General features: G+C 58.6%; 52 protein-coding genes (2 of these 52 cut by a window edge). 28 read left to right on the forward strand and 24 right to left on the reverse strand.

The window, feature by feature from the left end:
- From F0319_RS11155 to F0319_RS11180, 6 genes are all read left to right on the forward strand, one after another.
- Nucleotides 1-869 carry the 3' portion of a DUF3131 domain-containing protein gene (locus F0319_RS11155; RefSeq protein ID WP_149366943.1) on the forward strand. The gene continues 526 nt to the left of window position 1, outside the view, so only the last 869 of its 1395 coding nucleotides appear in the window; its start codon lies off the left edge, out of view; it ends in the stop codon at nt 867-869.
- Nucleotides 866-1291 (forward strand): globin family protein, encoded by a 426-nt coding sequence (locus F0319_RS11160; RefSeq protein ID WP_008501676.1) that lies wholly within the window; start codon nt 866-868, stop codon nt 1289-1291. Before F0319_RS11155 ends, F0319_RS11160 begins: the two co-directional genes overlap by 4 nt.
- 10 nt (nt 1292-1301) lie before the next feature.
- Nucleotides 1302-3968 (forward strand): hybrid sensor histidine kinase/response regulator, encoded by a 2667-nt coding sequence (locus F0319_RS11165; RefSeq protein ID WP_149366944.1) that lies wholly within the window; start codon nt 1302-1304, stop codon nt 3966-3968.
- The gene (locus F0319_RS11170; RefSeq protein WP_149366945.1) at nt 3965-6139 is read left to right on the forward strand and encodes a glycoside hydrolase family 2 protein; all 2175 of its coding nucleotides are present in this window, start codon (nt 3965-3967) and stop codon (nt 6137-6139) included. Before F0319_RS11165 ends, F0319_RS11170 begins: the two co-directional genes overlap by 4 nt.
- Nucleotides 6140-6233: 94 nt before the next feature.
- Entirely contained in the window at nt 6234-6521 is a 288-nt protein-coding gene (locus tag F0319_RS11175; protein ID WP_111963589.1) for a VF530 family protein, read from the forward strand.
- Nucleotides 6522-6528: 7 nt separating this feature from the next.
- A complete protein-coding gene (locus tag F0319_RS11180; protein WP_149366946.1) occupies nt 6529-7821 on the forward strand; it encodes a glycoside hydrolase family 10-like protein in 1293 nt (430 codons plus the stop codon).
- A 40-nt stretch (nt 7822-7861) separates the two neighbouring features.
- Here the strand turns inward: F0319_RS11180 and dsbG are convergent, their stop codons facing one another.
- From dsbG to F0319_RS11255, 15 genes are all read right to left on the reverse strand, one after another.
- Nucleotides 7862-8620: a thiol:disulfide interchange protein DsbG gene (gene dsbG, locus F0319_RS11185; protein WP_133294455.1), complete on the reverse strand. Its 759-nt coding sequence runs from the start codon at nt 8618-8620 to the stop codon at nt 7862-7864.
- Between the two features lie 41 nt (nt 8621-8661).
- Nucleotides 8662-9273 (reverse strand): DsbA family protein, encoded by a 612-nt coding sequence (locus F0319_RS11190; RefSeq protein ID WP_048029937.1) that lies wholly within the window; start codon nt 9271-9273, stop codon nt 8662-8664.
- A gap of 7 nt (nt 9274-9280) precedes the next feature.
- Nucleotides 9281-11305, reverse strand: a complete 2025-nt coding sequence (locus F0319_RS11195; protein ID WP_149366947.1) for a protein-disulfide reductase DsbD family protein — start codon at nt 11303-11305, stop codon at nt 9281-9283.
- A gap of 48 nt (nt 11306-11353) precedes the next feature.
- On the reverse strand, nt 11354-11722 hold the full coding sequence (locus F0319_RS11200) for a hypothetical protein (RefSeq protein ID WP_039266435.1): 369 nt from the start codon (nt 11720-11722) through the stop codon (nt 11354-11356).
- Between the two features lie 87 nt (nt 11723-11809).
- Nucleotides 11810-12370: an RNA polymerase sigma factor gene (locus tag F0319_RS11205; RefSeq protein ID WP_188035103.1), complete on the reverse strand. Its 561-nt coding sequence runs from the start codon at nt 12368-12370 to the stop codon at nt 11810-11812.
- 5 nt (nt 12371-12375) lie between these two features.
- Nucleotides 12376-12795: a hypothetical protein gene (locus F0319_RS11210; RefSeq protein WP_111963595.1), complete on the reverse strand. Its 420-nt coding sequence runs from the start codon at nt 12793-12795 to the stop codon at nt 12376-12378.
- Nucleotides 12796-12944: 149 nt separating this feature from the next.
- Complete coding sequence (locus tag F0319_RS11215) at nt 12945-13457, reverse strand: P-loop nucleotide/nucleoside kinase family protein (RefSeq protein ID WP_111963596.1); 513 nt, start codon at nt 13455-13457, stop codon at nt 12945-12947.
- A 118-nt stretch (nt 13458-13575) separates the two neighbouring features.
- Nucleotides 13576-15126, reverse strand: coding sequence for a methyl-accepting chemotaxis protein (locus F0319_RS11220; RefSeq protein WP_149366949.1), 1551 nt, complete (start codon nt 15124-15126; stop codon nt 13576-13578).
- A gap of 89 nt (nt 15127-15215) precedes the next feature.
- Nucleotides 15216-16232 carry a LacI family DNA-binding transcriptional regulator gene (locus F0319_RS11225; RefSeq protein ID WP_115875128.1) on the reverse strand — a complete coding sequence of 339 codons (1017 nt, stop codon included), beginning with the start codon at nt 16230-16232 and terminating at the stop codon, nt 15216-15218.
- Nucleotides 16233-16260: 28 nt separating this feature from the next.
- Nucleotides 16261-17667, reverse strand: a complete 1407-nt coding sequence (locus tag F0319_RS11230; RefSeq protein WP_149366950.1) for a sucrose-6-phosphate hydrolase — start codon at nt 17665-17667, stop codon at nt 16261-16263.
- The gene (locus F0319_RS11235; RefSeq protein ID WP_023619263.1) at nt 17667-19037 is read right to left on the reverse strand and encodes a sucrose-specific PTS transporter subunit IIBC; all 1371 of its coding nucleotides are present in this window, start codon (nt 19035-19037) and stop codon (nt 17667-17669) included. The genes F0319_RS11230 and F0319_RS11235 overlap by 1 nt, the downstream gene beginning before the upstream one ends.
- A gap of 66 nt (nt 19038-19103) precedes the next feature.
- Nucleotides 19104-20621 carry a carbohydrate porin gene (locus F0319_RS11240; protein WP_149366951.1) on the reverse strand — a complete coding sequence of 506 codons (1518 nt, stop codon included), beginning with the start codon at nt 20619-20621 and terminating at the stop codon, nt 19104-19106.
- Nucleotides 20622-20794: 173 nt separating this feature from the next.
- Nucleotides 20795-21685, reverse strand: coding sequence for an aminoimidazole riboside kinase (locus F0319_RS11245; protein WP_149366952.1), 891 nt, complete (start codon nt 21683-21685; stop codon nt 20795-20797).
- An 88-nt stretch (nt 21686-21773) separates the two neighbouring features.
- Nucleotides 21774-22985, reverse strand: a complete 1212-nt coding sequence (locus tag F0319_RS11250) for a diguanylate phosphodiesterase (protein ID WP_111963602.1) — start codon at nt 22983-22985, stop codon at nt 21774-21776.
- A gap of 95 nt (nt 22986-23080) precedes the next feature.
- Nucleotides 23081-24562 carry an alpha/beta hydrolase gene (locus F0319_RS11255; protein WP_149366953.1) on the reverse strand — a complete coding sequence of 494 codons (1482 nt, stop codon included), beginning with the start codon at nt 24560-24562 and terminating at the stop codon, nt 23081-23083.
- A gap of 266 nt (nt 24563-24828) precedes the next feature.
- Between F0319_RS11255 and F0319_RS11260 the strand changes: the two genes are divergently transcribed.
- The 7 genes from F0319_RS11260 to F0319_RS11290 are packed head-to-tail and all read left to right on the forward strand — an operon-like array spanning nt 24829 to nt 31662.
- Nucleotides 24829-25683 (forward strand): MurR/RpiR family transcriptional regulator, encoded by an 855-nt coding sequence (locus tag F0319_RS11260; RefSeq protein WP_111963604.1) that lies wholly within the window; start codon nt 24829-24831, stop codon nt 25681-25683.
- Nucleotides 25684-25695: 12 nt separating this feature from the next.
- On the forward strand, nt 25696-26271 hold the full coding sequence (ddpX, locus tag F0319_RS11265) for a D-alanyl-D-alanine dipeptidase (protein WP_111963605.1): 576 nt from the start codon (nt 25696-25698) through the stop codon (nt 26269-26271).
- A gap of 15 nt (nt 26272-26286) precedes the next feature.
- Entirely contained in the window at nt 26287-27819 is a 1533-nt protein-coding gene (locus tag F0319_RS11270) for an ABC transporter substrate-binding protein (RefSeq protein ID WP_111963606.1), read from the forward strand.
- Between the two features lie 22 nt (nt 27820-27841).
- Complete coding sequence (locus F0319_RS11275; RefSeq protein ID WP_149366954.1) at nt 27842-28864, forward strand: ABC transporter permease; 1023 nt, start codon at nt 27842-27844, stop codon at nt 28862-28864.
- Nucleotides 28861-29754: a D,D-dipeptide ABC transporter permease gene (ddpC, locus tag F0319_RS11280; protein ID WP_149366955.1), complete on the forward strand. Its 894-nt coding sequence runs from the start codon at nt 28861-28863 to the stop codon at nt 29752-29754. Before F0319_RS11275 ends, ddpC begins: the two co-directional genes overlap by 4 nt.
- Nucleotides 29754-30740 (forward strand): ABC transporter ATP-binding protein, encoded by a 987-nt coding sequence (locus F0319_RS11285; protein WP_149366956.1) that lies wholly within the window; start codon nt 29754-29756, stop codon nt 30738-30740. Before ddpC ends, F0319_RS11285 begins: the two co-directional genes overlap by 1 nt.
- Nucleotides 30733-31662, forward strand: a complete 930-nt coding sequence (locus F0319_RS11290; protein ID WP_149366957.1) for an ABC transporter ATP-binding protein — start codon at nt 30733-30735, stop codon at nt 31660-31662. The genes F0319_RS11285 and F0319_RS11290 overlap by 8 nt, the downstream gene beginning before the upstream one ends.
- Here F0319_RS11290 and F0319_RS11295 read toward each other — a convergent pair.
- Nucleotides 31659-32408, reverse strand: a complete 750-nt coding sequence (locus F0319_RS11295) for an SDR family NAD(P)-dependent oxidoreductase (protein WP_136194908.1) — start codon at nt 32406-32408, stop codon at nt 31659-31661. The genes F0319_RS11290 and F0319_RS11295 overlap by 4 nt on opposite strands.
- 115 nt (nt 32409-32523) lie before the next feature.
- Here F0319_RS11295 and F0319_RS11300 point away from each other — a divergent pair, with 115 nt between their 5' ends.
- A complete protein-coding gene (locus tag F0319_RS11300; RefSeq protein WP_149366958.1) occupies nt 32524-33429 on the forward strand; it encodes a LysR family transcriptional regulator in 906 nt (301 codons plus the stop codon).
- A 23-nt stretch (nt 33430-33452) separates the two neighbouring features.
- Here the strand turns inward: F0319_RS11300 and F0319_RS11305 are convergent, their stop codons facing one another.
- On the reverse strand, nt 33453-33881 hold the full coding sequence (locus F0319_RS11305) for an OsmC family protein (RefSeq protein ID WP_023311893.1): 429 nt from the start codon (nt 33879-33881) through the stop codon (nt 33453-33455).
- A 115-nt stretch (nt 33882-33996) separates the two neighbouring features.
- Between F0319_RS11305 and F0319_RS11310 the strand changes: the two genes are divergently transcribed.
- A complete protein-coding gene (locus tag F0319_RS11310) occupies nt 33997-34956 on the forward strand; it encodes a hypothetical protein (protein ID WP_149366959.1) in 960 nt (319 codons plus the stop codon).
- A 19-nt stretch (nt 34957-34975) separates the two neighbouring features.
- Here the strand turns inward: F0319_RS11310 and F0319_RS11315 are convergent, their stop codons facing one another.
- The gene (locus F0319_RS11315) at nt 34976-35851 is read right to left on the reverse strand and encodes a LysR family transcriptional regulator (protein ID WP_149366960.1); all 876 of its coding nucleotides are present in this window, start codon (nt 35849-35851) and stop codon (nt 34976-34978) included.
- Nucleotides 35852-35961: 110 nt separating this feature from the next.
- On the opposite strand from F0319_RS11315, the gene F0319_RS11320 reads away from it, so the two are divergent.
- From F0319_RS11320 to F0319_RS11375, 12 genes are all read left to right on the forward strand, one after another.
- Nucleotides 35962-36813 (forward strand): Vmh family MBL fold metallo-hydrolase, encoded by an 852-nt coding sequence (locus F0319_RS11320; RefSeq protein WP_149366961.1) that lies wholly within the window; start codon nt 35962-35964, stop codon nt 36811-36813.
- A gap of 232 nt (nt 36814-37045) precedes the next feature.
- Nucleotides 37046-37261, forward strand: a complete 216-nt coding sequence (bdm, locus tag F0319_RS11325; protein WP_013096534.1) for a biofilm-dependent modulation protein — start codon at nt 37046-37048, stop codon at nt 37259-37261.
- 95 nt (nt 37262-37356) lie between these two features.
- The gene (sra, locus tag F0319_RS11330; RefSeq protein ID WP_008501714.1) at nt 37357-37494 is read left to right on the forward strand and encodes a stationary-phase-induced ribosome-associated protein; all 138 of its coding nucleotides are present in this window, start codon (nt 37357-37359) and stop codon (nt 37492-37494) included.
- Nucleotides 37495-37670: 176 nt separating this feature from the next.
- Complete coding sequence (locus F0319_RS11335; RefSeq protein ID WP_023335794.1) at nt 37671-39368, forward strand: NAD-dependent malic enzyme; 1698 nt, start codon at nt 37671-37673, stop codon at nt 39366-39368.
- Between the two features lie 382 nt (nt 39369-39750).
- A complete protein-coding gene (locus F0319_RS11340) occupies nt 39751-41463 on the forward strand; it encodes an ABC-F family ATP-binding cassette domain-containing protein (RefSeq protein ID WP_149366962.1) in 1713 nt (570 codons plus the stop codon).
- A gap of 198 nt (nt 41464-41661) precedes the next feature.
- Nucleotides 41662-42672 (forward strand): alcohol dehydrogenase AdhP, encoded by a 1011-nt coding sequence (gene adhP, locus F0319_RS11345; protein WP_115875167.1) that lies wholly within the window; start codon nt 41662-41664, stop codon nt 42670-42672.
- Nucleotides 42673-42822: 150 nt separating this feature from the next.
- Entirely contained in the window at nt 42823-44442 is a 1620-nt protein-coding gene (locus tag F0319_RS11350) for a TIGR04028 family ABC transporter substrate-binding protein (protein ID WP_149366963.1), read from the forward strand.
- A 10-nt stretch (nt 44443-44452) separates the two neighbouring features.
- Entirely contained in the window at nt 44453-45397 is a 945-nt protein-coding gene (locus F0319_RS11355) for an ABC transporter permease (protein ID WP_149366964.1), read from the forward strand.
- Entirely contained in the window at nt 45394-46245 is an 852-nt protein-coding gene (locus tag F0319_RS11360; RefSeq protein ID WP_149366965.1) for an ABC transporter permease, read from the forward strand. Before F0319_RS11355 ends, F0319_RS11360 begins: the two co-directional genes overlap by 4 nt.
- On the forward strand, nt 46242-47849 hold the full coding sequence (locus tag F0319_RS11365) for a dipeptide ABC transporter ATP-binding protein (RefSeq protein ID WP_149366966.1): 1608 nt from the start codon (nt 46242-46244) through the stop codon (nt 47847-47849). Before F0319_RS11360 ends, F0319_RS11365 begins: the two co-directional genes overlap by 4 nt.
- Entirely contained in the window at nt 47846-48835 is a 990-nt protein-coding gene (locus F0319_RS11370; RefSeq protein WP_149366967.1) for a putative FMN-dependent luciferase-like monooxygenase, read from the forward strand. The genes F0319_RS11365 and F0319_RS11370 overlap by 4 nt, the downstream gene beginning before the upstream one ends.
- Before the next feature lie 10 nt (nt 48836-48845).
- Nucleotides 48846-49937, forward strand: a complete 1092-nt coding sequence (locus tag F0319_RS11375) for an alkylhydroperoxidase domain protein (protein ID WP_149366968.1) — start codon at nt 48846-48848, stop codon at nt 49935-49937.
- 6 nt (nt 49938-49943) lie between these two features.
- Here the strand turns inward: F0319_RS11375 and araJ are convergent, their stop codons facing one another.
- From araJ to F0319_RS11390, 3 genes are all read right to left on the reverse strand, one after another.
- A complete protein-coding gene (gene araJ, locus F0319_RS11380) occupies nt 49944-51119 on the reverse strand; it encodes an MFS transporter AraJ (protein WP_149366969.1) in 1176 nt (391 codons plus the stop codon).
- Nucleotides 51120-51307: 188 nt separating this feature from the next.
- Complete coding sequence (locus F0319_RS11385; RefSeq protein WP_111963625.1) at nt 51308-51814, reverse strand: YqhG/Tai3 family protein; 507 nt, start codon at nt 51812-51814, stop codon at nt 51308-51310.
- Nucleotides 51814-52182 carry a hypothetical protein gene (locus F0319_RS11390; protein ID WP_021240196.1) on the reverse strand — a complete coding sequence of 123 codons (369 nt, stop codon included), beginning with the start codon at nt 52180-52182 and terminating at the stop codon, nt 51814-51816. Before F0319_RS11390 ends, F0319_RS11385 begins: the two co-directional genes overlap by 1 nt.
- Nucleotides 52183-52443: 261 nt before the next feature.
- Here F0319_RS11390 and ppk2 point away from each other — a divergent pair, with 261 nt between their 5' ends.
- Nucleotides 52444-53262 (forward strand): polyphosphate kinase 2, encoded by an 819-nt coding sequence (gene ppk2, locus F0319_RS11395; RefSeq protein WP_111963626.1) that lies wholly within the window; start codon nt 52444-52446, stop codon nt 53260-53262.
- A 58-nt stretch (nt 53263-53320) separates the two neighbouring features.
- Here the strand turns inward: ppk2 and fdnI are convergent, their stop codons facing one another.
- The 3 genes in view from fdnI to fdnG are tightly spaced (at most 11 nt apart) and all read right to left on the reverse strand, a layout consistent with a single transcriptional unit that may run on beyond the window.
- Nucleotides 53321-53977 (reverse strand): formate dehydrogenase-N subunit gamma, encoded by a 657-nt coding sequence (gene fdnI, locus F0319_RS11400; protein WP_111963627.1) that lies wholly within the window; start codon nt 53975-53977, stop codon nt 53321-53323.
- Complete coding sequence (gene fdxH / locus F0319_RS11405) at nt 53970-54854, reverse strand: formate dehydrogenase subunit beta (RefSeq protein ID WP_111963628.1); 885 nt, start codon at nt 54852-54854, stop codon at nt 53970-53972. Before fdxH ends, fdnI begins: the two co-directional genes overlap by 8 nt.
- An 11-nt stretch (nt 54855-54865) precedes the next feature.
- Nucleotides 54866-57671 carry the 3' portion of a formate dehydrogenase-N subunit alpha gene (fdnG, locus tag F0319_RS11410; protein ID WP_149366970.1) on the reverse strand. It continues 242 nt past the right edge of the window, so the window shows 2806 of its 3048 coding nt (coding positions 243-3048); the start codon falls outside the window, past its right edge — the gene reads right to left on this strand; its stop codon occupies nt 54866-54868.

A 57671-nucleotide genomic window follows, 5' to 3' on the forward strand; every position in this document is an offset into this window, starting at 1 on the left:
GCGAATACCTGGATAAAATCATCCTGCGCTGGAATTTCTGTCCGGTCATCGATCGTGAAGGCGAACTGTGGTCCTCTTCCCTGCAAAACGGCCAGCCGGTGGTGCGCGAGGAGCTGCGCCTGGGCGAGAGCGAATATGCCGCAACGGCGTTTCAGCTGTGGGGGTTTTCCCCGGAGAAAGCGTTTACGCCCCCGGCGCACCACGTCATCATCGCCCAGCGGCGTCTGGCCGTCGATGCCAGGGATCCGCGCACCACGTGGCAGCCCTCTGTGATTTCCACCCTTCCCTATATGCTGCCGGGCCTGGAGTTTGGCTGGGAGCCCGAAGGCGTTGCGGCCGCTCGGCAAAAGCACCTGCGCAAGCAGGCCGAAAACGTCTGGCTGAGCCAGAAGAGCCGCTGGGAGACCGATAAGATCCTGACGGCCAGGGCAGATTTCTCGCTTCCGCAGGCGCCCTGGCATATCCAGGATACGGTCTGGGGAAATGGCTATGCCTGGAACTCTGTCGGTGACGATGGTCGGGACTACACCCGTTTCGCGCAGGTATCGACCAAAGCGGTCTTTGCCCTGTGGGCCCTGTGGGACACCCCTTACACCGACGTGCTGATGGCGGTGACAAAGCATCTTAACGATCCGCAAAAAGGCTGGTACGAAGGCCGCCAGGAAGCCACGGGCGATACTAACGCTGCGCTCACCCTCTCCACCAATGCCACGGTGCTGGAAGCCCTGTTCTTCAAACACAACGCGGGCCCCCTGTTTGACGCCCGCCGGGCCAAAAAAGAGAGCTACTTTACGCGCCGTGTGGCAGATGAATATACGCCCGTCGGGCACTGTCTACCGGGCGAAAACGCCGTAAGGAGGACGCCGTGAAATTTTACCGCGATCTGTTTGAATCCAGCCTGAACCGCGTCTTTCCGGATAATGATAAAACGGCGTTTTTTCAGACGTTTTATGACGCCTTCGTCCATATGTCACCCGAGACGGAGCAGCATTTTTCTCGCCTGCCGGATAGCGAGGGTCAGCAGACTCTGTTTAAGAGTTTCTTCGCCATGCTTGCGGTAGACGGCGCGTTAATCGTGCCTGATTTTCTCGAGCGCCTGGCGCGGGAGCAAAGCGACGACGGTCTCCACCTCCCCCCGCGTTTTTTCGCCCTGTGGCGCGAAGCGATGTTGAACACCGTGAGCCTGCGCGATCCGCAGTGCGACGATGAGATCCTGACGGCCTGGGCCATGGCGATCGCGCCCGGGCTGGAATACCTGCGCCGGCAGGCAGAACTGCACTACCGCGCGTAGGAGGATCACGATGAGCGCATTCACGAACGATCTTAACGCGCTGCCGGCCGCCGTCATGATTTATGACTCCGAGGAACGCCTGCAGGCCTGGAATCACAACGTGGCCCTTTTTTATCCGGTCATTACCCCGTGGCTGAAGGCGGGCACAACGCTGGAGTCGCTGGCGGAACGCTTTATCGACGCCGTTTACAACGTCGACCCCGGCCTGCGTCAGACGCTGCGCGAGTCGATCGTGCGCAACTGTCGGCAGGATAAACACTGCGAAGTGCGGCAGGCGGGCCAGCGGCGCATCTTCGTCCAGCATCAGCGGCTTGCGGACGGCGGCATTGTCAGCCTGCACAGCGATATTACCGAGCTGGATGAAGCACAGCGGGCGCGGCACCAGCTGCATGACGATTTTCTGCTGACGGCGGAATCCATCCATATCGGGATCTGGGACTGGCAGGTTTCCGGCGACACGCTCCAGGTGAACGACACCCTGCTTGCCATGCTGGGCCAGTCGCGCACCCAGTGGCGATATCCGGTGCGTTTTTTACTTAACCAGGTTCACGAGGACGATCGCGCAGCGCTGCGCAAGGCTCTACAGGCTTCGAAGCAGGATCATCGCCCGGTCTTTGAATGTGAAATTCGCGTGCATCACCCTACCGAAGGACTGCGCTGGATGCTGCTCTCCGGCCAGGTGGTCACGCTCTCTATTGAGGGAAACGCCGAGCGCGTGATTGGCACGCTGCAGGATATTACGCGCCGCAAGGAGGCTGAAATTCAGGCGTTCGCCTCGGCCATTGAGGCACAAAAAGCCAATGAGGCGAAAAGCGCGTTCCTGGCGAATATGAGCCATGAAATTCGCACCCCCATGAACGGCATTATTGGCATGACCCAGCTGTGCCTGGATACGGCGCTCAGCGCCGATCAGCGCGATTACCTGACGCTGGTAATGAGTTCTGCCCAGTCTTTGCTGCACATCATTAACGATATTCTCGACTTTTCCCGGATTGAAGCCGGAAAAGTGGAGCTGGAGGCGGAGCCCGTCCCGGTCCGCCCCTTTATTCAGTCGCTTATTCGCCCGCACATGCCGGGAGCCAGCGAAAAAGGCATCGAGCTGCTGGTCGATATTGCGCCCGACGTTCCCGACGTGCTGCTGGTCGACGGCGCGCGGCTGCGCCAGATCCTGACCAATCTGCTGGGCAACGCGCTGAAGTTTACCCATAAGGGGGAAGTGATCCTGATTGTTGAGCCCGGCGATAGCGCGGATCGATGGCGTTTCCGGGTGTGCGACAGCGGCATTGGCATACCGGCAGATAAGCAGAAAGCCATTTTTGAAGCCTTCAGCCAGGCGGATAACTCAACCACGCGCCGCTATGGCGGTACGGGGCTCGGGCTAACCATCTCTGCGCGACTGGTCGCGGCGATGGGCGGCGAATTAACGGTATCCAGCGAGCCGGGGAAAGGCAGCGAATTTTCCTTCGCGCTGCCGCTTGCGGCCCAGGCGCCTGGCCCGGAGGAACGCCGGCATAGCCATCGCTTTAACGGGGAGCCCGTGCTGGTGGTTGATGATAACGCGACCAACCTGCGGCTATTGGCCGCCATGCTTAGCCAGATGGGGCTGAAACCCACCTGCGTTAATAACGCCAGCGAGGCCATCAACCGGGTTAAAACCGGGACGGCATGGCCGCTGATCCTGCTGGACGCGCAGATGCCGGATATGGACGGCGTGTCGCTGGCTCTCGAACTTTCGGTGCTGCCGCAGGTTGCTGAGAGCCACATCATCATGCTGAGCTCCATGAGCCGACATTTTGATATCAATATGCTGAAGCGGATCGGTATCCAGAACTACCTGCATAAACCTATCGCCCAGAATGAATTGCATCAGGCGATTGCTGCGGCGTTTGAACGTGCGCCGAAGACGGTGAGTGAAAGCGCGCCCGCGCCCACCGTCGCGCCGGACACAGCCGGGCTCAGGGTCCTGCTTGCGGAAGATAATCTGGTCAACCAGAAGGTCGCTGCGCGCCTGCTCGAGCGGCTCGGGCACACCTGTCAGATCGTCGATAATGGCGTCGCGCTGCTGGAACGCTGGCGCGCGGGCGTGTGGGACGTTTTGCTGATCGATCTTCAGATGCCAGAGATGGACGGTGAAACCGCCATTCGCCTGCTGCGTGAAGAAGAACGCGCCCGCCCCGGCCCGGCTCAGCCCACCGTCGCCATGACGGCACACGCCATGCAGGGGGATAAAGAGCGCTGTCTTCAGATGGGTTTCGACGGCTACATTGCCAAACCCATCAGCCAGGAGCGTCTCGCTGAAGAGATTGCTCGCGTGCTTCCGCGCCACGATGCCCCTTCCGACTTCCCGGATGAAGCACGCCTGCTGAAGCAGTGCGCTGACGACCCTGCGCTGGTTCAGGAGCTGCTGGCCCTGTTTGGCGAAGGGCTGGAGGAGGCCATGAAGGCCATCACCCGGGCTATCGACAGCGACGATCGTGAAGCGCTGCGCCGCGCGGCCCACAAGCTGCGAGGAGAAGCCGTCACCCTGGACTTCAGCACGCTCGCACAGCAACTACAGGTGCTGGAGAGCGAGGCGCACACGCTGGAGGGGCAACAGCTTGCGACGCTAAACCAGCAGCTTCAGAAGGAATCGCTGCGCCTGATGGCGTGGCTCAACGCGCGCGGGGTAAACGCATGAACGCTCGCAACTGCGCGCTGCTCTTTGCCCTGTTGACCACCCACACTGTGGCTAACTCTGCACCGGTCAGCTGGTCTCTTGCTGGAGAATGGCAGGTTCAGGACGCCAATAATAGCGCGCATCCTGCTGCATCAGGCTGGCGCCCGCTTCACGTCCCCGCCAACTGGTACAGCGCCGGATACGATCATCAGGGCGCGCTGTGGTACAAGCACGCCTTTTCCCTGCCCGTGCAGCCGCCCGACGTAATGAGCACCCTGGTTTTTGACGGCGTCGATTACCTGGCCGAGGTCACCCTGAACGGCCAGCAGCTCGGCCAACATGAGGGCTATTTTCAGCGCTTTTCGCTGGATGCCAGCCAGGCGTTACAACGTCACAACCGACTGGTGGTCAGGGTGGACAGCCCTTACGAAGATCCCAATAAGGTCTGGCCGCTGCATAAAACGCTCATGAAAGGGATCCTTAACCAGCATGACACGCGTCCCGGCGGGGCCTGGTCGCCGCAAGGACAGGACGCCAACTCGGGCGGCATCTGGGCACCGGTGAGGCTGCATCTTAGCCGGGGCGCTACCCTGGATGAGACCATCCTGCGACCAGACTGGTCACAGGGGCTGACGCACCCCGCGCTGAAAGCAGATATTCGCTATCGGGCGCTCGGCCAGGGCCCAGCGACCGTGCGGCTCACCGCCACGCCCGCCAATTTCAGCGGCAATCGCTTCCAGGCTGACTTTCCGGTTACCCTCGAAAGCGGCGCCCATTCCGTGCAGGTGACGCTGCCTATGCCGAAGGCAAAACTGTGGTGGCCCGTCGGTACCGGAAAACCCCACCTGTATACCATTCGCGTGGCATTGCGGGATGAAAACGGCCTGATGGATACGGCGGTCACCCGCACCGGGCTGCGCAAGATCGTCGAGCAGCCCGACAATAAGGGCTGGCTCATTAACGACAAACGCCTTTTCATTAAGGGCAGCAATTACATCGGCTCCCCCTGGCTCAGCACCATGACGCGAGAAAAATACCGTCGCGATCTTCGTCTGGTGGAAGCCATGAACGCCAATGCCATACGCGTGCACGGACACGTTGCCGGACGTGCGTTGTATGACGTGGCCGATGAGATGGGCATGATGATCTGGCAGGATGTTCCGCTGCAGTGGGGCTACAACAACAGTGCGGCTTTCACGGAAAATGCGGTTCGACAGACGCGGGAGATGATCGAACAGTTCGGTAATTCCCCCGCCATTATCGTCTGGGGCGGGCATAACGAACCGCCGTGGAACTCGCCCTGGATGGAAAAACGCTTCCCGGACTGGAATAAAAACCTCAACCGCGAACTCACGCAAAAGGTAGCGGATACGCTTTCCGAAGATACTTCGCGCATCGTGCATCGCTTTTCCGCCGTTGAGGAGCATTACTGGGCGGGCTGGTACTTTGGTACCGTACGCGACCTGCTTGCTCCGGCCAAAACGGGGATCATCACCGAGTTCGGCGCGCAGGCGCTTCCCCGCCTGTCAACGCTAAAAACCATCATCCCGGCGGCGTCGCTCTGGCCAAAAACGACCGCCGCTGACGATCCCGGCTGGACCGTCTGGAAATACCATAATTTTCAGCCCTTCCAGACCTTTAAGTTTGCCGGTATTCCGCGCGGGAAGAACATTCAGGCGATGATCCGCAATACTCAGGCGTACCAGTCTCAGCTGGTGGCCACGGCGGCAGAGAGCTACCGTCGACAGCGATACCAGCCGGTGACGGCCCTGTTCCACTTCATGTTTGTAGAAACCTGGCCCTCCATCAACTGGGGCGTGGTGGACTACCTGCGTAAGCCTAAAGCCGGGTTTTACGCCTTAAAACGCGCCTACCAGCCTGTTTTGCCGTCCATTGAACCGGTGACGGCGCAGTGGCAATCCGGGGCGGCGGGGAGCGTGCGTCTGTGGGCCATCAACGACACCTGGAAACCGTGCCGCGAATGCCGCCTGAGCTGGCGCATCACGCAGCGCGACAAGGTGCTGGCAAAAGGCACGACAACGATGACGATCGCAGCAGATTCGGGAGCGATGGTTAAAACGCTTACGGCTACGCCCGAGGGCCAGGATGACGTGTCGATTCGGTTTACGATTGAAAACAGCGCGGGAAAAATTATCGGTGAAAATCAGCGCACGGAGTCCGTTATAAGATGAGCGAGGGGAAAAGGAAAATTGCCGCTTCCCCTGCTTTCTTGTACCCTTTCAGCGTTTATCCCAATCACCTAAAAATCGAGACATCCGGACGCCTATGACTGCACATATTTCCAAAGATCCTTTGCATGGCGTAACGCTGGAGATGATGGTCAACGCCCTGGTGGCGAAATATGGCTGGAGCGAATTGGGCGACCGAATCAAAATTAACTGTTTCAGAAAAGACCCCAGCGTTAAATCGAGCCTGAAATTTCTGCGCCGTACCCCGTGGGCGCGCGCGGAGGTCGAAGCCCTGTATCTGGACTCTCTCGATGATGAGGGAAATACAGAGCAGGCGGCGCCCGCATTTAATCCCTGGGCCAACAGCAGGATTATCAAGAGCTAATACGCAAATGACGCGACACGTAAAACGGATTGGTGCGCTGGCTGCCTGCGCACTTTTACTTGTAAGCTGCTCCTCAAAACCACCCAAATCACTGGTTACCCCTCTTCCCACCGTCAATAAACCGACGCCGCAGGCAAACGAGCCGATGCGCGGGATCTGGCTGGCGACCGTCTCGCGTCTCGACTGGCCGCCGGTGGCCTCGGTGAATGGCCGCAGCGCGGACCAGCGCATCGCGATGCAAAAGCAGGCGCTGATTGCAAAGCTCGACAACCTTAAGCAGCTCGGCATCAACACGGTATTTTTCCAGGTGAAGCCGGACAGCACGGCGCTCTGGTCATCTAAAATTTTACCGTGGTCAGATATGCTGACAGGCAACATCGGTGAGTATCCGGGATACGATCCGCTGCAGTTTATGCTTGATGAAGCGCACAGGCGCGGCATGAAGGTCCATGCCTGGTTTAACCCCTATCGCGTATCGACCAACACCAAGCCGTCCACCATCGCCGCCCTTAACCGGACGTCATACCAGACGCCGTCCAGCGTTTATGTCCAGCACCCGGAATGGATCCGCATCTCGGGCGACCGCTTTGTGCTCGACCCGGGTATTCCCGACGTGCGGGACTGGATAACCAAAGTGGTGACCGAAGTGGTGGCGAACTACCCGGTAGACGGCGTGCAGTTTGATGATTACTTCTATGCCGAATCGCCGGGATCCGCGCTCAATGACGCGCAGAGCTGGCGGCAGTACGGCCAGGGGTTTGCCTCAAAAGCCGACTGGCGTAGACACAATACGCAGCAGCTGATTGTCCAGGTCTCCCGCGCGATCAAGCAGACAAAGCCCAACGTGGAGTTTGGCGTCAGCCCGGCGGGCGTGTGGCGTAACCGCTCCTTTGACCCGGCAGGCTCCGACACCCGCGGCGCCGCGGCCTATGATGAATCCTACGCCGATACGCGTCAGTGGGTGCAGCAGGGCCTGCTGGACTACATCGCGCCGCAGATTTACTGGCCCTTCTCCCGGGATGCCGCGCGCTACGACGTGCTGACCAGATGGTGGGCCGACGTCGTCAAGCCGACCCACACTCGCCTGTATATCGGCATTGCGTTCTATAAGGTGGGCGAGCCGTCGAAAAAAGAGCCGGACTGGACGGTTCAGGGCGGCGTGCCGGAGCTGAAAAAACAGCTCGATCTCAACGATTCGCTGCCCAACGTCAACGGCACCATCCTGTTCCGGGAAGATTACCTGAACCAGCCGCAGACCCAGCAGGCGGTAAACTATCTCCGTGGACGCTGGGGTAGCTGAGTGACCACCAGGCAGAAACGCCCCGTTTCTGCCTGGTCTTTTACGGCTTCGGCCCGAACATCGCCTCAAGCTGCTGGGCATCCGGCATACCCACCACCTGCTGCAGCTCGTTTTCCGCATTCAGATAGTAAATGGCCGGCGTGGCGTTTGCGCCCAGGCTGTCCATCAGCGCCTGATGTTTTTGCAGGATCTCAACCGTTTCGCGAGAAGCGTCCCCTTCAGGCTTGGGCAGTTTTTTGCCGCCGGAAAGCTCGTATTCGCGCCAGGCAGCAACCGGATCTTTCGCGTTCAGTATAGCGGCGGCGTTGCGTCCGCTGTTGGGGTTGAGGAACGCCACCAGCAGCGTATTGAGCTGCACCTTACCGGCCTTCACCCACGGCTGCGCCTCGGACCAGAACTGCTTGCAGTACGGACAGAACGGATCGGCAAAGACAAAGACCTTACGCGGGGCGTTATCCGCCCCTTCCTTCAGGGGATGCGCCGCGTTGAGGTTTTTCCACATCTCGCGTCCCATCGGGGCGTAAATCTCTTTCTGGAAGTAGCCCTCGCTGAGGTTCTTCCCTTTGTCATCATAAAGATAGCCTGAGATCACGTGCTTGCCGTCCGGCGTGAGAAAGAGCGTCACGCCCATATCCTGATACTGCCCGAGCCAGGCTGGCGCTCCGCCCGGCGCATCCAGCTTCTTGATGATTTTGATCTGCTGCTGCTCGCTGAACTGCTTCACCACGTCCGGTATGGCTTCAGCCGCCTGTACCAGCCCTGACGTCGCCAGCGCCGAAAGTAACAGTAATTTTTTCATTTCCCTCTCCGGTTTATCGGGGGCATTACGCCCCCTTCAGGTTAGCGGTTTTTCAGTGCTTCACTGACCATTTCGTCGAACTGTTCGAACGGCACCCAGCCGGGAAGCAATCCCTCGCCGATAAGCGTGGCGGGCGTGCCCTGGATCCCCATTTTTTCCGCCACAATGAGGCTTCGCCTGATCGTCAGAAAACTCTCCTCATCCGGCGTCGTCACGCTCACGCCCGCCCGCTTTTGCGCCTCCTGAATGCTGGCGTCATCGTGGTACCCCTTTTTCGCCATCAGGGTATGGTTCAGCTTCATAAACTGCTCAGGATGCGCACGCCAGACGGTTAACGCGTCTCGTGCGGCGGTCAGCGAACTTTCCGAGCGGAAAGGTAAAAACTTAAAGACCACCGCCACGTCCGGGTGTTTTTCGACAATCTTCTCCAGGTACGGATCGAATTTTTTACAGTACGGGCAGTTGTAGTCGGTAAACACCACCAGGGTGAGCTTTGGGTTTTTCGCACCGATGCGCGGGGAGTTCGGATCGTTAAACAGGAAATCAGCGATCATCTTTTGCGCACGCTGCTCCTGGTCCGGCGTCAGCGGCTGCGCGGCGAATACCTGAAGCGGGGCCAGCAGGAGCAGCAGCGTAATAAAGAGTTTTTTCATGACACAGTTAGCCTTTTGCGTTGTTCAGGGTGGTGACCAGGGTGCGCTTGTCCAGCAGCGGCGAGAGGATCTCGCCATCAGGCTGGCCGGGGCCATACACCGCGTTAAACGGAATGGCGTAGCGGTTTCGCTTCGTCAGAAAATCCGCGATAAACGCGGACGGCTGGCTCCAGTCTCCGCGCAGGGCCACCACGTCCGGCTGGCGCAGCGCGGCAATCACGTCCGGCTGGCTGAGCACCCGATGCTCGTTAACTTTGCAGGTCACGCACCAGTCCGCGGAAATATCCACAAACACCCGTTTCCCCTGCGCCAGCGCGTTCTCGATAGCCTTTTCACTGAGCGGCTGCCACGGGATAGTCTGCGCAACGTTTTGTGCCGGAGCGTCAGGCGCCGCGTTAAGCAGACCGCGCACCTGATACCCGCCGAACGCCGACAGCGCGATGACCACCAGCCAGAACAGCGGCGAAGATTTTTGCCCCTTTAGCGCAAACAGCACCAGCGCGACGGCAGTCAGCCCCAGCATCACGATCTGGCTGACCGCCTCGCCCAGATGCACGCTCAACAGCGTCGCCAGCCAGAGGCTGGAGGCCAGCATCATCAGGCCGAGGATGACCTTGAGCGTGTTCATCCAGCGGCCGGGTTTTGGCAGCAGCATGGCCGTTTTCGGCACCAGGGCAACGAACAGCCACGGCAGGCTCATGCCCACGCCCAGCATCAGGAAGATAAGCCACAGGGCGTGCAGCGGCGCGCCAAGGGCAAAGGCGACCGCGGTACCGAGGAACGGCGCGGAGCACGGCGTCGCCAGCAGAGTGGCGAACATCCCTTCGCAAAAGCTGCCGCCGATCCCCGATCCCCCTGCCGTCGCCAGCCGTCCTGCGGCAGAAGAAGGCAGCAGCATTTCAAATGCTCCAAACAGGTTCTGCGCAAACAGGAAGGTCACGGCGACCATCAGGCCGATAAACCACGGGTTCTGGAACTGAATGCCCCACCCCAGCGACGCTCCGGCCAGCTTCAGCGCGGTGACCATCCCGGCCAGCAGCATAAAGGAGGTGAGGATCCCGGCGCTGGTGGCGAAGAAGCGTAGCCGGATGGTACGCCTGTCCGATCCCGCCTGAAGGATGCTGTTAAGCTTCATGCCCATCACCGGCAGCACGCAGGGCATCAGGTTCAGGATCAGCCCGCCCAGCAGCGCAAAGAGCACCATTTTTCCCGTCCCGCCCGGCGCGGAGGTCTCTTCGGGCGTTGTCCCAACGGTCATGGTGGTTTGCTGCGCCCGATCGCCGTTGGTCAGCACAAACGACAGCCTTTTGCCTGCCAGCGAGGCGGGTTTGTCTCCCCATTCGTCGGTCACGGGTACCGTCACCCGAAGCGCAGTGCCGTCATGTTTAATAACCGGCTCGCCGGGCAGAATATCGCCCTCCAGCGGATCAAAGTAGATCCCCGGATTGTCCCATTTCCCATCCGTGGTGCCGGTAATCACCAGCTTGTCGCCAGAGAGCCAGGCGGAGAGATCCGTGGATACGCCAGACGTGCCTGGAACGGCGCGCATCGCTTGCTCGAAGTCGCTGCGGAAGCCCTCATCCACCGGCTGGGTAAAATCGAGATGCAGCGGGTAGTCCGTCAGCAGGCAGACGTTGCTGCACGTAGAGAGCGTCAGCGTCCCATCGAGCGTGTCGCCCTTCACCCCGTCGAGAACGATCGGGATAGTGACCTTATCGTGATAGCCCTGCGTCGTCATGCCGGAGATATCGAAACGCGACGGAACCGGCCAGGACCAGCTGTCCGTTATGCCGTCCGGCCAGCTGATTTTCGGCGCCACGCCGCCCTCGCCCGGCGATCGCCAGTAGGTTTTCCAGCCGGGCTTTAGCTCAACGGTGAGCAGACCCTTAATGTGCGTTTGTTCCCTCTCCGCCTGAAAGCGGATGCGGGCGTGATCGTTTTGTGGGGAGACCAGCCAGCCGGTGTCCGCCGCATGGACAATGCCAATGCAGGACAGCCACAGGAAGACGAATCCCCTGAAGAGGTTAACCATGTTGTACTCCGTGAACAGTGAAAAATTATCGTGTGAGGACGATGTTTATCATTCACGGAAAACGCAGTTTTTCAGGTGTATTCGGGGAGGCGGTGCCTGAACGGGCTGTTCCGCGGGAGCCAGTGCCCGCCCTTGCGTAAACAGCTGCAGCAGCGCGAAGAAGATAATAATGGCCGGTAACGCACCGTCGAAGAACAGCGGCTGGGCGCAGAGAAGCGAGTGAGCGCCTAGCTGACAGGGCGATGGCCCGGACTGCTCGGTGCTGGTTTGCGTTGGGGCATCAGCACTCAGAGAAATCTGCGGATCCAGTCCCTGTAAAAAATGGTTGAGCATCACCGCACGCTGCACGAGGCAAAGCGCCATCGCAAGACAGGTGATAATCAAAAGCCATTTTCCGAGGAGCTGACGGTTGCGCATAACATTCCAGAGTGACAAGACGCCCCGATCATAAACGATAGTGATGAATCTACAAGTGCCGGAAGTGTAAGGTTTTGTCTGTCGCCGCTATTCGCCCGTCAGCGCGTCATAGACGTCCCGCAGCCGCGTGCGCAGAAACAGCACCGCCTTGTGCTTGCGGGATAACAGCGCCTGTTCGCTGGCGCCGGTCTCCTCTGCCAGCATTTTGATGCTGTAGCCGTGGAGCTCGGTCTTTTCAAATACCTCCCGCTGCGGCGGAGGAAGTTCAGACAGCGCCTGCCCCAGTTCTTCCCACAGCAGCGTCTTGAGGTACTCCTCTTCCGGCGTGTGCGGTACGCCGAACAGGGTTTCGGCCAGCTCGTCTTCCGGAAAACCCTCGTCGTCTTCGCCCGTAAAATAGCCGGAGAGCGACACCTCACGCTTTTTGCGCGCCCGGTCGGTCATCTCGTTACGCGCCGCGCGGAACAGCCAGGCGGCGACGTTTTCGACCGGCTGCTCCACTTTCATCAGCTGATACGTCACTTCCTGCAAAATGTCGTCGGCATCATCGCGCACGGAGATCCGTCCGCGAATGAAGGCTTTCAGCCGGGCGCGGCAGGCATTGAGCGCCGACATCAGCATGGATCCGCCCGTCTCCCCGGCTTTCATCTCGCTCACTCTGCATCCGGCGCTTTTGGCGTGGCTTCATCGCGCTTATCGTCACGATGACCGTGCCAGCCGCAGTGCCCGCGACCGTGGCGACCAAACCCTTCGCGACGCTGCTGAATAAACGCCTCGCGCTGTTCGGGCGTCATGTTCATCCAGCGCTCGTGCATCCGGCGGTGCGCGCCAAACATCCCGGGGCGGAAACCTAAGCCGCCAAACAGAATGCGGCTCAGCACCAGAATGCCCAGCGCCTGCCAGAATCCGATGGCCTTCACGCCCAGGATCGCCGGGAGCAAGGCGTTCCACAGGGACATCACCAGCAGGCCGAGCACGATGAAAATCACCGCGCCGATGACTAAGCCCTTGCCCATACGGTGACGACCGAATCCGCGCCCGTGACCTCTGCCGTGCATTTCAAAATCTCTCATGGTGTTTACCTCGTTTACAGTAACTGATTATGGCTTGTGATGAGGTAGACGGATGAGGGAGGCAAATATTGCTTGGGGGAATGAATAATTTTGCGGGGAGCGTATTTTCACACGCCCCGTGAAAGCCATTGCTGGCGCTTGTTCACCGTTTAAGGCCGGTTTAGAGCGTTCTTAATTTCCAGGATTTTATCTGCACACTCTGCAGCTGATAACAGGGCGGTATCCAATATGAGATGTTCTCTTTCCCAGGTTTCGTACTCACGGTTTTTAACCTGTTCCCAGTCAGGATGCGTGAGCCCTGGAATATCAGAGACTCTGTTCTCTACGCGAAAACGATGTTCTTTTTCGTCTGAGCAGACAATTTCAACTTCCAGGAAAGGCACCTTCAACGACAGAGCAATATTGCGGAAAGCATCTCGCACAAGGTTAATATCATTAACGGAATCGGTCACAACGGTGGAGCCCAGCTTAAGATTCTCACTTGCTAAGCCATAGAGGGCAAAATAGCCCTCCGGACCCGTTTTCTGGCCGGGTTCAGAAACTGAACGAATGGCCTGCTCAACGGTATCAACCCGCAGATAAACAGCCCCCAGCCTTTGAGCAACAATTTTTGCAACGGTACTTTTACCGCTGCCGGGTAGCCCACTAAAAATGATTAACATAACTTTCCCTGGTGATAGTTAATATTAGATTTGTGCTGCCTGTAGAGATCTCCTGAATTATACAGTTACGGTTATGCCAGGTACAAAAAAGGCTCCTTGCGGAGCCTCCCTCATTCAATCAAGCCTGCACCGGCAACCTAAAACTCGAAATACTCCGTGAAAGCTGCTGCGCCTGCTCTTCCAGCGAGGCCGCTGCCGCGGCGGACTGCTGCACCAGCGCGGCGTTCTGCTGGGTCACGCCGTCCATTTCGGTCACCGCCTGCCCGACCTGGCCGATCCCGCGGCTCTGCTCTTCAGATGCGACGGAGATCTGCTCCATCAGAGTATTCACTTTATTCACCGACGTAATGATCGAGTCAATCACCTCGCCCGAGCGGCTCACCAGCTCCGCACCGTTTTTCACGCTGGATACCGACTGCGCGATCAGGCTTTCAATGTCCTTAGCCGCCACCGCGCTTTTCTGCGCCAGAGTGCGCACTTCGCTGGCCACGACCGCAAAGCCGCGACCCTGCGTACCGGCGCGCGCCGCTTCAACCGCCGCGTTCAGCGCCAGGATGTTGGTCTGGAAGGCGATGCTGTTAATCACGCTGGTGATGTCTTCAATGCGCTTCGAGTTCGCCGCGATGGTATTCATCGTGTCGATGACTTCACGAGTCACCGCTTCACCGGTGTGGGCATTTTTCACCGCGTCCTGCACCAGTTTACCGGCCTGATAAACGTTGTCGGTATTGTTCGCCACCGTCGCGCTCAGCTCTTCCATGCTGGCCGCCGTCTGGGTTAACGCCGAAGCCTGCTGTTCGGTGCGTGACGCCAGGTCGATATTTCCGGAGGCAATCTCCTGCGCTGCGTGCGTTACGGTATGGCTCGCATCGCGCACCTGGGCGATTGTCGCCAGCAGTGCCTGACGCATCTGCTCCATCGAGCCCATCAGATGGTCGATTTCGTTGCTTGTACTCCCCTTCACCGGCACCGGAATGTCCAGCTTGCCTGCCGCAATCTGGCTGCAGTGCTCGCGCGCCAGGTTGATCGGCGCAAAGACAAAGCGCTTCATCAGCAGGCTGACGGCGATAATCACCACCACAAACAGGCTGGCGATAGCGGCAACGATCGCCAGGCCAGAGACGAAGTTACTGCTCGCATCTTCGTTCAGGCTTTTGGCGTATTTCTGGTGGACGGAAAGCACCTGGTCGAGAACGATCTCGTACTGGCGGTCAAGGCGGGAGACTTCCGGGATCAGCGCGTTGAATTTAGCCACATCGTGCGCCTCGGCGGCGTCGATCAGCGGCGCCAGCCCCTGGTTGCGGTAGTTTTGCCAGCCGTCCTGATAGGCTGTCACCAGCGGCGCTTCATCCGGCAGACGCGGCGACGCCATAAAGGCCGCAAAGGCGTGGTCCGCTTTGGTCAGCGCCTCTTTCACGGCGGCAAGCTTGGCAGCCTCGTCGGCAGTATTACCCGCTTCCACCATCTTCACATACTCCATAACCCTCACGCGTAGCGTACGGCTGTGGTTGATGGGGTCAATAATGGACAGCACAACCTGGATCTCTTTGTTGACGTTATCCAGCGAATTATTACTTTTAATGATGAGGCCAACGCTGGTGACGGTGCTGACAACAAAGAAGAAAAGCAGCGAGAACAGGACAATCAGGGACGACTTTTTCAACGACATAAACCAATACCTCAAGGAGAATTATTCCTTATGGTTATCGGCGCTTCCAAAACTTAAATTAATTAAAGTTATTGAAGTATCCTGTCGGGCTATTTAGATGACTTATAGCGCCGCTGCAGGGTGGCAGACAGCTTGCGTTGCAACGGTTCCGGGGTCTCCCCCTCGATCAGTTTGCTAATCAAATCAAAGCAGTGCCACGCCAGCTGTCGGTTATCCTGGCGGATGGTATCCACCGGGATCGTCAGCGAATCGTAGAGATAGTGATCGTCAAAACTGGCTAACCTGATATCGCTTTGCAGCAGGTTATGCTGGCCCATATAGCGCAGCACCCCTTCCAGCAGCCCGCAGGCGGCGGCGAAGAGCGCTTTTGGCGGACGCCCCAGGCGGGCGCAGAGTTCAGCAAACATCTCGTATCCGGAGCTCGGGTGATAGTTGCCGTGAATGATCCACTCGGGGCGCAGCTCCACGCCGGCCTCACGCAGCCCTTGCTTAAACCCTTCCAGTCGGTCGCGCGTCGGGGATAAGCGGGGCTGCCCGCCGAGGAAGTAGAACTCATCAGGATGCTGACGCGCAATGTCGGCCACCAGTTCGGTCGTCGGGGTAATGGAATCGGTGATCACCAGCGGCAGCGCGCTGTCGTTGATGTGACGGTCAAACAGGACCACCGGCAGCTGCTCGCTGAGCTTATGGTAGTCCGCATCGTTGAGCATGCTGGAAGCCACAATCAGCCCGTCCACCTGACGCGCCACCATGTTGTTCACCACTACCGTCTCCTGCCCCGGGTTTTCATCGCTGCAGGAGATCAGCAGCTGAACGCCCGCCTCGCGGCACAGCGTTTCCAGCTCGTGAGAAAAGACGGCAAAACCGTAGTTGGTGATCTCCGGGACCACCAGACCAATGGTGTGGCTGCGGTTATCGCGCAGCGACCGGGCGTGAATGCTGGGCTGATAGTGGTGCTCTTTTGCAATTGCCAGCACGCGCTCGCGCGTCTCCTCCGCCACGCGAAGCTCTTTGCTGCGCCCGTTGAGGACCAGGCTGGCGGTGGCTTTTGATACGCCCGCCAGCTCCGCGATGTCTTTAATGGTGACGCGTTTTGTTTTTCTCACAACGACTTAGATCCGGCTGCCAAAACCCTCATTCTATCATGCAGGCGCGCAGCGACCAGTAGCGTAATGTGATATCGGACGCACCTTCGAATCGCACCCGGGACGGATGGTCAGGAAAATAGCGGCTGCTCATCACTCCTTCACCGTGGTTGATGAAGATTTCAACGCTGGAGCGGTCGCAGAGAACGCGTAAATGAGTGACGTCGCCCTGCCAGTAGCGGGTCAGCGTTTCACCGGTTTTCAGGCTCGCGCGTTCCAGACGCAAGCCCTGCTCATCGACCATAAGACGCAGCGCGCCGGCAAAATCGACGTTCACGCGCGCGGCGCTAAGCTCAAACTCCAGGCGCGTCGCGTCCAGCTCAGGCGCCTCGAGAGCGCGCCCCTGCCAGCGCTGCTCATCTTCACGCAGCGCCGCCAGCTCGCGCGCCGGGATCTGCCAGAGCCTGCCGTCGCGGTACCGTAATTCGCGCGGGCAGGTCATCTGGTGCATCCAGCCGTTCGCCCGGGTTGGCTGAAGCATCTCTTCCCCGTCCGGTACGCCCATCCAGCCGATCAGAATGCGGCGTCCGTCTTCCGCCAGCGTGGTTTGCGGTGCGTAAAACTCAAAGCCCGCGTCCAGCTCGTGGAGCTCGCCGTGATCGAATGCGGCGCTGGCGTAATCAAACGCCCCGCTCATCCAGGTAGCCGGATAGGTATTGAGGTAGCGATACGGCTCGCGCGCCAGCCCCTGCGGACAGCTGATCAGAACATGCGTTCCGTCGAGGTCAAACAGGTCCGGACACTCCCACATATAGCCCGCGTCCGTCAGGCCGTTAACCCCGTGACCGGCGATCTCCCCGCAGGACGTCCAGGCGTGCAAATCGGCTGACTTAAAGAGCAGCACCTTGCCGCGCTTTTGCACATCCTGCGCGCCGAGCGCCATGTACCACTCCCCTTCGTGCTGCCACACCTTCGGGTCGCGCACGTGTCCGGTGTAGCCTTCCGGCAGCGCCAGCACCGGCCCCAGCTTCGTAAACGTTCCGTCCGGCTGCTCCACGGCCAGGCACTGCCAGGCGGTGCGGCTGCCGTCATCGAACTTGACGTTGCCGGTGTAGCACAGTGTCAAAACGCCCTGGTTTACCACGGCGCTGCCGGAGTAGCAGCCGTTGCGGTCATACTCTTCGTCGGGCATCAGCGCCAGCGGCTCATGCCGCCAGTGCACGAGGTCCGCAGAGCTCCAGTGCCCCCAGCACTTGAAGCGATGCTCGCAGTCCAGCGGGTTCCACTGATAGAACAGGTGGTAGCGGCCGGCAAACCAGATAAACCCGTTCGGGTCGTTCATCAGCCCCGTCACCGGCGCGGCGTGCCATTGCGGATAGTGGCTATCCGCCAGCGCCCGCGGCTGACCTTTCATAACGGCCTGCAGGATCGCAGGCCAGCGGGAAGGTAACGTCATTATTCAGAATCCGTTTTATATTTCAGCAGCAGCGAGACGGTAAACGCCACGCCGAAGGCAATCACCATGCCGATAATATAGTTCAGCAGCGAGCTGGCCTGCACGATGGCCATGCCCGGGATGGCGGTCAGCCCGACGGCAGTCATGTATACATGTACGGAGACCACCCAGGCCCCGCCCACCGCGCCGCCAATCAGCGCGGCGATAAACGGCTTAACGAAGCGCAGGTTGATACCAAAAATGGCCGCTTCGGTGATGCCCAGCATCGCAGAGAACGCCGACGGTAAGGTAATGGCTTTGATTTTGGCATCTTTGGTTTTGAACCACACCGCCAGACAGGCGCCGCCCTGCGCCACGTTCGCCATGGCCCAGATCGGCAGCAGGAAGTTAACGCCAATCGACGGGTTACCCAGCAGCCCGGCTTCAATCGCGTGGAAGCTGTGGTGAATACCGGTGATCACAATTACCGAGTAAAGCCCGCCGAACAGTAGCCCGGCCAGCCAGCCCGCGTGGGCGATCAGCGTGCTCAGAATAAAGGAGATACCGTCCCCCAGAGCGCGCCCCGCCGGGCCGATAATCAGCAAGGCGATAAAGCCGGAGATAACGACGGTGAGGAACGGGGTCAGGATCAGGTCTAACGCATCCGGGATCGCGCGGCGCAGGTTTTTCTCGACGATGCTCATAAACCAGACGGCCAGCAGCACCGGGAATACCGTGCCCTGATAGCCAATCATCGCAATCTCAAGACCGAAGAAGTTCATGGTGTGGAAGCCCGACGCCACGCCCCAGGCGTTGGTCAGCGCCGGGTGGGTCAGAATGCCGCCCAGCGTCGCGCCGAGGTACGGGTTACCGCCAAATTCGCGCGCGGCGGTGAAGCCAATCAGAATAGGCAGGATGATGAACGCCGCGGAGCTGCACATGTCCAGCATGATGTAGATGGCGTTATCCGCATTGACCCAGCCGTAGGTTTTCACCATGCCGAGAAGGCCCATCAGCAGACCGGACGCCACAATCGCGGGGATGATTGGCACAAAGATGTTGGAGAGCAGACGGGCAATGCGCTGGAACGGGTTCAGCTTGCGCGCCGCCAGATCTGCGGCTTCCGACTTGCTGGACTCACTTATCCCGGCCGCCTGAATAAACGCGGCATAAACCTTGTTGACCACGCCCGTACCAAAAATCACCTGCATCTGCCCGGCGTTACGGAAGCAGCCTTTTACGCCGTCGACCTTGCCGATGGCCTGCTGATCCGCCAGCGCGTCATCGACCAGCACCAGACGAAGACGCGTTGCGCAGTGCGCCGCGCTGGCGATATTTTCCTTGCCACCGAGCAGCGGAATAAGCTCGCGGGCGATTTGATTAAAATCCATAGATACCTCTGCCTGACTTCTTTTTATGATGTACGAAACGCTCCCGCCAGGCGGGAGCGTGATGGGTTAAAACCAGGTTTCCATCTGGACCCCAAAGTTCCATTCCCCGCCGGCGTTGAAGCCGCTGCTGCCAAAGGCATCATCGCTGGCGTAATGATCCAGTTTGCTGCTCCAGTCCATCCAGGTGGCAAACAGGCGCAGCTCAGGACGGCTGAAGAAATCGCCGATTTTGCTCGCTTTTAAGGTTGGCGCAAAGGTCAGCTTGTAGAAACTGCCGTTGACGGCGTTGCGATCCTTATAGCCTTCCGGATTTAAATCCATGTACTGATAGCTTCCCTCAAACGCCAGCGCGAAATTCTGGGTGACCTCTTTGATCAGGCGGGTATTGAGCGTTACCCACTCATAGCTATCGCCCTTGACGTAGCGATCTTTACTGCTCTGTGCCAGAACGGCGGGCGCAACGCTCCAGCCACCGCCGATCGGCGTGACACCGTAACTTGCGAAGCGCCAGGTATCCGCCTCAGACAGCAGCGCGCCGTCGGAGCCGATGCTTTTCACCTCCGCACCCAGCCCGTGACCATACAGCAGCGCCGTTTTGGCAGTCCCTTCGCGCAGGCCGTAGAAGCTATCATTATGCAAGCCTACCAGGGCATGAACGCCGTGATTGGCGGCATCCGTTTTAATCAGATCGCCGTTAGTGTCTTTACGGTCGTCGTTATCCTTCGCCCGCAGGCCGCTCACCATCAGCTGGAACGGGCCGGCGAAGTGGTTCATGCTGAGAATATAGTTTTGAACGTTGTTGTCGGTCTGCTCCACGCTGCCGAAGTTGCGGCCGTAAATGGAGAAGTTACTGCGCAGCGAATCGTTCCATTTCACGTCGTAGACGCCGCCGCCGGTACCGGCCAGGAACACCACGTCGGAGTCCAGCCAGTGAATGTCAAAGTTGTCGCGGTCGAAGCGTTTACCTGCCCAGAAGGTACTGCCCTTCAGCGCGCCGGTAAAATCAGGCAGGTTGCCCAGCTCCGCGAAAGCCTGGCGAATATTGAGATCGCTGGTATCGGCTGACCAGTCGTTATAGGTTCTCTGACCGTCGGCCAGCATCGCCTTGAAGCGCGTGGTCGCCCCGTTATCCAGGGTTTGCTTGTGCTCCAGGTTCAGCTCGACGTAGGTGTCGGCTTCGTTCCCCAGACGCCCTACCGCGCCGCCGGTTTCTCCGGCTGGGGTCAGATAAGGGCCGCTTTTGCTGCTGGAGGCCGCATCGTTCATCAGCAGGCCAGAGCGGGCATAGCCGTGGAACTCAAACCCGCCGGTCTGATCCGCCTTCTTCTCCAGCGCGGTGGTGCGCTGCGCTACCGCCTGAGTTGTCGTTTGCGTCTGCTGCTGAGCGGCAACCAGCTGCTGCGTTTTTTGTTCCGCATCGGCGGCGCGTTTTTCAGCCACCTGCGCACGCGTTTCCGCCGCCTGGAGGCGCTGCTCCATCGCGGCAAGACGCGCTTCGATACTTGTCATATCCGTTTGGGCAAAAACAGAGGTACTTCCGGCCAGCATGCCTATCATCACGGCAAGTCTGCGTTTTTTATACATTTTGTCGCATCCCTAAAAGAAGTCATTAAACGTGCTAAATTGCTAAACCGGTTTAGGTTGCTGATACTAAACCTGTGAATTTTGGATCGGCAATCTTTTTTGCTAAACCGTTTTAGTAAGTGTGATCGAGGCGACAATTCAGGCCGCCGGATGGCGGCCAGTGAAGGGAGGAATTACAGTTCGTGCTGCCACGGCAAGGCGGTCATCGCCCCTTTGGCCGTGGTGGCTAATGCGCCGCAGCGCTGGGCTAAGGCGATGACCGGCGTCAGGTCCTGCCCGGCAGCCAGCCCGTAGAGCAGCCCCGCCACAAAGGCATCGCCCGCGCCGGTGGTATCGACACACTCAACGGGCGTTGCCGGATAGTGCTCCACGGCGCCGTCATGCCAGGCGATGACGCCCTCTTTACCCTGAGTGACCAGCACCAGACGCGCCGGGCAGCGCTCCATCAGCACTTCCAGACCGACGTTGACCTCCGCGCTGCCGGTGAAAAAGGCCAGCTCTTCTACCGAAAGTTTCACCACGTCGGCGCTTTGCAGGGCCTGCTCCAGGCAGCCATGCAGTGTGTTCTCATCCGGCCAGAGGTCCGGGCGAATATTGGGGTCGAAGCTGACGTAACCGCCCGCTTCACGGATGGCGGCCATCGCCTCAAATGTCGCCGTACGGCTCGGCTCTGCGCTTAGCGCGATAGAGCAGACGTGCAGCCACTCTCCGGCGCTAAACGGTGGCAGATCGGCGGGTTCCAGAAACAGATCGGCGCTCGGGCGCACCATGAACGTAAACGAGCGCTCGCCATGGTCGTCCAGATCGACCACTACCGTTGAGGTGCGGTGCGCCGGGTCAAGGCGCATCCACGTCACGTCAACCCGCTCGTCAGCGAGCGTTTTCGCCATAAAGCGCCCGAAAGGATCGTCGCCAACCCTGCCGATAAAGGCGCTCTGGCCGCCGAGCCGGGCAATTCCGACCGCAACGTTTGCCGGTGCGCCGCCGGGACACTGCAACAATCTGCCTTCTCCATCGGGCAGCAAATCCACTACCGCATCGCCAAGTACCCAGATTTTCTTCATGTGATCCTCTTAGCTAAACTATGTTAAACCGTTTTAGCTATTTAAGCACAGGCCGTGCAAAGGGGAAATAACGGGAGGGAAAATTGCCTTACCGCACCAGATGCGGCCAGTAGATATCGCCGACGCCATTAAGCTGCGGCCGGGCAAACAGGAAGCCCTGGAAACGACGGATACCGGCGGATTCAAGCCAGCACCACTCTTCTATTTTCTCAATGCCTTCAGCCACCAGGGTGATTTCCAGATCGGAGCAACAGCTGATGATGGAGCGCACGATCGCCTGCTTCGGGCCGCTCAGGTGGATGTTGCTGACAATTTCGCGGTCGATTTTAATTTTGTCAGGCTGGAAGCGGGTCAGCAGCGAAAGCCCGGCATAGCCCGAACCAAAATCATCGATCGCCAGGCCAATCCCCTCGCCGCGAAGCTGCTTAATGGCGCTGTTAAACTGGTTGAACCCGGAGATCATCTCGTTTTCAGTGACTTCAATGACCACCTGCTCCGGCTGAAGGCCATGCTTTTTAATCTGATTGACCAGAAATTCCACCGCGCCAGGGACATTAACCAGCGACATGGGTAGCAGGTTTACCGCGATTTTATGGCTGCCAATGCCCAGCTTTTCCGCCAGCGCAAAGGCATACGCTTTTGTCTGGAGATCGACTTCGTAGACGTTGTCCGGGTTGACAGTGCTGAAGAAATGCTCCGGGCTGCCGCCGTCGTTGCCGCGGATAAGCGCCTCAAGGGAGCTGATCTTCCCTTCCGAGGGCTCGACAATAGGCTGCAGCGCAAACTGGCAGGTTTGCCCGACAATCAGGCCCAGATGCTCACCAAAGGGTAACGTTTCGGTCGAGAGCGTCCATTTGTCCGGGGTGTAGCGTGCCCCCGACGGGGCCGGACGTTTACCGGTTATAAAGGTCTGAATAAATTTGAACACCCGATCGTCGGAGGTCAGATAGCTCTCCAGCTTGCTGTAGCGCAGCACCGACTGCAGCACCTCTTTCGGCGACTGCATTTGCAGATCGAACAGCAGCATGCCGACGTTTTCGAAGCGTCTGCGCGGACCATAGTCCCGCAGCAGTTCAACCACCCCGCTGTGCCGCTTGTCCTCACGGATGGTGTGGAACAGTTTGACCACACTCTCTTCCGACCCTTCGAGGATCTGCAGAACGTCGTTCCCTTTAGCAAGGAGGACGCCGGTGATATTCAGTTTTGCATTGCGGCCCCTGGCGCGCTCCACCAGCTCCCGCAGTTCAGTGGTCGGGGGGGATAAATTCAACTGGCTTCGGTAGATCAGAGTCGTCAGCACAAAAATGGGTTCCGATGAGAAAGAGAGGTGCTTTGAAGCTTCTATTTAACATACTTAATCAATGCGACCTAACTTATTCACACCACAAAGGAACGTTACTTTCCCCCGTCGCCAATCCGGCTGTCGATCCTCTCCTGCATATAGTCGTAGAACGGGTTCGAGGTGACCCGCATCAGCGCTTCTTTTCCGACGCTCAACACGGACGTTTCTCCCCAGAGCGCAATCGTCCCGAGGCTGATGCCGTAGCGGTTTTTCACTGCAGGTTCACGACCATAAAGATCGTCATCCGGCGGGAACGGCACCGCAACGTGCGACAGGGAATAGACATCCTGCGGCCAGGACTGCGCAAGCGGCACGACCGTCTCCTGCGTGCTGCCTGCTGGAGTGATTTTCGCCACCGTCGAGAAACTGTGCTCGCCAGCATTGGTAATAATAGTGACACTGTAACGCCTTTGCGCAACCGGCAGTAGGGCCGAGGTAGCCGTCCACGACGACGGTTTGAACAGCGGGCGGAAGCTCGCCGCCTGGTTGATGTCAAACACCACCAGCTCGCTGCCGTTTGCGGGAAGCTGGTCGAACAGGCCGGTCACCACCGCGCGGGTGCTGACCGTAGAATCCATGACCGACTGGAACGCCAGCACCGGCGGCAATTTCGCCAGCCTGTTTACCCGCGCCTCACGGCCAATCTGCTCCTGCAGGGCCTTCGTCAGCAGCCACGACTGGCGAGCGGCGTTAACCGGGAAAGAATTGTATTTATACGGGTTATATTCCGGCGCAATATTCAGCCAGGCTGCTTTAGCAAACGCCGGCAGCAGCGCCGGTAACCCGGCGAAACCGGCAAAGCGCGCAAAGGACGTCACGCCGATCATCGGTGAGAGCAGGATCACCTGCTGGGGTTTACGCAGCGCAGAAGTGTCAAGCGCATCGAGGGTATATTTCATCGCCAGCGCCCCGCCGTTGGAGTAGCCCACCAGATGCAAAGGCACAGCCTCACCCGCCAGGCGCGTGGCTTCCCGCACCGCAAGACGCGTCGCCGCCAGCCACATTTCCCAGTCAACGTCCGTCAGCGCACCGGGCGCGGTGCCGTGCCCGGGTAGACGCGGGACCACGGCCACAAAGCCGTGCTGTTGATAGTTCACGGCAAGGCGTCGGACGCTGTAAGGCGAGTCCGTCAAACCGTGCAGCAGCACCACCGCGCCGCGTGGCTTTCCGGCCGGCATCAGCACAAAGGAGCGGTTGGCATCGGGGGCAAACTGACCGGGCCACACCAGGCTCTGGCGGTAGTAGCGGTTTAACGGGGTTTGTTCCTCGCCCGCTGTTTTCGCCGTCACCGCGTTATCCAGATCGGTGAAAATCGACTTTTCCCGGGCCTGATACCCGGCAAAGTCGGTGTTGTCCATCTCGCGCGCGGACATCTCATTGGCCCGCCAGGTGTGCCACAGGTGCAGTTCCGGCCCCTGCTGCGAGAGATAGACCCGCACCGCCAGCAGGACGACCAGTACGATCCCCACGACCATTCCTGTTTGCTTTGCAAGCGCGATCAGGCGCACGCTGACTCGCCAGGGCAGATTTGCCATGCCGGGATCCCTTTTATATTCACAGTACATCTATCTTATCAAAAATGTGAACGGACTGACGTATTCACCAAATTCATACCTGCCCGCTCAGCCAGTGCACCAAAAGTGAACTACGCTGCACAAATGTTGATCATTGGTTAACTAAATATTGCATGAAGTTTACTGCGCAGCGGGTTTTCGCCCGCCTGTGAATATGGCACGCGTCATGCATTGTTAATTGGGTAACACAAAATCAGCTTTTGACAGCCTGTTAACAGCGAGGCGGTATGACGACGAAACCTGAGATGTTGAGCCGTATCGAAGCGACCTTCAGCCAGCTCACGCCCAGCGAAAAGCGGGTCGGAAGCTGGCTGCTGGCGCACGCCGCGCAAATCCCGTTTGAAACGGCGGAAAGTGTGGGTCAGGCGAGCGGGACCAGCGGAATTACCGTCGGACGCTTCCTGCGCAAGCTGGGGTACCGCAACCTGGAAGATGCCAAAAAAAGCCTGCGCGATCCGTATCAGCCCTGGGGCATGAACGAGCGGCTCGACTCCTGGCAGCAGCAGCGCCCTCTTTCCAGCCGCCTTCAGCACGCCCTGTCGCTGGAAGTGGATGCCATCACGCAGGTGTACCAGCTGGCGCAAACGGACGCCTTCCGCCAGGTGGTACACCATCTGGCCCACGCGGACGCGGTCTTTGTGCTGGGGATCCAGTCCACGCGCGGGATCGCCAACGCCTTCTTCAGCCACCTTGAATACCTCCGCCCGCGGGTGAGCTACTCCGAAGGGGCATCCGGCAGCTGGGTGGAATCCCTGAACTCGGGGTTCTCGCACCCTTATGTCGTGCTGACAGATACGCGTACCTACTCCGCAATGGCGCGCCAGTACTGCCGCGTCGCGAGCGAGAAAGGCATTCCGCTGGCCTTAATCACCGACATCTGGTGCCCGTGGGCGCGGGATTACCCGATGGATTTGCTGCAGGTGAAAACCGATACCGGTCATTTCTGGGATTCACTTGCCCCCGTAAGCTGCCTGTTCAACCTGCTGCTGTCGGGCGTGGTGGAAGCGCTGGGTGATGCGCTTCCGGCTCGTCTGGCGGTAAACCGACAATTACAACAAGAGTTTGGTCAATTCGAACGCTAAAGGAGCGGAGCTATGCCCGTAGAGAGTGAACTGATTGATGTGGCGAAGACATTCCCCACGCTGCATATCGATCTGAAATACGCCACCGCCGACAACATCACCGGCCGCCCGATCTATCAGGAGGCGCTGTGCCTGCTGCATACCGATGCCGCTACCGCGCTGGCAAAAGCCATCAGCATTGCCACGCTGGCCGGGCTGAAGCTGGTGGTCTACGACGCCTATCGGCCGCAGCAGGCGCAGGCTCAGCTGTGGGAGGCCTGCCCCAACCCGGAATACGTGGTCGACGTGGCGATTGGCTCCAACCACAGCCGCGGCACGGCCATCGACGTCACCCTGATGGACGAACATAACGCCGTGCTGGATATGGGCGCCGGTTTTGACGAAATGCATGACCGATCGCATCCGTATCACCCCTCCGTACCGCCGCACGCCCAGCGTAACCGTCTGCTGCTGAACGCCATCATGTTTGGCGGCGGTTTTGTGGGTATCAGCAGCGAATGGTGGCACTTCGAACTGCCGAACGCCGCCAGCTACCCGCTGCTTGACGACCGTTTTGCCTGTTTTCCCCTGACGCACACCTCTCTTTGAACCTGGAGCACTGCCATGAAAACATCGCTTCTCTCGACCATCATTGCCGCCACGCTGGCCCTGAGCGCACCGCTGGCGCTGGCTGCCGTCCCGAAAGACATGCTTGCGATCGGTAAAGCCGCCGACCCGCAAACGCTCGATCCGGCCATCACCATTGATAACAACGACTGGACCGTCACCTATCCGTCCTACCAGCGTCTGGTCAAGTACAAGCCAGGCTCTACCGAGGTGGAAGGCGATCTGTCGACGGGCTGGAAAGCTTCCGACGACCAGAAAGAGTGGACCTTCACCCTGGCGGATAACGCCAAATTTTCCGACGGCACGCCGGTTACCGCCGAGGCGGTCAAACTATCCTTTGAGCGCCTGCTAAAGCTCAGCCAGGGGCCGTCTGAAGCCTTCCCGAAAGATCTGAAAATAGATGCCGTTGATGACCATACGGTGAAGTTCACCCTCAGCCAGCCGTTCGCGCCTTTCCTCTACACCCTGGCAAACGACGGGGCGTCCATCATTAACCCGGCGGTGCTGAAGGCCAATGCCGCAGACGATGCGCGCGGTTTTCTGGCGCAAAACACCGCCGGTTCCGGGCCGTTTATGCTCAAAAGCTGGCAGAAAGGCCAGCAGCTGGTGCTGGTACCAAACCCGCACTGGTCTGGCGACAAGCCGCACTTTAAGCGCGTCTCGGTAAAAATTATCGGTGAGAGCGCGTCGCGCCGTCTGCAGCTTTCCCGCGGTGACCTGGACATTGCCGACTCCCTGCCGGTCGATCAGCTGGCGGCCCTGAAGCAGGAAGGCAAAGTCGCCGTCGCCGAATACCCGTCCCTGCGCGTGACCTACCTCTACCTCAACAACAGCAAAGCGCCGCTCAATCAGGTGGATTTACGCCGCGCGGTCTCCTGGGCGACGGACTATCAGGGGATGGTGAAAGGCATTCTGAGCGGCAACGGCAAGCAAATGCGCGGCCCGATCCCGGAAGGCATGTGGGGTTTTGACGCCGCGGCTATGCAGTACAGCCTCGACGAGGCCAAAGCTAAAGCAGCCCTGGAGAAGGTCAAAGACAAGCCCGCCAGCCTGACCTTCCTCTACTCGGACAACGATCCAAACTGGGAGCCTATCGCCCTCTCAACCCAGGCCAGCCTTGGCAAGATCGGCATTAACGTCAAGCTGGAGAAACTGGCCAACGCCACCATGCGCGACCGCGTCGGCAAAGGCGATTACGACATCGCCATCGGCAACTGGAGCCCGGACTTTGCCGACCCGTATATGTTCATGAACTACTGGTTCGAATCGGATAAAAAAGGGCTGCCGGGCAACCGCTCGTTCTATGAGAACAAAGAGGTCGATTCCCTGCTGCAGGCCGCGCTGAAAACCACCGACCAGGCGGAACGCACCAAAGATTACCAGCAGGCGCAAAAGGTGGTTATCGACGAAGCGGCATACGTTTATCTGTTCCAGAAGAACTACCAGCTGGCGATGAACAAAGAGGTCAAAGGCTTCACCTTTAATCCGATGCTCGAGCAGGTGTTCAACATCGCCACCATGAGCAAGTAACCGTTTCGCCGGGGGAAAGCGTATGACGTTCTGGAGCATAGTGCGCCAGCGCTGCTGGGGGTTACTCCTGGTGGTGGCCGGTGTCTGTATTATCACCTTTATTATTTCGCACCTGATCCCCGGCGATCCGGCCCGTCTGCTGGCCGGCGATCGCGCCAGCGACGACATCGTGCAGAACATCCGCCAGCAGTTAGGGCTGGACCAGCCCCTGTACGTTCAGTTTGGCCGCTACGTTGACGCCCTGGCCCACGGTGATTTAGGCACGTCCATCCGTACCGGTCGTCCGGTTGCGGAAGACCTGAAGGCCTTTTTCCCCGCCACGCTGGAGCTGGCCTTTTGTTCACTCCTGCTGGCGCTGGTCATCGGCGTGCCGCTGGGGATTTTATCGGCGGTGTACCGCAACCGCTGGCTGGATCACCTGGTACGTTTAATGGCGATGACTGGCATCTCCACCCCGGCCTTCTGGCTTGGGCTGGGCGTCATCGTGCTGTTCTACGGGCACCTGCAAATCCTGCCGGGCGGCGGCAGGCTGGACGACTGGCTCGATCCACCGACGCACATCACCGGCTTTTATCTGCTGGACGCGCTCCTTGAGGGCAACGGCGAGGTCTTTTTCAATGCGCTGCAGCACCTGATTTTACCCTCGCTGACGCTGGCATTTGTCCACCTGGGCATCGTCGCACGCCAGGTCCGTTCGGCGATGCTGGAGCAGCTTAGCGAGGACTACATTCGCACGGCCCGCGCCAGCGGCCTGCCCGGCTGGTATATCGTCCTGCGCTACGCCCTGCCGAATGCGATGATCCCGTCGATTACCGTGCTCGGGCTGGCGCTGGGGGATCTGCTGTACGGCGCCGTACTGACCGAAACCGTCTTTGCCTGGCCGGGCATGGGCGCCTGGGTGGTGACGTCCATTCAGGCGCTCGATTTCCCTGCCGTGATGGGCTTTGCCGTCGTTGTTTCGCTGGCCTACGTGCTGGTTAATCTGGTGGTCGATCTGCTTTACCTGTGGATTGACCCGCGAATCGGGCGCGGAGGTGCCGAATGATGTTAACGCAGGAAACGCCCGTCCCGGTTAAAACCGCCAGACAACGCATCAACTGGGCAAAGCTGTTCTGGATGCTGCGTCAAAGCCCGCTCACGATCGTTGGCGGCATCATTATGCTCGTGATGCTTTTCATTATGGTGGCCGCGCCGTGGATAGTGCCGCACGACCCGAACGCGCTGGATCTGACCGCCCGCCTGCAGGCGCCTTCTGCACAGCACTGGTTTGGCACCGACGAGGTGGGCCGCGATCTGTTCAGCCGCGTGCTGGCGGGCAGCCAGCAGTCCATTACCGCCGGGCTGGCGGTGGTGGTAATTGCGGGCGGCATCGGCTCGCTGCTGGGCTGTCTGTCCGGCGTGCTGGGCGGACGCGGCGACGCCGTCATCATGCGGGTAATGGACATTATGCTCTCCATTCCTTCCCTGGTGCTGACCATGGCGCTGGCCGCCGCGCTGGGGCCGAGCCTGTTTAACGCCATGCTGGCAATTGCGATTGTCCGCATTCCGTTCTACGTCCGCCTGGCGCGCGGCCAAACCCTGGTGGTGCGCCAGTTTACCTACGTGCAGGCCGCCCGCACCTTTGGCGCCTCCCGCTGGCATTTGATCCGCTGGCATATCCTGCGCAACGCCCTGCCGCCGCTGATCGTGCAGGCGTCGCTGGACATCGGCAGCGCCATCCTGATGGCCGCCACGCTGGGGTTTATTGGCCTGGGGGCGCAGCAGCCGACCGCCGAATGGGGCGCGATGGTGGCCGTCGGCCGTAACTACGTTCTGGACCAGTGGTGGTACTGCGCCTTTCCCGGTGCGGCGATTTTGATAACCGCCGTGGGCTTTAACCTGTTTGGAGACGGTATTCGCGATCTGCTGGATCCGAAGTCAGGAGGGAAACAGTGATGACCGACCCGGTACTCAAGATTGAAGACCTGCACCTGAGCTTCCCGATTTTTCGCGGCGAGGTCCACGCGCTTAACCACGTCTCGCTGGAGATCGGCAGGGGTGAAATTGTCGGCGTGGTGGGCGAATCCGGTTCCGGTAAATCGGTGACCGCCATGCTCGCCATGCGTCTGCTGCCGGAAGGCAGCTACCGCATTCATCACGGCCAGGTGAAATTACTCGGCGAAAACGTCCTGACGGCGTCCGAGAAACAGCTTCGCCAGTGGCGCGGCGCAAAGGTGGCGATGATTTTTCAGGAGCCCATGACCGCCCTTAACCCGACGCGGCGGATTGGCAAACAGATGGTGGAGGTAATTCGCCAGCATCAACCGCTTTCCAGGCGTGAGGCGCAGCAGAAGGCGATTACCCTTCTGGAAGAGATGCAAATACCCGACGCGAAGCAGGTCATGGCGCGCTATCCGTTTGAACTGTCCGGCGGCATGCGCCAGCGGGTGATGATCGCCCTTGCCTTCTCCTGCGAGCCGGAGCTGATTATCGCCGACGAACCGACCACCGCGCTGGACGTCACCGTCCAGCTGCAGGTGCTGCGCCTGCTGAAGCACAAGGCGCGGGCCAGCGGCACCTCGGTGCTGTTTATCAGCCACGATATGGCCGTGGTGTCCCAGCTCTGCGACAGAATGTACGTGATGTATGCGGGCAGCGTGATCGAGAGCGGCACCACGCAAACGCTGATCCACCAGCCTGTGCATCCTTACTCCATCGGCCTGCTGCAGTGCGCGCCGGAAAACGGCCAGCCGCGCGCCCCGCTTCCCGCCATCCCCGGCACGGTGCCCAACCTCAGCCAGCTTCCGCAGGGTTGCGCGTTCCGCGAGCGCTGCTTTGCCGCCGGGGCGAAATGCAGCGAAACCCCACGCTTAGCGCCCACTGGCGCAGAAGGCCAACAGGCCGCCTGCTGGTATCCACAACGGGAGAAAGCCCATGTCTGATGTACTGCTGGAACTGGATAGCGTGCACGTCAATTTTGCAGCGCGGAAAAACTGGCTGGGGCGCGTGAAGGAAAAGGTCCATGCGCTTAACGGGCTCGACCTTGAGATCCGTCGGGGAGAAACGCTCGGTATCGTCGGGGAATCGGGCTGCGGGAAAAGCACGCTGGCCCAGCTGCTGATGGGCATGCTTAAGCCCAGCACCGGCGCCTGCCAGCGGGCGCACCATGCGGGCGGCATGCAGATGGTGTTTCAGGATCCGCTCTCCTCGCTCGACCCGCGCCTGCCGGTCTGGCGCATCATCACCGAGCCGGTGTGGGTACAAAAGCGCAGCAGCGAGCGCGACCGCCGTCAGCTGGCTGAAAACCTGGCGCTGCAGGTGGGCATTCGCCCGGAGTATCTCGACCGGCTTCCGCACGCCTTCTCCGGCGGGCAGCGTCAGCGCATTGCCATCGCCCGGGCGCTCTCGTCCGATCCGGATATCATCGTGCTTGATGAACCCACCAGCGCGCTGGACATCTCCGTGCAGGCGCAGATCCTCAACCTGCTGGTGACCCTGCAGCAGCAGCGTAATCTGACCTACGTGTTGATCTCGCATAACGTCTCGGTGGTCCGGCACATGAGCGACCGCGTGGCGGTGATGTACCTTGGGCAGATTGTGGAGCTGGGCAGCGCCGCTCAGGTGCTTGGGGAGCCGCGCCATCCTTACACCCGTCTGCTGCTCGATTCGGTTCCCCGCACCGGTGAACCGCTGGATGAGACGCTGGCCTTACGCAAAACGGAGCTTCCCGGCAACCGTCATCTGCCCGAAGGCTGTTTTTTCCGTGACCGATGCCCGATGGCCGCGCAGGGGTGCGAACAGCCCCAGCCGTTACAGCCCTCTCGTGAGGGCCGTGACGTCCGCTGCTGGCGCAGTCTGGGTTAAATTTGCGCCATCCCACCGTCCACGAACAGCTCGGTGGCGTTAATAAAGCTGGCCGCGTCGGAGGCCAGAAACGCCACCGCTTTACCCACCTCACCCGGCGCGCCTAAACGGCCGAGCGGCACCTGTGCGGCCAGCGCGTCGTACAGCCCCTGACGATGTTCTTCCGGCACCAGATCGCCGAGGCCTGGCGTTTTGATCGGGCCCGGGCTGACCACGTTGACCCGGATCCCACGGCCCTGCAAATCCAGCGCCCAGGAGCGGGCAAAGTTGCGCACGGCGGCCTTGCTGGCGCTGTAGACGCTAAAGTTTGCCGTCCCCTTAATGGAGACCGTCGAGCCGGTCAGAATAATCGACGATCCGGCGGAGAGCAGAGGCAGCGCCTTCTGCACCGTAAACAGCACCCCGCGGACGTTGGTGCCGAAAATCCGGTCAAACTGCTCTTCGGTGATCGCGCCCAGCGGCAGCATATCCCCGCCACCCGCATTGGCGAACAGAATATCGAGGCGGCCTTCTTCTTTGGCTATCCGGGCATAGACCTCGTCCAGATCCGCCAGTTTTGACACGTCCGCGCGAATGCCCACTGCCGTTGAAGCAATTTCTGCGACCGCCGCTTCAAGCTCGGCCTGACGGCGTCCGGTGATATACACCTTCGCGCCCTGCGCTGCCAGCTCCTGCGCCGTGGCAAGACCAATGCCGGTGCTGCCGCCGGTGACCAGTGCAATTTTTCCTGAAAGAGTCGTGTTCATGTCATTTACCTTTTGTTGGGTTTGCGTTGGACAAACTTTATCCCTTGCAGGATTAGTGAAAAACCAGCAAAAATGAAAATGACTATTCACATACAGAAATAATCGGGGAAACCTCATGGACCAGCTAATGGCGATGCGCGCTTTTACCCGGGTGGTGGAAACCGGCAGCTTTACCCGCGCGGCGGACTCGCTGAATATGCCGATCGCCACCCTGAGCAAGCTGGTCAAATCACTTGAGGCGCATCTGGAGATACGTCTCCTGCACCGGACGACTCGCCGTGTGGTCGCGACGCCTGAAGGGACGGAATACTATGAAAAAGCGCTCAGGGTCTTGATAGATATCGAAGATATCGACACCGCGTTTCGCGTTTCCCGCGCGACGCCCAAAGGGCATTTACGGGTTGACGTGGGCGGCTCCACCGCTCGGGACGTGCTTATCCCCCTGCTGCCGGATTTTATGCAGCGCTACCCGGAGATCCGCATCGACCTTGGGGTAGCCGATCGTCCGGTGGATCTCATCAGCGGTAACGTTGACTGCGTCATCCGCGGCGGGCCGCTGAACGACTCTACCCTCATCGCCCGCCATATTGGCAACGCCGAAATGGTCACCTGCGCGACGCCGGGTTACCTGAAAAACCATGGCGTTCCGGCCTATCCCCAGGAGCTGTGCAACGGCCACAAGCTGATCAGCTACCTTTCGCCCGTCACCGGGCGGGCATTTCCGTTTCGCTTCAGAAAGAACGGCGAGGCGCTGGAAATCAATATTCCGCACTATCTCGGCGTCAATGAAAGTAATGCCCATCTGGCGGCTGCCGCAGCGGGATTGGGGATCGTTCAAACCTTTGAGTATTCGGCAAAGTCGTATTTGCAGGCGGGAACGCTGACGGCGATCCTGGGCGACTGGCGCCCTGCCGCCTATCCGTTTCATGTAGTTTACCCGCAGAACCGGCATCTGACGCACCGTCTTAAGGTGTTTATTGCGTGGCTGGCGGAGGTGTTCCCCGCCGCGCTGAAGGGGTAGCCGGGCGCGAACCCGGCTGGGGCTTAGTTAAGCTTATAGTCCAGGGTAATCTCGGCTTTCAGGAGCTGCGATACCGGACAGCCCGCTTTTGCTTTCTGAATAATGCCATCGAACTGCTGGGGGGCGATGCCTGGAACGGTGACCTTGCTTTTCAGGGCAACCTTTGTGATGGCAAAGCCGCCGTCGGTTTTATCCAGAGAGACGTCCGCCGTGGTATCAATAGAGTCAGCGGTATAGCCCGCTTCACCGAGCATCAGCGACAGCGCCATCGAAAAACAGGCCGCATGTGCCGCGCCAATCAGCTCTTCGGGGTTGGTCCCCTTTTCACCCTCAAAGCGGGTATTGAAACCATAAGGCTGTTGATTAAGAACGCCGCTCTCGGTGGAAACCGTTCCTTTACCGCGCTTAATGTCGCCAGACCAGTGTGCCGAACCGTGCTTATGAATAGTCATTCTTGCTCTCCTTTTGGCTTACAAAGGGTTAAGTATAGACTACGCATCTGACCCACTCTGGAACACAGACAATTCCAGGACTTTCACCTGCTGAACCGACAAAAAGGATAATGATATGGCGCTAAAAATCAGCATGGCCGTTGCCCTGACCACACTGGCGGTATCGCTGTCTTCACTGGCGAAAACGCCGGAGAATTTTATCTACACCAGCTCCGGCGAGCTCGACGCGGTGTTTCCGCTCGTTGCGCGAAGCGATATCGGCGGCGTGCAGATCGTTTACAACTGGCGCGCGCTTGAGCCTGAGAAGGATCGCTACGATTTCTCGCGCATTGAAAGAGATCTCGCGCGTCTTAAGGCTGCCAGGAAAAAGCTCTTCATCCAGATTCAGGACCGTTTCTTTGAGGCGGATGCGCGCTACGTGCCGGACTATCTGATGCACAATAAGCAATACGGTGGGGGGATTGCGCCGCAGTTCGATAACCCCGGCGAAGGCAAGCCTGTCGGTTCAGGATGGGTGGCTCGTCAGTGGGATCCCGCCGTGCGCCAGCGCTACCAGGCTTTGCTGGCCGCCCTCGCGAAACGCTTTGATGGCGAGGTGTATGGCGTAAACCTGCCCGAAACCGCCATCGATCTCGACGAAAAAAATCCGCCCGCCGGGTTTACCTGCGACAGCTATTTCGCTGGAGAAATGGAAAATCTGGCCTTTGCGCGAAAGGCTTTTAAGAAATCACACGTGGTGCAATACGTGAACTTCTGGCCGTGCGAGTGGGATAATGACCACAACTACATGGGGCGTCTGTTTACGTATGCCAGCGCCAACAATGTCGGTCTGGGTGGGCCGGACATTGTTCCCAACCGCAAGGCACACATGAAGAATGCCTATCCCTTCTTCCATAAAAATAAACAGACGCTGCCGCTCATCGCCATGGCGGTTCAGGAACCGACCCTGACCTATAAAAATCCTGAGACCGGCAAGCCCTTCACCAAAGCAGAATTTGATCGGTTCGCGGAAAATTATCTCGGGGCGGATATTATTTTCTGGAGCACATCCTCTCCCTGGCTAAAGGCAAAATAATCACCCGTCAACCCTGCTCTTAAGCCAGGTAGCGGGCCAATTCGTCGAGAAACACGCGCAGCGCGGCAGGCTGATATTCCCGTGACTGATAAATGCCATGGATGGCAAGCGGTTTCGGCTCCAGCGTTTCCAGTATCGGTACCAGCAATCCCTGATCCAGCGCGGCACGCGCCTCGCGCTCCGGCAGCATGGCAATACCACAGTGCTTAATCGCCGCGTCCATCAACAGCGAAGAGATGCTGGCGCTCAGGTTGCCGCTGACTGCCACGCTCAGGCTTTCTCCTTCCGGCGTCAGGAAGTGCCAGGACTGCCCGGCAAAAAAGCTGTAATGCAGGCAGTTATGCCGGGCTAATTCTTCGGGGCTGACGGGGATACCGTGTTGTGTCAGATACTCCGGCGAGGCGCAAAGCACCGAGCGGCACTCCCCCAGCCGGCGGGCAATCATGCCGGGTTCAGGGTTATCGGTAATACGTACGGCGACATCAATGCGCTCTCCCACCAGGCTAACCGGGTGGTTATTCACGTCCAGCTCGATGCGCAGCTGCGGGTAGCGCGCGAGCAGACCGGGCAGCACCGGCGCAATCAGATGCATGGCGGTAAAGTGCGCGCATGCCACCCGCAGGGTGCCGGACGGCAGATCTTTTTCAGACTGGCCTTCAATTTCCTGAGAGATCTGCGAGAGGGTCCGCGTTTTTTGCAGCACCTTTTCGCCTGCTGCGGTCAGCGTCAGCTTGCGCGTGGAGCGGTTTACCAGCCGCGTGCCCGCCCACTTCTCCATTTGTTCAAGGTACCGGCTGACCATCGGTCGGGAAATACCCAGCGCGCGGGCTGCAGCGCTCAAACTCCCCAGCTCGCATATCCGGTTGTAAACCTGAGCGGCAATAACGCGATCCATATAAGCTCCATTTGCTCGATTTATGAAACTAAGCATGTCTTGTTTCAGGAATTCTGGCAAATGCGAATTTCCGTACAATAGAGACATTCCTGAACAACAGAGACAACAGCATGAAATTAACTCACCTTGCCCTGCTTTCCACCCTTTTCACACCCGCTGTTTTTGCCGCGCCGTTGACCATTGACACCTATAACCCGCAGGAGAAAGGCATTTTCGCTGTCTCCTCCACCCTGGTTTCCGGCCCGAAAGAAGCCGTACTGTTTGACGCGCAGTTCAGCGTGAAGGATGGCGAAGCGCTGGTAGAGAAAATTCGCCGCAGCGGTAAAACCCTGAATAAGATTGTGATCACCTCCGGCGATCCGGATTTCTATTTTGGCCTGCAGCCGCTGGTTAAAGCCTTCCCGAACGCCAAAGTCGTGGCCACGCAGCACGTGGTTGACCACATCAAGGCCACCAAAGACGCCAAGCTCGCCTTCTGGGGTCCACAAATGAAAGACGGCGCACCGACCGAGCTGGTCGTCCCACAGGTGCTCGCCTCCACCACGTTTATGGTTGACGGTGAGAAGATCGACATCGAACAGCCTGACTGCTACGCGGCCTATGTGTGGATCCCGTCAGCGAAAACCATCCTCGGCGGCACCGGGGTAGCCTGGGGGATTCACGTCTGGACGGCAGACACCCAGACGGCGGAAAGCCGTAAGCAGTGGCAGGAAACGCTGGTGAACATGGCGGCGCATAAACCCGAGCGCGTGATTCCGGGTCACTATCTGGGTACCCCGCCAGCCGGGACAGGGGCGATTGATTTTACCCGCGACTATCTGCAGCATTTTGAACAGGCGTTATCGGCACATAAAGATTCTGCGGGCGTCATCAGCACCCTGAAAAAACAGTATCCAAACCTGGCCGAAGAGAGCTCGCTGGAATTAAGCGCTAAGGTGAATACCGGCGAAATGAAGTGGTAATTTAAATTCTGCTCCTGCTATATTTTCGTGATAGCAGGAGCACCGTTATAATATCCTCTCAACAGCACTTCGATTAACCCCCACATTTCAAAAGCGCATAAAAGCATGCACTTATGTCATTTTTATTTCTAAGATGAATCTGAACCACAACCGGGAAAATATTTGCCATTCTGTTTATGAATTAAATTTTTTGCGAGCCGTACCATTAAACAGAAAACGACACGGAGGCAGCATGTTTACTTATTACCCGGCTAATACCGCAGCAGCACAACCTGAACTCGTTAACGCGATTGCGCAGGGTCTTCACGCCGAGCACGGTGCTGTGACTGAAGATGACATTTTGATGGAACTGACCAAGTGGGTGGAATCCACAGATAATGACATCCTCAGTGACATCTACCAGCAGACCATTAACTACGTCGTCAGCGGGCAAAACGCACCCTTGTAAAAACCTGCTAAGCTGGATCTGCAACCTAAGGGGTTACATTTCGTTTGCGTCAGCAAACTGGTCCTTAAAACTATCAACAGGATTGAGGAGTTAACATGAAATCGAACCGTCAGGCACGCCATATTCTGGGACTGAACTACAAGCTTTCGAATCAGCGTAAAGTGGTGATTGAAGGCGACCACGAAACGCAAGTCACGCACGCCACCGGCAGAAAACGCCACGCCGGCAAGTAAGTTCCAGACTGAGATCCAGAACACCATCGGTAATCCCGGTGGTGTTTTTGTTTATGTGTTGCGGTAATTAATATTTAGCTCCTTTATAATACCGTCGGACCGCACCCCATCGCACAGGCCAGAAAGATGACAAACAGCAGTGTCAGGGACGGATCTTCATAAAAAGAGTGAGTGACATGGACAACAAACTGAAAAAACATCGTTCCTTATACATCCCATACGCCGGACCGGTTTTACTCGAATTCCCCCTGCTCAACAAAGGCAGCGCCTTCAGTATGGAAGAGCGCAGCAGCTTTAACCTGCTGGGTTTACTGCCAGAAGTGGTTGAAACCATCGAAGAACAGGCAGAGCGCGCGTGGATCCAGTACCAGGGTTTCAAAACTGAAATCGACAAACACATTTACCTGCGCAACATTCAGGACACCAACGAAACCCTCTTCTATCGCCTGGTGCAGAACCATCTCGAAGAGATGATGCCGGTGATCTACACCCCTACGGTGGGTGCGGCCTGCGAGCGCTTCTCAGAGATCTACCGTCGCTCCCGCGGGGTATTCATCTCCTATCAGAACCGTCACAACATGGACGATATTCTGCAGAACGTGCCGAACCACAATATCAAAGTCATTGTGGTGACCGACGGCGAACGTATTCTCGGCCTCGGCGACCAGGGCATTGGCGGGATGGGGATCCCAATCGGTAAACTCTCTCTCTATACTGCCTGCGGCGGCATCAGCCCGGCTTATACCCTGCCGGTCGTGCTGGACGTCGGCACCAACAACCAGCAGTTGCTAAACGACCCGCTCTATATGGGCTGGCGCCATCCGCGTATTACCGACGACGAGTACTATCAGTTTGTCGACGACTTCATCCAGGCAGTGAAGCACCGCTGGCCGGACGTTCTGCTGCAGTTTGAAGACTTCGCGCAGAAAAACGCGATGCCGCTGCTGAACCGCTATCGCGATGAGATCTGCTCCTTTAACGACGATATCCAGGGCACCGCAGCCGTGACGGTGGGTACGCTTATCGCCGCCAGCCGCGCAGCCGGCAGCCAGCTGAGCTACCAGAAAATCGTCTTCCTGGGCGCAGGCTCTGCGGGCTGCGGTATTGCCGAGCAGATTATCGCCCAGACGCAGCGCGAAGGCTTAAGCGAAGAGCTGGCCCGCTCCCGCGTCTTTATGGTTGACCGTTTCGGCCTGCTGACCGACGGCATGCCGAACCTGCTGCCGTTCCAGACGAAGCTGGTGCAGAAACGCGAAAACCTGAAAAACTGGGATACCGACAACGAAGTCCTTTCCCTGCTGGACGTGGTGCGCAACGTGAAGCCGGATATTCTGATCGGCGTTTCCGGGCAAACCGGTCTCTTCACCGAAGAGATTATTCGCGAGATGCACAAGCACTGCGAGCGCCCTATCGTGATGCCACTTTCCAACCCGACCTCGCGCGTGGAGGCAACGCCGCAGGACATCATTGCCTGGACCGAAGGTAACGCGCTGGTTGCGACCGGCAGTCCATTCGACCCGGTGGTGTGGAAGGATAAAACCTATCCGATTGCGCAGTGCAACAACTCCTATATCTTCCCGGGCATTGGACTGGGCGTGATCGCCTCCGGCGCGTCCCGCATTACCGATGAGATGCTGATGTCGGCGAGCGAAACCCTCGCGGGCTACTCTCCGCTGGTCAACAACGGTGAAGGGCTGGTGCTGCCGGAGCTGAAGGACATTCACAAGGTGTCGCGCGCGATCGCGTTTGCGGTAGGTAAAATGGCGCAGCAGCAGGGCGTGGCGGTGAAAACCTCTGCCGACGCGCTGCAGCAGGCCATCGACGACAACTTCTGGAAGCCTGAATACCGCAGCTATCGACGTACGTCGATTTAATCCGCTCCGCCCGGTGGCACTTCGCTTACCGGGCCTACGGGCCGGGTGTTTTCCCTCTCCCTGTGGGAGAGGGTCAGGGTGAGGGCAACAGACCGCACCATCGAATACCCACTAGCCAAACCCCTTTTCCCCCGCTACACTCCATTCATCCATTAACCCACTGAATATATAAGGAGGCCAATTATGCTGTATCGTGAAATTTTCAATGTTTCACATACATTTGGTGATCGCACCAGCTCAAGCGTTATCGGTATCGTGCTGCGATAACTTCTGCTTGAGCGAAGACACCAACCCCTGAAATCCCTTCTCTCGGGCTTACTGAGTTATCGTCAGCGATGTTTGACGAGGCATAAACATGCCTGTAACTCTTGGGTAAGCAACAATGAGCACTTTACTCACTGCACAATCTTTACGCGTTGATACGGCGTTTGGCACGCTCTTCGACTCACTCTCCTTTACGCTGAAAAAAGGCGACCGCATTGGTCTGCTGGGCGACAACGGCTGCGGCAAAAGTACGCTGCTGAAGGTGCTGGACGGCACGGATTCCCCTGCGGCCGGAACGGTAGCGTTGGCCGGGCACTGCCTGATGGCGCGGGTGGAGCAACATCTCCCGGACGCTATTTTTCCGCTGACCATGCTGGATGCCGTCCTGGCCCAGTTGCCCTCAACTGAACGGGACAGCCTGCGCTGGAAAGCCGAAACGCTGCTGGCAAGCATGGGCTTCACGCCGCAGGATATGTTGCTGCAATCCTCCACGCTGAGCGGCGGACAGCACACCCGCCTGCTGCTGGCGCGGGCGTTGATTCACGAGCCAGACCTGCTTCTGCTCGATGAACCCAGCAACCACCTTGATTTGCCGACCATGCTCTGGCTGGAATACTTTCTACAGAACTGGTCGGGTAGCTTTGTGCTGGTCTCGCATGACAGACAGCTGCTGGATGCCGTCACCAACGGTAGCTGGATCCTGCGCGATAAAACGCTGCACTACTTTGCCCTTCCCTGTACGGCAGCACGGCAGGCGCTTGACGCCAAAGATGAAAGCGACGCGCAGCGCCATAAGGCGGAGCAAAAGGAGATCGACCGCGTAACCGCAAGCGCCAAACGCCTGGCGACCTGGGGCAAGGTTTACGACAACGAAGACCTGGCCCGCAAAGCCAAACAGATGGAAAAACAGGTCGAACGGCTCAAAGAGAGCCAGACCGCGCTCACGGCGGGCAGCCCGTGGACGTTAACTCTGCGCGGCGACGCGCTGCGGGCGGACCGTCTACTGGAGATGGAAAACATCGGCGTCCCGCCCGCGCCTGGGCTACCGCCGCTGTTTAACATCGAAACGACGCGGCTGAAAAGCGGCGATCGCGTGGCGATTGTTGGTCGTAACGGCTGCGGCAAATCGTCACTGATGAAGCTTATCTGGCGACATTTTACGGATGAACCGGCGGAAAGCGGGCTGAAAATCCATCCGCGCGTGTCGCCTGGCTACTACGACCAGACGCTTCATCAGCTTACAGACAACGCCACGCTTCTCGACGCGCTGGAGCCTTTCGCACCGGATCCGCAGAATCGCAAAATGGCCCTGATAAGCGCCGGGTTCCCGTGGTCCCGCCACGGGCAGAAAGTCAGCACGCTCAGCGGCGGCGAGCGTTCGCGCCTGCTGTTCGTGGGCCTGACGCTTGCCCGCTACAGCCTGCTGATGCTGGATGAGCCAACTAACCACCTTGACATGGAAGGCAAAGAGGCGCTGGCGCAAACCCTTCAGCAGTTTGAAGGCGGCGTTCTGCTGGTCAGCCATGACCGACAGTTAATTAGCCAAAGCTGCAACCGTTTCTGGCTGATTGAAGAGGAAAAGCTGAGCGAGTGGCACGATGCAGAAGCGGTCTTTGAGCGTCTGCGTGAAAGCGCGGGGCTGGTGACATCCACCGCACCTGCTATCACCGCTTCGGCGGTTCAATCCTCGCCGTATGACGATCTGCTCGAACGGTTGGTCGCACTGGAAACGCTGCTGGAAGACGATCTGGCGCGTAAGCCTAAGCATCAAAAGCCGCAGCTGCAGGCTCAATGGCGTAAAGAGATTAAGGAGATAGAAGCACAGCTGTAAGTCTGCGCCCGGCGAGTCTCTCTCGCCGGGCCAGTATTTTCCCCCTAAATTATTAGAGGAACGCCGTATTCTTATTCTGAAAATGGATTAAATAATGACATTATGTTGCCGTTGCCTTGCATTACAGCGCCAAACCACTAATCCTTGAGGAGTATTACACCTGCTATGCAGATACTCATCATGAACAAGGAGATACACATGAAGGCTGCTGTTGTCACTCAGGATCATCAGGTTAATGTCACCGAAAAAACCTTGCGCCCGCTAAAGCACGGGGAAGCTCTGCTGAAGATGGAGTGCTGTGGCGTATGCCATACCGACCTCCACGTGAAGAACGGTGATTTTGGCGATAAAACCGGGGTTATCCTGGGCCATGAAGGGATTGGTATCGTAAAAGAAGTCGGCCCAGGCGTGAAATCGCTGAAAGTCGGCGACCGCGCAAGCGTGGCCTGGTTCTTTGAAGGCTGCGGGCACTGCGAATATTGTAATACCGGCAACGAAACCCTGTGCCGTGACGTGAAAAACGCCGGTTACTCCGTTGACGGCGGCATGGCGGAAGAGTGCATCGTCACCGCGGATTACGCGGTAAAAGTGCCGGACGGTCTGGATTCGGCGGCGGCCAGCAGCATCACCTGCGCCGGGGTCACCACCTACAAAGCGGTGAAGGTGTCCGAAATCAAACCAGGCCAGTGGATTGCGATTTACGGTCTGGGCGGTCTGGGCAACCTCGCGCTGCAGTACGCCAAAAACGTCTTTAACGCCAAAGTCATCGCCCTTGACGTTAACGACGAACAGCTGAAGCTTGCGGCCAGCATGGGTGCGGATCTCACCATCAACTCCCGCAGCGAAGATGCCGCTAAAATTGTGCAGGAGAAAACCGGCGGCGCGCATGCTGCAGTCGTCACTGCCGTCGCAAAAGCCGCCTTCAACTCGGCGGTAGATGCCGTACGTGCCGGTGGCCGCGTGGTCGCGGTTGGCCTGCCGCCGGAAGCGATGAGCCTGGATATTCCGCGTCTGGTGCTGGACGGTATTCAGGTGGTGGGTTCGCTGGTTGGCACCCGTCAGGATCTGCAGGAAGCGTTCCAGTTCGCCGCTGAAGGCAAGGTCGTGCCGAAAGTCACGATGCGTCCTATCGAGGACATCAACGCCATCTTTAAAGAGATGGAACAGGGCCAGATCCGTGGCCGTATGGTGATTGACCTGCGTTCATAATCACCCACCGTTCAATTACCGCTCCTGACAGGGGCGGTTTTTTTATAGCCATTTTCCGGCAATCCTTATCTTAATTCCTTTGTTCCCTTGTTTTCCCCCGCGCCCGATGATGAATCCGACGCTAACAAGAAGATAACAAAGGAATTCACCATGCAAACCCCATTTCGTCTGCCGCTGCTGACGGCGCTGATTCTGACGACCACCGCAGCGTGGGCAGCAGATGCGCCCGTCAAAGGCGGCACGCTGATTTATCTGGAGCAACAGGCGCATACCAACCTTTACCCGCCTGCCGGGGGCTTCTACCCGAACGGCGGCATTCTGAACCAGATCACCGACAAACTGACGTGGCAGAACCCGAAAACGTTACAGGTGGAGCCCTGGGTAGCCGAAAGCTGGACCACCAACGCCGATAAAACCGAATACACCTTTAAGCTGCGTCCCGGCATCACCTTCTCCGACGGCACGCCGCTGGACGCCAACGCCGTAGCGAAGAACTTTGATACCTACGGCTTAGGCAACAAAGCGCAGCGTCTGCCGGTGTCAGAAGTGATCAATAACTACGATCGCAGCGAAGTGGTCGACCAGCTGACCGTGAAGTTCTACTTCAAAAAACCGTCGCCGGGATTCCTGCAGGGCACCGCCACGATTGGCTCGGGCCTGGTCTCGCTCAGCACGCTGAAGCGCAACTTTGAAGAGCTGGGTGACGCCCGGCATATCATTGGCTCCGGCCCGTTTGTGGTGAAGGACGAGAAGCTGGGTCGCGAAGTGACGCTGGAAGCGCGTAAAGACTACCAGTGGGGACCGAAAAAACTGGCGCAGCAGGGGCCGGCCAATCTGGACGGCATCAAGTTTATCGTGACCCAGGAAGACAGCGTGCGCGTCGGCGCCCTGCTGGCCGGTCAGGCCGACTTTATTCGCCAGGTACAGGCGTATGACGAAAAGCAGGCGACAGACCAGGGCTATAAAATCTACGCCGCCCCAACGCGCGGGGTGAACGACAGCATCAGCTTCCGCCCGGATAACCCGCTGGTCTCCGATATTCGCGTCCGCCAGGCGCTGCTGCATGCCACCAACGCAAAACAGGTGGTCGAGACCCTCTTCTCGGCCAACTATCCGCAGGCGAAGTCGGTAATTGCCGATTCTGCCGCCGGTTTTGTCGATCTCAGCGACAAATTGACCTTTGACCCGGCAAAAGCCAACCAGCTGCTGGACGAGGCGGGCTGGAAAGCGGGCAGCGACGGGATCCGCGCCAAAGACGGCCAGCGGCTGGCGCTGACGGTATATGAATCCCTGCCGCAGCCGCAAAACAAAGAGGTGCTGCAGCTGGTTGCCCAGCAGTGGCGTCAGGTGGGCGTGGCGCTGAGCGTGAAGGCCGGCGACGCAGGCAGCCGCACGCTGGATAACCTTGATCCGCTGAAAACCCCGTTAACCGTCTCCGAAGTGGGACGCGCCGATCCGGACGTGGTGAAAAGCATGTTCTACCCCGCTAACCGCGACGCGCTGCTGCAAAAAGGCGGCTCCAGCGACAAGGTCAAAAGCTTCCGTGACGACAAGCTGAATGCGCTGCTGGTAAATATCTCCTCAGAGGTCGATCCGCAAAAACGCCTGCAGCTGACCGGCGACGCCCAGCGCTACCTGCTGGATAACGCCTACGTCATTCCAATTTTCGAGGAGCCGCAGGTCTTTGCCGGTGCGCCGTGGCTAAAAGGCGTCAATTTTGAAGCGGTCGGCCGCCCGTCGTTCTACGGCGCGTGGATTGAGAAACACTGAGGAGCTGACGATGCGCCACGCACTTCTTCAACGCTTTGGTCACGGGCTGCTGGTACTGTGGGCCGCCTTTACCCTCTCGTTCGTGTTGCTCCAGGTGCTGCCGGGCGACGCGGTGCTGATTAAATTTCAGAACCCGGACCTGGGCTTAAGCCCGGCGCAAATTGAGGAGATGCGCGTGGCCTACGGCGCGGACAGCCCGCTGTGGCAGCAATACGGCCATACGCTGCTGGCGATGCTGCGCGGGGATTTCGGCTATTCGTTACAGGCCGGGGTGCCGGTCAGCGAGCTGATTGCCAGCAATCTGCCGGATACCCTGAGCCTCGCCCTGCCCGCCTTTTTACTCGCGGTTCTGCTGGCGTTTGCGCTGGCCTTTGCGTCGCGTCTGCCGGGTCTGCGCTGGCTGAGCAATACCCTCCAGTCTCTGCCGGTCCTGTTTATCTCTTTACCGACGTTCTGGCTGGGGATTGCCCTCATCCAGCTCTTTTCTTTTCAGCTGCGGCTGATCCCGGTGATTAACCCGACGCCGCTGCAGGGGCTGATCCTGCCGATCGTGACCGTCGCGATCCCGATCTCCGCCCCGCTGGCACAAATCCTGATGCGCAGCCTCGACCAGGTGGCGACGCAGCCGTTTGTTGCCGTAGCCCGGGCCAAAGGGCTGAGTGAAACCGCCGTGCTGTGGCGTCACGTGACCCGCAACGCCCTGCTGCCTGTCCTGAACATTGCCGGGCTGCTGCTGGGCGAGCTGATTGCCGGGGCGCTGATCACGGAAACCGTTTTTGGCCGCAGCGGGCTCGGGCAGCTGACCCAGCAGGCGGTGAATAACCAGGATATTGCCGTGCTTCAGGCGGTAGTAATGATTTCCGCCCTCGGCTTTGTCCTGATCAACCTGCTGGTGGACCTGCTTATGCCGCTGCTGGATCCCCGTCTGCAAACCGTTACCGGAGGTGCATCATGAGCCTGGTCGATTACGCTGCCGCCGCGCGAAAACGCGTTCCCGGCTGGCAGGGCGTCGCGTGGCAGCCCGGACTGTGGCTGGCATGGGCGGTAATTATCATTGCGATTTTCGCCGCCGTGGCGCCCGGCCTGTTAACCCACTACAGCCCGATTGAGGGCATCGCCGGAGCGCAACGTCTGGCGCCGCAGGCGGGACACTGGCTCGGCACCGATCAGCTTGGCCGCGATGTTTACACCCGTATTGTGTACGGTGCGTCCCACTCCCTGAGCGCGGCGCTAGCTGCCGTCACGATGGGGCTGGTGGTCGGCACAGGTCTGGGGGTCATCGCCGGAGCGTTCGCCGGACGCGTCGAGTCTTTCCTGATGCGTTTTGTCGACGTGCTGTTGTCCATTCCGTCACTGCTGCTCTCGCTGACGGTTATTATTCTGCTCGGGTTTGGCACCGTTAACGCCGCCATTGCCGTCGGCGTGGCCTCTATCGCCAGCTTCGCCCGCCTCGCGCGCGGTGAAGTGGTGCGCATCCGCCATACGGATTACGTCGAAGCGGCGTTTGGCAGCGGCGGGACGTTTTTCGCCGTGCTGTGGCGACACATCCTGCCCAACGCGTTAACCGCCGTTCTTGCCTTTGCCACGCTCCAGTTTGGTCAGGCTATCCTGGCCCTTTCAACGCTGAGCTTTCTCGGCTATGGCACCCCGCCGCCCGTGCCGGAATGGGGATTATTGATCGCCGAAGGCCGTAACTATCTCTCTACCGCCTGGTGGTTAACCACCTTCCCCGGCGTGGTCGTCATCGCCGTCGTGCTTGCCACCAACCGTATCAGCCAGCAGTTCAGCGGAGGCCTGAAATGACCGTACTCTCGGTAGAAAACCTGACCATCAGCTACCGTACCGCGCGCCAGTGGCGCGAGGTGGTGCATAACGTCAGCTTTACCCTCAGGCGAGGGGAAATGCTGGCGTTTGTCGGCGAATCCGGATCCGGCAAAACGACCACGGCACAGGCGATCATTGGCCTGCTGGCGGATAACGCCCGTCGCGATGCGGGGAAAATCGTGCTCAACGACGAGGAGATTAGCCGGTGGTCAGCGAAGCGTCTCGATACCCTGCGCGGGGCGCGAATCAGCTTGGTTCCGCAGGATCCGGGTAATTCACTCAACCCGGTGAAGACGATCGGTGGTCAGGTCGGGGAAATTATTCAGCTGCACCAGAAGGTAACTCGCGCCCAACGCGACGAGCTGGTGCTTGCCCTGCTGACAAAGGTCGGCCTGAGCCACCCCGAACAGCGCATGACGCAGTATCCGCACCAGCTCTCCGGCGGAATGAAACAGCGCGTGTTGATTGCCATCGCGATAGCGCTGTGTCCGGATGTCATCATTGCCGATGAGCCCACCAGCGCGCTGGACGTGACGGTGCAAAAACGTATTCTCGATCTGCTGGATATCCTGCGCCGGGAATCGGGTACTGCCGTTCTGTTTGTCACCCACGATCTGGCGCTGGCCGCTCAGCGCGCGGACAGGCTGCTGGTTTTTCGCCATGGTGAGGTTCAGGAGCACGGCGACACCGCCGACATCGTTCGCACGCCGCAGCACGCCTACACCCGCCAGCTGCTGAGCGATCTCCAGGGCCAGCGCCTGACCATCGCCCCGGTAGCCGGCCTGCCGCTCGCGTCACCGGCCATTCGCGCCCGCGCCATCAGCAAACGGTTCTCGCTGGGTAAAGGTCATCAGCTTCAGGCGCTGGATCGGGTGACGTTTGACGTCAGACGCGGCAGCACCCATGCGCTGGTCGGTGAATCCGGCTCCGGGAAGACCACCCTCGCCCGTATTTTGCTGGGTTTTGAACAGGCCGACAGCGGACAGGTCATTATTGATGACATTGATGCCACCGCGCTCAGCCGCGAGGCCCGTCGTCAGCTGCGCCAGAAGATCCAGTTTGTTTACCAGAACCCGTTCGCCTCTCTCGACCCGCGTCAGACGCTGCTTGACATCATCGAAGAGCCCCTGAAGAACTTTTCCCGCCTCGCGAAGGCTGAGCGAAAGGTGCTAGTGGAAACCGTGGCGCAGCGGGTTGCGCTGCCCGTCGAACTCCTGACCCGCACCGCCAGGGAGCTATCAGGCGGTCAGCGCCAGCGCGTGGCCATCGCCCGGGCGCTGATTCTGGAGCCGACTATTCTGGTGCTGGACGAAGCCACCTCCGCGCTGGACGTCACCGTGCAGGCGCAGATCCTGGCACTGCTTCAGCAGTTACAGCAGCAGCTGGGATTAACCTACCTGTTCATCACGCACGATCTCTCCACCGTTCGCCGGATCGCCCACAGCGTCACGGTGCTGCGCAGCGGTCAGGTGGTCGAACAGGGCGACGTCGAAACCTTATTCACGTCGCCACAGAACGACTATACCCGCGAGCTGATTGCTGCCATTCCCCATTTTTCACCCGCTACGGAGGAGTTCGCATGACGCGAAAACGCCTGGGATTTTTCACCCGCTTGCTTGACGACGCCACGCCGAAGGAGCGCTATCGTCTGGCAACCGAACAGATCCGCCACGCCGAACGCCACGGTTTTGACAGCGCCTGGATTGCTCAGCACCACTTCCATGAAAGTGAAGGCGGCCTGCCGTCGCCGCTGCTATTTCTGGCACACGTAGCCGCACATACCGAAACCATTCGACTCGGCACGGCCATCATTACCCTGCCGATGGAAAACCCGCTGCGCGTCGCAGAAGATGCCGCGGTGCTGGATTTACTCGCCGATGGACGTCTCGAAGCCGGTTTTGGTTCGGGCGGCACGCCGACCTCTTTCCTGCCGTTCGGACTGACGTTCGAACAGCGCGGCGCGGCCTTTGCTGACCATCTACATGTGATCCAGAGCGCCTGGCGCGGGGATTCGCTCACCCATCCGGATAACCACCTGTACCCGCCAGCGCCACAGCTTGCTGACCGGATCTGGATTGCCACCTTTTCCGTCGACGGTGCCGTTCGCGCCGCGCGGGCCGGACACGGTTTGATGCTCTCCCGCACGCAGCCGCGCCCGGCAGACCAGTTGGATTTAACGCTCGACGCGATCCAGAACCCGATTGTGGATGCCTACCTTGAGGCGCTGCCTGCGGGCATCGCACCGCGCATTCTTGCCTCACGTACCGCGTTCGTCGCCGACAGCGATGACTATGCGCTGAAAGTTGCGACGCCGGGCCTCACGAAACAGGCACAGCAGCATCGCGCTGCCGGACACGCGGTTAAAGGTGACACCGTCACAGATTTTCGTCGCCAGTTCGACGCCCACATCGGTTCGCCCGAGACGGTGCTGCGTTCGCTGCAGGCCGATTCCGTTCTCCGGCGCGCCACGGACATCTCATTCCAGGTCCATTCGGTCGAGCCCATCCATCGCGACACGCTGCGCTCTATCGAACTGATCGCCGAACATATTGCCCCCCACATCCTTTGAGGAGACACCTATGTCATTAAGTCACGACATTCTCGCCGAGCTGGCGGAAATTAAACCCGGTTCCCCTCTGGCAGAGGCGCGCGCCACGCGGGACGCCGCCACAAGACACGCGCAGGGCAGCTACGAAATCTTATTTACCCAGCAGGACAGCGATTTTGCGCTGGACGAACGCTTCGCCGTCGCGGCAAAAGTCGCCAGGTGGCACAACGCGGAGGCGCTGGCCGCACACTATGCGGGGTTTGGCCTGGCAGACCCGACCTCCGACCGTCTGACCCCGGCGCTGAACTTCGCGCGCCTGCTGACCTTCTCTCCCGTCGAAGCCACGCCCGCATCGTTAAAGGCGCTGACCCAGGCGGGATGGAACAAAGAAGGTATCGTGACCCTGGCGCAGCTGATCGCCTTTGTCAGCTTCCAGAGCCGACTGATTGCCGGGCTGCGGCTGCTGAACGACAGGCCAGTCGCCACAAGCGATGCCCCGGTGGCGGCAGGCGTCTGGCACACGACCGCAACCACGGCCACCGGCAAGGCGGCTCCCGTCGCCTTCACCCAGCAGGAACTGGGCTGGGAACCATGGATCGCCGCCAAACCTCTGGCGGATTTTCGTGATGACGAGGTTGCGATCCTGGCGAAGTTTGGCCACACCGATTCCGACTATTTCCGCCTGCTGGGCCGCAACCTGCCGGTGCTTGAACAGCGCACGCTAACGGATAAAGGGATTTTTTATACGCCGGGGGGATTGCCGCGCGCCGAGCGCGAGCTGGCCGCAACGGTCGCCAGTAAAATTAACGGCTGCATCTACTGCGCATCTGTCCATGCGCGGAAAGCGAGCCAGCTGTCAAAGGATGACGCTGCGGTAGAGGCCCTGCTGGCCGTGCGTCCAGGACAATCCCTGAGCGAGGGACAATCTGCGCGCTGGCAGGCGGAGATAAATTTTGCGGCGGCGCTATCGGTTACTCCGCCTGCCGCCACGCCGCTGCACCTTGCCGCGCTTGAAAAAGAGGGGCTGGACACCTTAGCCCAGCTTGACCTGGTGCAGTCCGCCGCGTTCTTCGCATGGGCGAACCGACTGATGCTGACCCTGGGCGAGCCCTGGCTTGCCTGAATTCGATCAGGCTAGCGCGCGAGCGTTAGCCTGAGCCCGTCTGGCCCGCAGGTAACCGTAGATCAACAGCGCGCTCATGGCCGAGAACGAGAGTATCGCCGCAGGCAGCGTGACGTAGCGCCAGCTAAAGCCGAGGGTAATCATCATCCCGCCAAAATATGCACCGATCGCGCTGCCGAGATTAAACGCCATCTGCCCGCCCGCGGCACCCAGCATCTCACCGCCCTTCGCATTTTGCAGAAGCAGAATTTGTAGCGGCGCAGAGAGCGCAAACAGCCCGGCACAACAGATAAAACCCATGACCAGCGAGGCCGTTTTCAGTTCGCCACAGGCGAAAAGCAGCAGCAGCGAGGCGACAATCACCATGTCGGTGGTCGCCGCAATGCGCAGCGGGCTAAAGCGTCCCGAGAGCTTGCCGCTCAACAGGTTGCCCAACACCATGCCAAGCCCCATTAGCATCATGATGGCCGTCATCACCCCTTCTGAAAAACCGGAGACGTTGACCATAAACGGCTTAACGAAGCTGAACCACGCGAACACACCGGCATTGCCAAACATGGTGGCGGCAAAAATCAGCCAGGGTTCTGGTTTTTTCAGAAAGTGGAACTGCTCGGTTAATTTAATTTCCGATGTGTCGCGGATGTTCGGCACCCAGATCAGCACCGAGAGGATCACCAGCGCATCGAACAGGGCTATCAGGAAAAAGGTATAACGCCAGCTGAACTGATGCCCCAGCCAGGTGCCGAGCGGCACACCCACCAGGTTGGCGACGGTCATTCCGGCGATCATCCCGGCCACCGCGACCGTCACCTTACCCGGCGGCGCGATTTTAGAAAGAATAATCGCCCCGACGCCGAAAATGGCGCCGTGCGGGAAACCGGAAATCAAGCGCCCGGTCGCCAGCCAGAAATATGACGTAGAAAACGTAAACAGAGCGTTCCCAACCGCGCACAGGGCAACCAGAAACAGCAGCGTAGTTTTTAAGGAGAACCTGCCTGAGAAAAGCGCCACAATCGGGGCGCCAATCACCACGCCGAAGGCGTAAAACGAGATCATATTCCCGGCGGAGGGAATCGAAATACCGCTGTCATGCGCCAGCTCGGTTAACACGCCCATAATGCCAAATTCAGCCATGCCAAGGCCAAATGTGCCAAGCGCCAGCGAAAATAATGTCTTTTTCATGCCTCAACCACGGGTTAATCACTCGCAGCGGGCATTATTGAATAATCTTGTATGGTGAGCCAGTTCAAATCAGATGGCTGACAGGTTAATCCATTAATTCAGGAGTTTTCTCCAACCGCGACACGGGGCAATGGAAAACAAAAAGCCCCGGCAGGCGTCAGGGCTTTAAAGGGTTTAAGGTCTGGCTTTTACGGTGTGCTTTCTGCCGCTGCTTTAGCGCGTGTAATCGCGCCAGCATTGAAAATTGGGTGCTCGTGATTGTTCGTTACGTCACGAACGCGGTAAATTTTCCATGCATCATCTTCACGACGAAGAAATACCTCCAGGTGAATGCTTCTCCCGTTACCCGCCCCTTCAATAACCTGGACTGCTTCACCGTTTAAAAATGACCTGGCGTTTTCCACTCGTAACGCAGGTATCCATTCACGAGAATAATCTTGGGTATACGTAAAATAGTCAGACTCTATTAACTCCTGTTCAGAGATTTCCTGAATGGTATTAATGCGAGCAATCGTATCAGCAGAAACATATTTACGCAGTTCGTCGGCAGGATAAGGCCTGGTTTCATCGCTGCCGAATACGGAAAGATAGGATTTATAAAATGATTCAGTAGCGTCTTGTGCGCTACGTTCTTGATTGGCAGCCGAACTACATCCCACCAGCAACATAACGAATGATAACAATATCCTTTTCATCAATGCATCCTGTAAATTTTAAAGGATGGTTGCATTTTGCGGTATCCAGGCCCCGGATACATACTTTTTTGAACGAAATCAGAAATCCATTGTGTACCGTCATACATAGTCATGTGGCCTATGCCATTTCCACCAGGGTATGGCTGTATCACGGCCACATCACCAGCAATTAACGTTGAACCGGGCGGCAGCTCACTGAATCCAGCACGTAATAATTCAACCCCATAATCTTTTGCATAATCTGTGTTCGCTACCTTAACACCGCCAGCCAGAATGGCAAGGCGGGTAAACTTGGCACATTCACTATGAGAGCGCCCCAGAGCGTGTGAACGGAGATACGAAACCGCAGCGTCTTTATTCCAACTCATTCTTAGTTCCTTTAAGTAAATAAGAATGAAATTAACGCATTAACCACATATAAAGAGCGGGATTAAACGTGCTGATTTTATTGAATCCTCAGCATTCTAATAGGGGAACGGGTGCTAAGCACCTTCGTGAATACCTCATTATCTGCTTAAAAAAGTGTCGTGAAATTAATTACCTAAAAACAATACGTTTAATATCAGGTGGATTACACTTCATAGTGCGGCCTCGCTTTTTCCACGCCGGACAACCTGAGGATGACAATTATGGGAAGCAAAAAGAAAGCCCCTGTCGCTGTTGATGTCGTATCGAATGCACCGCTTAAGACCAAAGAGTATGAAAAAGAGCTCCGCCGCCTGCACGTCGAACTGGTTAAGCTCCAGCAGTGGGTCGTCGCCAAAGGGTTAAAAGTGTGTATTGTTTTTGAAGGACGCGATGGTGCAGGCAAAGGCGGCACCATTAAAGCGATCACCGAGCGCGTCAGCCCGCGCGTGTTTCGCGTTGTTGCGCTCCCTGCCCCGACGGAAAAGGAAAAAAGCCAGCTCTACTTCCAGCGCTATGTGCCGCACCTGCCCTCGGCGGGTGAAATCGTGATCTTCGATCGCAGCTGGTATAATCGCGCGGGCGTGGAGCGGGTGATGGGGTTCTGCACGGAGGAACAGGCGGAGAAATTTTTGGACGGCGCGCCGGTTATGGAAAAAGCGATGGTCGATGCCGGAATTATCCTGCTGAAGTACTGGCTGGAGGTGACGCCGAAAGAGCAGGAGCGGCGCCTGCGCGACCGTATTAACGATGGTCGTAAAATCTGGAAGCTATCACCGATGGATATTAAATCCTTTAACCTGTGGGATGAGTATACCCTTGCGCGCGACGCCATGTTTGAAGCCACCGATACCGCCTGGGCGCCGTGGTTTGTGGCACGTTCAGAGGATAAAAAACGCGTGCGCCTGAATATTATTTCGCATCTGCTTTCGCAGATACCGTATAAAGAAATTCACGTCGACAAGGTGGATTTACCGAAGCGCAAAATCGGCAAAGTCAAACCCACAAAATACCCGTTCCGCTATGTGGAAGAGCGGTTCTGATTTGAAGAGTAGGCCCGCGCAAGCGCAGCGCCGCCGGGCAGAGCCGACGGCGCAGGTCTTACTTGATCCCTTCCGTACTTTCCTGTTTCGCTTCCAGCCGTTCCACGTCACGATACCAGCGCGGATGGTGTTTCTGCGCCCAGCGGCGGCTCACCTTCCCTTCAATCATCCCTTTAATCGATCCTTTCACCCAGAACGCCATATACATATGGATCAGGATGGCGTGAATCAGAATGATGGCCGACGTCGCGTGGATCAGCAGCGCGTAGCGAATCACCTGTATCGGGAAGTAGTGTGCAAAATACGGACGCCAGATAATCACCCCGGTCACCAGCAGCACAAAAATCATGCTCATGATGGTCCAGAACATCATCTTTTGCCCGGCATTGTATTTCCCCACCTTAGCCACTTTGTGCTCGTTGCCCTTCAGGACTTCGACGATCCCTTTCACCCACGGGATATCCTGCTTGTCCGGGATGTTATGATGGACGAAGCGCACGAACATAAACATCAGCACCACGAAAATCAGCACGCCGAAGAACGGGTGCAGAATGCGCCCCATCTGCGGCGTACCGAAAGTTTCGGTCAGCCACTGCAGCGTCGGGAAGAAGAACGAAATTCCCGACACCGCCACCAGGAAGAAGCAGATCACCACCGTCCAGTGACAGGCGCGGTCGACAAACTTTGTGCGCACTATCATTTTCGACTTACTCATGATGCTCCTCCTCGTCGTCATCCACCTCTTTGTTTGGCCCGATACCGATGTAGTGATAAATCAACCCAGCGAAGGTGGCGATAAAGCCCGCCGCGGAGAGCGGCTTGAGCGCCCCTTTCCAGAGGTTAATGGAGGTATCGATCGCCGGATCCTTCGGCAGGTTGTGGTACAGCTCGGGCTGGTCGCTATGGTGCAGCACATACATCACGTGCGTGCCGCCCACGCCCTGCGGGTTGTAAATGCCCGCATTCTGATAACCACGTGCTTTCAGCTTGTCGACCCGCGCCTGCGCCACGTCCAGCATCTCTTTTTTGGTGCCGAAGTGGATTGCCCCGGTCGGACAGGTCTTCACACAGGCAGGCTCCTGCCCGACGCTGACGCGGTCCACGCACAGGGTACATTTGTATACCCGGTTATCCTCTTTATTGAGGCGCGGGACATTAAACGGACACCCCGCAATGCAGTACCCGCAGCCGATGCAGTTGTCCTGCTGGAAATCGACTATCCCGTTGGCGTACTGAATAATCGCGCCAGCAGACGGGCACGCCTTCAGGCAGCCCGGATCCTCGCAGTGCATGCAGCCGTCTTTGCGGATGAGCCACTCCAGCCTGCCGTTCTGGTCGGTTTCGCTAAAACGCATCACCGTCCAGGATTTAGCGCTCAGATCCGCCGGATTATCGTAGACCCCAACGCAGTGCCCCACCTCGTCGCGGATGTCGTTCCACTCCGAGCACGCCACCTGGCAGGCCTTACAGCCCACGCAGGAGGAGACGTCGATAAGCTTGGCGACCTCTGCCTTGTAGTCCCGCGCGCGGGGCGCGGGAGTTATCGGGTTGGTCGCGGAGCGTTTGATAACGTCTTGTGTTTCCATCGCCATTGAATCGCTCCTTACGCTTTCTCGATGTTGACCAGAAACGCCTTGTACTCCGGCGTTTGCGAGTTGGAATCCCCGACGTTTGGCGTCAGGGTATTGGCGATGTAGCCTTTCTGCGCAACGCCTTCAAAGCCCCAGTGAAGCGGGATACCGACGGTTTCCACCTGCTGACCATGCACGTTCAGCGACTGCAAACGACGGGTCACCACCGCCACCGCGCGAATAAAGCCGCGCTTGCTGCTCACCTTCACGCGGTCGCCGTTGGCAATGCCTTTCGCCTTCGCCAGCGTCTCGCTGATCTCCACAAACTGTTCCGGCTGCGCGATGGCGTTAAGCCGCGCGTGCTTGGTCCAGGTATGGAAATGCTCGGTCAGGCGGTAGGTCGTTCCCACGTATGGGAATTTGTCCTTTTTGCCCAGACGCAGCGCGTCGTCTTCGTAGATACGCACCACCGGGCTGGAGACCACGTTCGGGTGCAGTGGGTTTGTCCCCAGCGGCGTTTCCATCGGCTCGTAGTGCTCCGGGAACGGCCCTTCCGCCAGCTTGTTGAGAGCAAACAGACGTCCCAGCCCTTCCGGCTGCATAATAAACGGCCCGGTGCTGCTGCCCGGCGCGGCGGTGTTGTAGTCAGGGATATCGTTCCCCGTCCATTTCGCCCCGTTCCACTGGATCAGCATGCGTTTCGGATCCCACGGCTTGCCGTTAATATCCGCCGATGCACGGTTGTACAGCACGCGACGATTCAGCGGCCACGCCCATGCCCAGCCCAGGGTGTTGCCCAGCCCGGACGGGTCGGCGTTGTCGCGGTTGGCCATCTGGTTGCCCTGCTCCGTCCAGCTGCCGGTGTAGATCCAGCACGACGATGCCGTGGTGCCGTCATCGCGCAGCAGCGCAAAGCTGTTCAGCAGCTGGCCCTTTTTCGCCACCAGGTTGCCGCTCGGGTCATACAGATCCGCCAGCGCCACGCCGTTATTCTCTTTGGCGACTTCCTCTGACTCAGGACGATCGGGCTGCTTGTAGCTCCAGCTCATCTTCAGCAGCGGCTCCGCGCCTTTACCGCCTTCGGTGCGGTACATCTCGCGCAGGCGGTGGTAAATCCCGGCGAGGATCTCGCCGTCGTTACGCGCTTCGCCCGGTGCGTCCTGGCCTTTCCAGTGCCACTGCAGCCAGCGGCCGGAGTTGGCAATGGAGCCGTCCTCTTCCGCAAAGCAGGTGGACGGCAGGCGGAACACTTCGGTCTGAATCGACGCCGGATCGACATCGTTTGATTCCCCGTGGTTCTGCCAGAAGGTGGAGGTCTCGGTCACCAGCGGATCGATAACCACCATGTACTTCAGCTTGCTCAGGCTGCGAACGACTTTGTTTTTGTCCGGGAAAGAGGCTACCGGGTTGAAGCCCTGGCAGATATAGCCCGTGACGTCGCCCTTATCCATCATGTTGAAATACTTGATGACGTCATAAGCCTGATCCCACTTCGGCAGCCATTCAAAGCCCCAGTCGTTCTCTTTCTGCGCCGCATCGCCGTAGAAGGATTTCATCAGGCTGACGTAGAACTTCGGATAGTTGCTCCAGTAGTTCACCTGGTCCGGCAGCGTCGCTTTTGGCGTATTGGCCTCAAGATACGTTTGCAGATCGGCCTGTTTTTCAGACGGCAGCGTCAGGTAGCCCGGGAGGCTGGTCGAGAGCAGGCCGAGGTCGGTTAAGCCCTGAATATTGGAGTGACCGCGCAGCGCGTTCACGCCGCCACCGGCCATCCCCATATTGCCGAGCAGCAGCTGGATCATCGCCATGGTACGGATGTTCTGCGCGCCCACGGTGTGCTGCGTCCAGCCCAGCGCGTACAGGAACGTGGTGGTTCTGTCGGCGGCGCTGGTGGAAGCCAGTACCTCACACACCTTAAGGAAGTCCGCTTTCGGCGTGCCGCAGATGTTCTCCACGACGTCCGGCGTATAGCGGGAGACGTGCTGCTTCAGCAGGTTCCACACGCAGCGCGGATGCGTGAGCGTTTCATCGCGCATCGCGTAGCCGTTTTCATCGAACTGATAGTTCCAGGATGTTTTATCGTACTGGCGCTTTTCGGCGTCATAGCCGCTAAACAGCCCGTCATCGAAGGCAAAATCATCCCGCACCAGCAGGTTCGCGTTGGTGTAGTGCTTAACGTATTCCGCGTTAATTTTGTTGTTTTCGATCAGGTACAGCAGCACACCGGACAGGAACGTAATGTCCGTACCGGAGCGGATTGGCGCATAGATATCGGCCACCGATGCCGTACGCGTAAAGCGCGGATCGACGACGATAAGCGTCGCATCGTTGTTGTTTTTCGCTTCCATCGCCCAGCGGAACCCCACCGGATGGGCTTCAGCGGCGTTACCGCCCATCACCACCACGACGTTAGCGTTTTTGATATCAACCCAGTGGTTGGTCATCGCACCGCGACCAAATGTTGGAGCAAGACTTGCTACCGTTGGTCCGTGTCAGACGCGCGCCTGGTTGTCTACCGCCAGCATGCCGAGAGAGCGCACAAACTTTTGCGTCAGCATGCCGGTTTCATTACTGGCCGCAGAGGCACACAGCATCCCGGTGGAAAGCCAGCGGTTGACCGTTACACCCTGCGCGTTCTTTTCAATAAAGTTGGCATCGCGGTCGGCTTTCATTAACGCTGCTATACGGAAGAAGGCCTCATCCCAGGAGATACGCTGCCATTTATCAGAACCCGGCGCGCGGTATTCCGGGTAGCGCAGGCGGTTTTCGCTGTGAACGTAGTCCAGCAGCCCCGCCCCTTTCGGGCATAACGCCCCGCGGCTCACCGGATGATCCGGA

Source organism: Enterobacter vonholyi, from assembly GCF_008364555.1.
Taxonomy (GTDB): domain Bacteria; phylum Pseudomonadota; class Gammaproteobacteria; order Enterobacterales; family Enterobacteriaceae; genus Enterobacter; species Enterobacter vonholyi.

Excerpts from the sequence above, each read along its gene's own strand:
- F0319_RS11165 (WP_149366944.1), top strand. The coding sequence starts at position 1,302 with ATGAGCGCATTCACGAACGATCTTAACGCGCTGCCGGCCGCCGTCATG.
- F0319_RS11170 (WP_149366945.1), top strand. The coding sequence starts at position 3,965 with ATGAACGCTCGCAACTGCGCGCTGCTCTTTGCCCTGTTGACCACCCAC.
- F0319_RS11175 (WP_111963589.1), top strand. The coding sequence starts at position 6,234 with ATGACTGCACATATTTCCAAAGATCCTTTGCATGGCGTAACGCTGGAG.
- F0319_RS11180 (WP_149366946.1), top strand. The coding sequence starts at position 6,529 with ATGACGCGACACGTAAAACGGATTGGTGCGCTGGCTGCCTGCGCACTT.
- dsbG (WP_133294455.1), bottom strand. The coding sequence starts at position 8,620 with ATGAAAAAATTACTGTTACTTTCGGCGCTGGCGACGTCAGGGCTGGTA.
- F0319_RS11190 (WP_048029937.1), bottom strand. The coding sequence starts at position 9,273 with ATGAAAAAACTCTTTATTACGCTGCTGCTCCTGCTGGCCCCGCTTCAG.
- F0319_RS11195 (WP_149366947.1), bottom strand. The coding sequence starts at position 11,305 with ATGGTTAACCTCTTCAGGGGATTCGTCTTCCTGTGGCTGTCCTGCATT.
- F0319_RS11200 (WP_039266435.1), bottom strand. The coding sequence starts at position 11,722 with ATGCGCAACCGTCAGCTCCTCGGAAAATGGCTTTTGATTATCACCTGT.
- F0319_RS11205 (WP_188035103.1), bottom strand. The coding sequence starts at position 12,370 with ATGAAAGCCGGGGAGACGGGCGGATCCATGCTGATGTCGGCGCTCAAT.
- F0319_RS11210 (WP_111963595.1), bottom strand. The coding sequence starts at position 12,795 with ATGAGAGATTTTGAAATGCACGGCAGAGGTCACGGGCGCGGATTCGGT.
- F0319_RS11215 (WP_111963596.1), bottom strand. The coding sequence starts at position 13,457 with ATGTTAATCATTTTTAGTGGGCTACCCGGCAGCGGTAAAAGTACCGTT.
- F0319_RS11220 (WP_149366949.1), bottom strand. The coding sequence starts at position 15,126 with ATGTCGTTGAAAAAGTCGTCCCTGATTGTCCTGTTCTCGCTGCTTTTC.
- F0319_RS11230 (WP_149366950.1), bottom strand. The coding sequence starts at position 17,667 with ATGACGTTACCTTCCCGCTGGCCTGCGATCCTGCAGGCCGTTATGAAA.
- F0319_RS11235 (WP_023619263.1), bottom strand. The coding sequence starts at position 19,037 with ATGGATTTTAATCAAATCGCCCGCGAGCTTATTCCGCTGCTCGGTGGC.
- F0319_RS11240 (WP_149366951.1), bottom strand. The coding sequence starts at position 20,621 with ATGTATAAAAAACGCAGACTTGCCGTGATGATAGGCATGCTGGCCGGA.
- F0319_RS11245 (WP_149366952.1), bottom strand. The coding sequence starts at position 21,685 with ATGAAGAAAATCTGGGTACTTGGCGATGCGGTAGTGGATTTGCTGCCC.
- F0319_RS11255 (WP_149366953.1), bottom strand. The coding sequence starts at position 24,562 with ATGGCAAATCTGCCCTGGCGAGTCAGCGTGCGCCTGATCGCGCTTGCA.
- F0319_RS11260 (WP_111963604.1), top strand. The coding sequence starts at position 24,829 with ATGACGACGAAACCTGAGATGTTGAGCCGTATCGAAGCGACCTTCAGC.
- ddpX (WP_111963605.1), top strand. The coding sequence starts at position 25,696 with ATGCCCGTAGAGAGTGAACTGATTGATGTGGCGAAGACATTCCCCACG.
- F0319_RS11270 (WP_111963606.1), top strand. The coding sequence starts at position 26,287 with ATGAAAACATCGCTTCTCTCGACCATCATTGCCGCCACGCTGGCCCTG.
- F0319_RS11275 (WP_149366954.1), top strand. The coding sequence starts at position 27,842 with ATGACGTTCTGGAGCATAGTGCGCCAGCGCTGCTGGGGGTTACTCCTG.
- ddpC (WP_149366955.1), top strand. The coding sequence starts at position 28,861 with ATGATGTTAACGCAGGAAACGCCCGTCCCGGTTAAAACCGCCAGACAA.
- F0319_RS11285 (WP_149366956.1), top strand. The coding sequence starts at position 29,754 with ATGACCGACCCGGTACTCAAGATTGAAGACCTGCACCTGAGCTTCCCG.
- F0319_RS11290 (WP_149366957.1), top strand. The coding sequence starts at position 30,733 with ATGTCTGATGTACTGCTGGAACTGGATAGCGTGCACGTCAATTTTGCA.
- F0319_RS11295 (WP_136194908.1), bottom strand. The coding sequence starts at position 32,408 with ATGAACACGACTCTTTCAGGAAAAATTGCACTGGTCACCGGCGGCAGC.
- F0319_RS11300 (WP_149366958.1), top strand. The coding sequence starts at position 32,524 with ATGGACCAGCTAATGGCGATGCGCGCTTTTACCCGGGTGGTGGAAACC.
- F0319_RS11305 (WP_023311893.1), bottom strand. The coding sequence starts at position 33,881 with ATGACTATTCATAAGCACGGTTCGGCACACTGGTCTGGCGACATTAAG.
- F0319_RS11310 (WP_149366959.1), top strand. The coding sequence starts at position 33,997 with ATGGCGCTAAAAATCAGCATGGCCGTTGCCCTGACCACACTGGCGGTA.
- F0319_RS11315 (WP_149366960.1), bottom strand. The coding sequence starts at position 35,851 with ATGGATCGCGTTATTGCCGCTCAGGTTTACAACCGGATATGCGAGCTG.
- F0319_RS11320 (WP_149366961.1), top strand. The coding sequence starts at position 35,962 with ATGAAATTAACTCACCTTGCCCTGCTTTCCACCCTTTTCACACCCGCT.
- bdm (WP_013096534.1), top strand. The coding sequence starts at position 37,046 with ATGTTTACTTATTACCCGGCTAATACCGCAGCAGCACAACCTGAACTC.
- sra (WP_008501714.1), top strand. The coding sequence starts at position 37,357 with ATGAAATCGAACCGTCAGGCACGCCATATTCTGGGACTGAACTACAAG.
- F0319_RS11335 (WP_023335794.1), top strand. The coding sequence starts at position 37,671 with ATGGACAACAAACTGAAAAAACATCGTTCCTTATACATCCCATACGCC.
- F0319_RS11340 (WP_149366962.1), top strand. The coding sequence starts at position 39,751 with ATGAGCACTTTACTCACTGCACAATCTTTACGCGTTGATACGGCGTTT.
- adhP (WP_115875167.1), top strand. The coding sequence starts at position 41,662 with ATGAAGGCTGCTGTTGTCACTCAGGATCATCAGGTTAATGTCACCGAA.
- F0319_RS11350 (WP_149366963.1), top strand. The coding sequence starts at position 42,823 with ATGCAAACCCCATTTCGTCTGCCGCTGCTGACGGCGCTGATTCTGACG.
- F0319_RS11355 (WP_149366964.1), top strand. The coding sequence starts at position 44,453 with ATGCGCCACGCACTTCTTCAACGCTTTGGTCACGGGCTGCTGGTACTG.
- F0319_RS11360 (WP_149366965.1), top strand. The coding sequence starts at position 45,394 with ATGAGCCTGGTCGATTACGCTGCCGCCGCGCGAAAACGCGTTCCCGGC.
- F0319_RS11365 (WP_149366966.1), top strand. The coding sequence starts at position 46,242 with ATGACCGTACTCTCGGTAGAAAACCTGACCATCAGCTACCGTACCGCG.
- F0319_RS11370 (WP_149366967.1), top strand. The coding sequence starts at position 47,846 with ATGACGCGAAAACGCCTGGGATTTTTCACCCGCTTGCTTGACGACGCC.
- F0319_RS11375 (WP_149366968.1), top strand. The coding sequence starts at position 48,846 with ATGTCATTAAGTCACGACATTCTCGCCGAGCTGGCGGAAATTAAACCC.
- araJ (WP_149366969.1), bottom strand. The coding sequence starts at position 51,119 with ATGAAAAAGACATTATTTTCGCTGGCGCTTGGCACATTTGGCCTTGGC.
- F0319_RS11385 (WP_111963625.1), bottom strand. The coding sequence starts at position 51,814 with ATGAAAAGGATATTGTTATCATTCGTTATGTTGCTGGTGGGATGTAGT.
- F0319_RS11390 (WP_021240196.1), bottom strand. The coding sequence starts at position 52,182 with ATGAGTTGGAATAAAGACGCTGCGGTTTCGTATCTCCGTTCACACGCT.
- ppk2 (WP_111963626.1), top strand. The coding sequence starts at position 52,444 with ATGGGAAGCAAAAAGAAAGCCCCTGTCGCTGTTGATGTCGTATCGAAT.
- fdnI (WP_111963627.1), bottom strand. The coding sequence starts at position 53,977 with ATGAGTAAGTCGAAAATGATAGTGCGCACAAAGTTTGTCGACCGCGCC.
- fdxH (WP_111963628.1), bottom strand. The coding sequence starts at position 54,854 with ATGGCGATGGAAACACAAGACGTTATCAAACGCTCCGCGACCAACCCG.